43 protein-coding genes are annotated in these 48,357 nt (G+C 71.2%); 20 read left to right on the top strand and 23 right to left on the bottom strand.

What is annotated here, in order from left to right; genetic code table 11:
• Window positions 1–238: 238 nt before the first annotated feature.
• Complete coding sequence (locus tag ACSC1Q_RS41120; RefSeq protein WP_436764169.1) at window positions 239–961, bottom strand: hypothetical protein; 723 nt, start codon at window positions 959–961, stop codon at window positions 239–241.
• 704 nt (window positions 962–1,665) lie between these two features.
• Here ACSC1Q_RS41120 and ACSC1Q_RS41115 point away from each other — a divergent pair.
• The 3 genes from ACSC1Q_RS41115 to ACSC1Q_RS41105 all read left to right on the top strand — a co-directional run bounded on the left by ACSC1Q_RS41115 (window position 1,666) and on the right by ACSC1Q_RS41105 (window position 5,611).
• Entirely contained in the window at window positions 1,666–3,612 is a 1,947-nt protein-coding gene (locus ACSC1Q_RS41115; RefSeq protein ID WP_436764168.1) for an ABC1 kinase family protein, read from the top strand.
• 61 nt (window positions 3,613–3,673) lie between these two features.
• Window positions 3,674–4,912 carry an NAD(P)/FAD-dependent oxidoreductase gene (locus ACSC1Q_RS41110; RefSeq protein ID WP_436764167.1) on the top strand — a complete coding sequence of 413 codons (1,239 nt, stop codon included), beginning with the start codon at window positions 3,674–3,676 and terminating at the stop codon, window positions 4,910–4,912.
• A gap of 120 nt (window positions 4,913–5,032) precedes the next feature.
• Complete coding sequence (locus tag ACSC1Q_RS41105) at window positions 5,033–5,611, top strand: GNAT family N-acetyltransferase (protein ID WP_436764166.1); 579 nt, start codon at window positions 5,033–5,035, stop codon at window positions 5,609–5,611.
• 83 nt (window positions 5,612–5,694) lie between these two features.
• On the opposite strand, the gene ACSC1Q_RS41100 is transcribed toward ACSC1Q_RS41105, so the two are convergent.
• Entirely contained in the window at window positions 5,695–7,305 is a 1,611-nt protein-coding gene (locus ACSC1Q_RS41100) for an NsdA family TPR-like regulatory protein (protein ID WP_436764165.1), read from the bottom strand.
• A 327-nt stretch (window positions 7,306–7,632) separates the two neighbouring features.
• On the opposite strand from ACSC1Q_RS41100, the gene ACSC1Q_RS41095 reads away from it, so the two are divergent.
• Window positions 7,633–8,298, top strand: coding sequence for an ATP-binding protein (locus ACSC1Q_RS41095; RefSeq protein ID WP_436764164.1), 666 nt, complete (start codon window positions 7,633–7,635; stop codon window positions 8,296–8,298).
• Window positions 8,299–8,301: 3 nt separating this feature from the next.
• Here the strand turns inward: ACSC1Q_RS41095 and ACSC1Q_RS41090 are convergent, their stop codons facing one another.
• Window positions 8,302–9,780, bottom strand: coding sequence for a hypothetical protein (locus tag ACSC1Q_RS41090; RefSeq protein WP_436764163.1), 1,479 nt, complete (start codon window positions 9,778–9,780; stop codon window positions 8,302–8,304).
• Between the two features lie 133 nt (window positions 9,781–9,913).
• Here ACSC1Q_RS41090 and ACSC1Q_RS41085 point away from each other — a divergent pair, with 133 nt between their 5' ends.
• The 4 genes from ACSC1Q_RS41085 to ACSC1Q_RS41070 all read left to right on the top strand — a co-directional run bounded on the left by ACSC1Q_RS41085 (window position 9,914) and on the right by ACSC1Q_RS41070 (window position 12,560).
• Window positions 9,914–10,279 (top strand): helix-turn-helix transcriptional regulator, encoded by a 366-nt coding sequence (locus ACSC1Q_RS41085; protein WP_436764162.1) that lies wholly within the window; start codon window positions 9,914–9,916, stop codon window positions 10,277–10,279.
• 118 nt (window positions 10,280–10,397) lie between these two features.
• The gene (locus tag ACSC1Q_RS41080) at window positions 10,398–11,468 is read left to right on the top strand and encodes a hypothetical protein (RefSeq protein ID WP_436764161.1); all 1,071 of its coding nucleotides are present in this window, start codon (window positions 10,398–10,400) and stop codon (window positions 11,466–11,468) included.
• A gap of 106 nt (window positions 11,469–11,574) precedes the next feature.
• Window positions 11,575–11,805, top strand: coding sequence for a hypothetical protein (locus ACSC1Q_RS41075; protein WP_436764160.1), 231 nt, complete (start codon window positions 11,575–11,577; stop codon window positions 11,803–11,805).
• Window positions 11,806–11,945: 140 nt separating this feature from the next.
• Window positions 11,946–12,560: a serine hydrolase domain-containing protein gene (locus tag ACSC1Q_RS41070; RefSeq protein ID WP_436764159.1), complete on the top strand. Its 615-nt coding sequence runs from the start codon at window positions 11,946–11,948 to the stop codon at window positions 12,558–12,560.
• Window positions 12,561–12,599: 39 nt separating this feature from the next.
• On the opposite strand, the gene ACSC1Q_RS41065 is transcribed toward ACSC1Q_RS41070, so the two are convergent.
• A complete protein-coding gene (locus ACSC1Q_RS41065) occupies window positions 12,600–12,911 on the bottom strand; it encodes a hypothetical protein (protein ID WP_436764158.1) in 312 nt (103 codons plus the stop codon).
• Window positions 12,912–13,378: 467 nt separating this feature from the next.
• Between ACSC1Q_RS41065 and ACSC1Q_RS41060 the strand changes: the two genes are divergently transcribed.
• Complete coding sequence (locus tag ACSC1Q_RS41060; protein WP_436764157.1) at window positions 13,379–14,224, top strand: hypothetical protein; 846 nt, start codon at window positions 13,379–13,381, stop codon at window positions 14,222–14,224.
• Window positions 14,225–14,384: 160 nt separating this feature from the next.
• Here the strand turns inward: ACSC1Q_RS41060 and ACSC1Q_RS41055 are convergent, their stop codons facing one another.
• The 9 genes from ACSC1Q_RS41055 to ACSC1Q_RS41015 all read right to left on the bottom strand — a co-directional run bounded on the left by ACSC1Q_RS41055 (window position 14,385) and on the right by ACSC1Q_RS41015 (window position 21,858).
• Window positions 14,385–14,825, bottom strand: a complete 441-nt coding sequence (locus ACSC1Q_RS41055) for a PIN domain-containing protein (RefSeq protein WP_436764156.1) — start codon at window positions 14,823–14,825, stop codon at window positions 14,385–14,387.
• Window positions 14,818–15,087 (bottom strand): hypothetical protein, encoded by a 270-nt coding sequence (locus ACSC1Q_RS41050; protein WP_362698125.1) that lies wholly within the window; start codon window positions 15,085–15,087, stop codon window positions 14,818–14,820. The genes ACSC1Q_RS41055 and ACSC1Q_RS41050 overlap by 8 nt, the downstream gene beginning before the upstream one ends.
• Before the next feature lie 253 nt (window positions 15,088–15,340).
• The gene (locus ACSC1Q_RS41045) at window positions 15,341–15,868 is read right to left on the bottom strand and encodes a hypothetical protein (protein WP_436764155.1); all 528 of its coding nucleotides are present in this window, start codon (window positions 15,866–15,868) and stop codon (window positions 15,341–15,343) included.
• A 269-nt stretch (window positions 15,869–16,137) separates the two neighbouring features.
• Window positions 16,138–17,634 carry a DUF1996 domain-containing protein gene (locus ACSC1Q_RS41040; RefSeq protein ID WP_436764154.1) on the bottom strand — a complete coding sequence of 499 codons (1,497 nt, stop codon included), beginning with the start codon at window positions 17,632–17,634 and terminating at the stop codon, window positions 16,138–16,140.
• A gap of 198 nt (window positions 17,635–17,832) precedes the next feature.
• Window positions 17,833–18,594, bottom strand: coding sequence for an ABC transporter permease (locus ACSC1Q_RS41035; protein WP_436764153.1), 762 nt, complete (start codon window positions 18,592–18,594; stop codon window positions 17,833–17,835).
• A gap of 9 nt (window positions 18,595–18,603) precedes the next feature.
• Window positions 18,604–19,401, bottom strand: a complete 798-nt coding sequence (locus ACSC1Q_RS41030; protein WP_436764152.1) for an ABC transporter ATP-binding protein — start codon at window positions 19,399–19,401, stop codon at window positions 18,604–18,606.
• 23 nt (window positions 19,402–19,424) lie between these two features.
• Complete coding sequence (locus ACSC1Q_RS41025) at window positions 19,425–19,817, bottom strand: DUF1048 domain-containing protein (RefSeq protein ID WP_436764151.1); 393 nt, start codon at window positions 19,815–19,817, stop codon at window positions 19,425–19,427.
• A 3-nt stretch (window positions 19,818–19,820) separates the two neighbouring features.
• Window positions 19,821–20,150, bottom strand: coding sequence for a PadR family transcriptional regulator (locus ACSC1Q_RS41020; RefSeq protein WP_436764150.1), 330 nt, complete (start codon window positions 20,148–20,150; stop codon window positions 19,821–19,823).
• 442 nt (window positions 20,151–20,592) lie between these two features.
• Window positions 20,593–21,858 (bottom strand): LacI family DNA-binding transcriptional regulator, encoded by a 1,266-nt coding sequence (locus ACSC1Q_RS41015; RefSeq protein ID WP_436764149.1) that lies wholly within the window; start codon window positions 21,856–21,858, stop codon window positions 20,593–20,595.
• A gap of 54 nt (window positions 21,859–21,912) precedes the next feature.
• On the opposite strand from ACSC1Q_RS41015, the gene ACSC1Q_RS41010 reads away from it, so the two are divergent.
• Together ACSC1Q_RS41010 and ACSC1Q_RS41005 are read left to right on the top strand one after the other, a co-directional pair.
• Complete coding sequence (locus tag ACSC1Q_RS41010) at window positions 21,913–23,376, top strand: MFS transporter (RefSeq protein ID WP_436764148.1); 1,464 nt, start codon at window positions 21,913–21,915, stop codon at window positions 23,374–23,376.
• A 225-nt stretch (window positions 23,377–23,601) separates the two neighbouring features.
• Window positions 23,602–24,834 (top strand): MFS transporter, encoded by a 1,233-nt coding sequence (locus tag ACSC1Q_RS41005; protein ID WP_436764147.1) that lies wholly within the window; start codon window positions 23,602–23,604, stop codon window positions 24,832–24,834.
• Between the two features lie 121 nt (window positions 24,835–24,955).
• Here the strand turns inward: ACSC1Q_RS41005 and ACSC1Q_RS41000 are convergent, their stop codons facing one another.
• From ACSC1Q_RS41000 to ACSC1Q_RS40985, 4 genes are all read right to left on the bottom strand, one after another.
• Complete coding sequence (locus tag ACSC1Q_RS41000) at window positions 24,956–25,888, bottom strand: acyl-ACP desaturase (RefSeq protein ID WP_436764146.1); 933 nt, start codon at window positions 25,886–25,888, stop codon at window positions 24,956–24,958.
• 163 nt (window positions 25,889–26,051) lie between these two features.
• Complete coding sequence (locus tag ACSC1Q_RS40995) at window positions 26,052–26,786, bottom strand: DUF998 domain-containing protein (RefSeq protein ID WP_436764145.1); 735 nt, start codon at window positions 26,784–26,786, stop codon at window positions 26,052–26,054.
• 169 nt (window positions 26,787–26,955) lie between these two features.
• Complete coding sequence (locus ACSC1Q_RS40990) at window positions 26,956–28,179, bottom strand: glycosyltransferase (RefSeq protein ID WP_436764144.1); 1,224 nt, start codon at window positions 28,177–28,179, stop codon at window positions 26,956–26,958.
• Window positions 28,180–28,206: 27 nt separating this feature from the next.
• Window positions 28,207–29,019 carry a DMT family transporter gene (locus ACSC1Q_RS40985; RefSeq protein WP_436764143.1) on the bottom strand — a complete coding sequence of 271 codons (813 nt, stop codon included), beginning with the start codon at window positions 29,017–29,019 and terminating at the stop codon, window positions 28,207–28,209.
• A 210-nt stretch (window positions 29,020–29,229) separates the two neighbouring features.
• Here ACSC1Q_RS40985 and ACSC1Q_RS40980 point away from each other — a divergent pair, with 210 nt between their 5' ends.
• Both ACSC1Q_RS40980 and paaN read left to right on the top strand, forming a co-directional pair.
• Window positions 29,230–29,631 (top strand): lipocalin-like domain-containing protein, encoded by a 402-nt coding sequence (locus ACSC1Q_RS40980; protein WP_436764142.1) that lies wholly within the window; start codon window positions 29,230–29,232, stop codon window positions 29,629–29,631.
• 127 nt (window positions 29,632–29,758) lie between these two features.
• Window positions 29,759–31,423: a phenylacetic acid degradation protein PaaN gene (paaN, locus tag ACSC1Q_RS40975; protein WP_436764141.1), complete on the top strand. Its 1,665-nt coding sequence runs from the start codon at window positions 29,759–29,761 to the stop codon at window positions 31,421–31,423.
• On the opposite strand, the gene ACSC1Q_RS40970 is transcribed toward paaN, so the two are convergent.
• The 3 genes from ACSC1Q_RS40970 to ACSC1Q_RS40960 all read right to left on the bottom strand — a co-directional run bounded on the left by ACSC1Q_RS40970 (window position 31,407) and on the right by ACSC1Q_RS40960 (window position 33,452).
• Complete coding sequence (locus tag ACSC1Q_RS40970; RefSeq protein ID WP_436764140.1) at window positions 31,407–32,030, bottom strand: DedA family protein; 624 nt, start codon at window positions 32,028–32,030, stop codon at window positions 31,407–31,409. The two genes, paaN and ACSC1Q_RS40970, sit on opposite strands and share 17 nt — an antisense overlap.
• Window positions 32,031–32,242: 212 nt before the next feature.
• Entirely contained in the window at window positions 32,243–32,716 is a 474-nt protein-coding gene (locus ACSC1Q_RS40965; protein ID WP_436764139.1) for a TspO/MBR family protein, read from the bottom strand.
• A 76-nt stretch (window positions 32,717–32,792) separates the two neighbouring features.
• Window positions 32,793–33,452 (bottom strand): VC0807 family protein, encoded by a 660-nt coding sequence (locus ACSC1Q_RS40960; RefSeq protein ID WP_436764138.1) that lies wholly within the window; start codon window positions 33,450–33,452, stop codon window positions 32,793–32,795.
• Between the two features lie 293 nt (window positions 33,453–33,745).
• Here ACSC1Q_RS40960 and ACSC1Q_RS40955 point away from each other — a divergent pair, with 293 nt between their 5' ends.
• Window positions 33,746–34,093 carry a luciferase domain-containing protein gene (locus tag ACSC1Q_RS40955; RefSeq protein WP_436764137.1) on the top strand — a complete coding sequence of 116 codons (348 nt, stop codon included), beginning with the start codon at window positions 33,746–33,748 and terminating at the stop codon, window positions 34,091–34,093.
• A 66-nt stretch (window positions 34,094–34,159) separates the two neighbouring features.
• On the opposite strand, the gene leuE is transcribed toward ACSC1Q_RS40955, so the two are convergent.
• Entirely contained in the window at window positions 34,160–34,816 is a 657-nt protein-coding gene (gene leuE / locus ACSC1Q_RS40950; RefSeq protein WP_436764136.1) for a leucine efflux protein LeuE, read from the bottom strand.
• Window positions 34,817–36,175: 1,359 nt separating this feature from the next.
• On the opposite strand from leuE, the gene ACSC1Q_RS40945 reads away from it, so the two are divergent.
• The 6 genes from ACSC1Q_RS40945 (at window position 36,176) to ACSC1Q_RS40920 (ending at window position 46,131) form a co-directional block, all read left to right on the top strand.
• On the top strand, window positions 36,176–38,017 hold the full coding sequence (locus ACSC1Q_RS40945; RefSeq protein ID WP_436764135.1) for a cellulose binding domain-containing protein: 1,842 nt from the start codon (window positions 36,176–36,178) through the stop codon (window positions 38,015–38,017).
• Between the two features lie 142 nt (window positions 38,018–38,159).
• Entirely contained in the window at window positions 38,160–39,719 is a 1,560-nt protein-coding gene (locus tag ACSC1Q_RS40940; RefSeq protein WP_436764134.1) for a cellulose binding domain-containing protein, read from the top strand.
• 170 nt (window positions 39,720–39,889) lie between these two features.
• Complete coding sequence (locus ACSC1Q_RS40935) at window positions 39,890–41,539, top strand: carbohydrate binding domain-containing protein (RefSeq protein ID WP_436764133.1); 1,650 nt, start codon at window positions 39,890–39,892, stop codon at window positions 41,537–41,539.
• The gene (locus tag ACSC1Q_RS40930; RefSeq protein ID WP_436764132.1) at window positions 41,536–43,569 is read left to right on the top strand and encodes a carbohydrate binding domain-containing protein; all 2,034 of its coding nucleotides are present in this window, start codon (window positions 41,536–41,538) and stop codon (window positions 43,567–43,569) included. The genes ACSC1Q_RS40935 and ACSC1Q_RS40930 overlap by 4 nt, the downstream gene beginning before the upstream one ends.
• Window positions 43,570–43,768: 199 nt before the next feature.
• Window positions 43,769–45,157, top strand: a complete 1,389-nt coding sequence (locus ACSC1Q_RS40925; RefSeq protein ID WP_436764131.1) for a putative hexosyltransferase — start codon at window positions 43,769–43,771, stop codon at window positions 45,155–45,157.
• Window positions 45,158–45,279: 122 nt separating this feature from the next.
• Window positions 45,280–46,131 carry a PhzF family phenazine biosynthesis isomerase gene (locus tag ACSC1Q_RS40920; protein WP_436764130.1) on the top strand — a complete coding sequence of 284 codons (852 nt, stop codon included), beginning with the start codon at window positions 45,280–45,282 and terminating at the stop codon, window positions 46,129–46,131.
• A 183-nt stretch (window positions 46,132–46,314) separates the two neighbouring features.
• Here ACSC1Q_RS40920 and ACSC1Q_RS40915 read toward each other — a convergent pair whose 3' ends face one another.
• Window positions 46,315–47,061, bottom strand: coding sequence for a DUF6597 domain-containing transcriptional factor (locus tag ACSC1Q_RS40915; protein WP_436764129.1), 747 nt, complete (start codon window positions 47,059–47,061; stop codon window positions 46,315–46,317).
• A gap of 5 nt (window positions 47,062–47,066) precedes the next feature.
• Window positions 47,067–48,173: an AI-2E family transporter gene (locus tag ACSC1Q_RS40910; RefSeq protein ID WP_436764128.1), complete on the bottom strand. Its 1,107-nt coding sequence runs from the start codon at window positions 48,171–48,173 to the stop codon at window positions 47,067–47,069.
• Between the last annotated feature and the right edge of the window lie 184 nt (window positions 48,174–48,357).

Here is a 48,357-nt window from a genome sequence, read left to right as displayed (position 1 = left end):
AACGCGCACTATTACGGATTTAAGGCCTTCCATGCTTGACGACCTGTGCATGACGATCTGCGCTTGGCGGCGCGGCGCGGCGCGGCGCGGCGCGGTGCGACCGCGACCACCCCCCGCCACCCGCCCCGCGCGGGACATGCCGACGGCCACCGCGTGATCCCGGGTGATCACGCGGTGGCCGTCTCTTCTCATACGCGCGGGTACGGGGTCCGTACGCGCGACGCCGGAGTGTTAATCCCTAGTTGCCCCATCCGAGAAGCCAGACCTGGCCGTTGGCGCCATAGCGGTTCTTCTGCCACGGGTATATCCGGGAGGAGCAAACGCCCGTGACGGGGTTGTAGGAAGTACAGAAACGCCATCTGTCGGTGACGTCCCAGACATTCCAGCCGACCCCGTATGCCTGGACGTTCTGGCAGCCCTCGTAGATATAGGTGGAAAGGCTCGTGCTTCCGGTGCAACTGGCCGAGGTGTATGTGACACGGACGCCGTCACCGCACCACGTGTGGTAGGCCTCTCCCTGGAGGGCGGGATATCCATATGTCGTCGCGAGATACCAGCAGCCCGTCGAGGCATTGGCGGGACTGAGGTTTCCCGGCCGCTTCGCGGGAGGCAGGAGAGCGCTGGTGAACCGCCCCTGGTCCGTGTCGATGATGCTGGGAACCGTTTCCTTCTGGCGGGACATGTCGATGTATCTATCGAGTCCCTTTCCGCGGATCTCGGCGGCCGTCAGGGCGCGCACGACGGGCTTGGGCGGCGGCGACACCTCCCCGGGCTGGGGCGCGGGCTCCCACGACTGAGGCGCGGCCTCCCAGGGCTGAAGTGCGGCTTCCCGAGGTTGGGGCGCGGGCGGGTTGTCCGGAACGCTCGGCGGTACGGGGGCGAAGGCCCCGAGGCTCAGGACGGCCGCCACCGCGAAGGCGCAGCTGACCGTGACTCGGGCGAATCGTTGCTTCAATGGCATACGGAATGCTCCTTATCAAAACAGCGCGCTGCGGGCGGAGCTCTTGGCATCTCCGTCGACGGCGCGATCTTGACGGCGTGGAAAATATATACGTCCTCCTTTCGAGGGGGGGTGGAATTCCGTTTCCGGGAGGGTAAACGAAAATTTCCTCGTTCTGTCTTCCAAAGATATTGCGCATCTTCTCCGGCCTGCGGATCTGAGGCCCTTGGCGGTTTCATGATGATTATCCCCATGTGTGAGAAGAGAGGCGATGCGCGTTTCTTTCTCATGCCGAACTTCACGCCGAACACCATGTCGAGCGTCATGGCGAACGCGCCGCGTTTCGGAATGTCGCCGGACCGCGTCCCGCCCGCGCTCGTCGCCCTGTCCCGGCCCGTTTTGAGGGCCTTCCTCAACGAACCGGTTCATCGCTTCCGCCCGGACTTCCCGCCCTGCCCCCGGCCCGTTCCGGGGCGTTCCGTACCGGACCGGTTCGAGGGAGGCCGATCGCCGGGCCGCCTCGAACCGGTCCGGAAATCCTTTGTCCCCGAAGCGGGTCATCTAGTCTGTTCGCCGTTGATCACGCTCTCCGTCCCACGACCGCGCGCCACGGCCCGGGACGCGTGCCGGACCCTCACCCTCACCCTCACGACGAGCACGGCGAACACAACGAGCACGACGAACACCGCAGATACGACGAACGCGACGGAGTCAACGGAATGAATGTGGACCTTCTAACGCCCCTGGTGCTCGTGATCGGTGTGCTGGTCCTGGTGGCGGCGTTCACGCTGGCCGCGCGGCGCCTGCTCGACCTGCGGTTCGGGATCGTCCGCACGCTGCTGGCCGGAACGTTCGTGGTCCTGATCGCCGGACCGCTCATGAAGGCGTTCGCGGGGACGGTGGCCCCGGACGACCCCGGTGTCACCCCGATCTGGTTCTTCATCCTCGCCGTGGTCTGCGCCCTGCTCGCCGGGCTGGTGCCCCTGGTGATCGCCGAGGCCCTGATACCGTCCGGGTCGCTTCCGGGACCGCTGGAACTGGCCGGGGGGCTGCGCCGTCACCTGATCCGCTCACGCCGCTACCTCCGTATCACGCGCATCCTCGTACGGCACGGTCTCGGGCCGTACCTGCGCGGCCGGGACCCCGACCTCGGCGCGTCCTCCAGCAGGGCCCGCCTGGCCAGGTCGCTGCGGGAGGCCCTCGACGACGGCGGGGTCACGTTCGTGAAGCTGGGCCAGATCCTGTCCACCCGGAGCGACCTGCTGCCGGTGGAGTTCGTCGAGGAGTTGCGCCTGCTGCAGGACGGCGCGGCCTCGGCGCCGTGGGCGGAGATCGAGCCGGTGCTCGTGGCCGAGCTGGGCGGACCGGTGGAGGAGACGTTCGCCGGGTTCGACCGCGAACCGCTCGCCGCGGCCTCGGTGGCGCAGGTCTACCGCGCCCGGCTGCGGACGGGCGAGGAGGTGGTGGTCAAGGTCCAGCGTCCGGGGATCGCCACCGTGGTCGAGCAGGACCTCGACATCATCGACCGTCTCGCCCGCTCGCTCGAACGGCGCACCCGGTGGGGGCGCGCGTTCGGTGTCGCCGCCCTGTCCAGGGGGTTCGCCGACGCGCTGCGGGAGGAACTCGACTTCCGGATCGAGGCCGGGAACATGGCCGCCGTGGCGGCGGTCTCCGCGGGCGAGCCGGTCCACGTGCCGGTGCCGTACCCGAAGCTGTCCGGGCGGCGGGTGCTCGTCATGGAGTGGCTGGACGGCACCCCGCTGGGGGCCGCCGCGCCCGGCGGGCAGGCCGGGCAGGAGCTCGCCAGGACGCTGTTCGACACGTTGCTGCGCCAGATCATGCTGCACGGGGTGTTCCACGCCGACCCCCACCCGGGCAACCTCATGCTCCTCGCCGACGGGCGCCTGGCACTGCTCGACTTCGGCTCGGTGGGACGGCTCGACGGCTCGCTGCGCGACGCGCTGGGGCGCCTGCTCGGCGCGATGGACCGGGGGGACCCGCTCGGGGTGAGCGACGCCCTGCTGGAGGTGGTGCCGAGACCGGACGAGATCGACGAGCGGGAGCTGGAACGCGAGATCGGCCGGTTCATGGCCCGGCACCTGCTCGCCGGTACCCCTCCGGACGCGCAGATGTTCGGCAGGCTCTTCCGGATCGTCTCCTCGCACGGGCTGTCCCTCCCGCCCGAGGTGGCCGCGGTGTTCAGGGCGCTGGCGACGGTCGAGGGCACGCTCGCCCGGCTCGCCCCCGGGTTCGACATCGTCACCGAGGCGCGCGCGTTCTCCCTCCGCCATCTCACGGAAAGCCTCGGCCACCAGCGGGTACGGGAGGAGGTCACCCGGGAGGTGCTCGGCCTGCTTCCCATGGTGCGCCGCCTGCCCCGCCGGATCGAGCGCATCGCCGACGCGGCCGAGCACGGCCGCTTCGGCCTGAACGTGCGGCTCTTCTCCGACGAGCGCGACCGGCGGCACGTCACCGGGATGCTCCACCAGGTGCTGCTCACCGTGCTGGCGGCGACCACCGGCCTCATGGCCGCGCTGCTGCTCGGGACCGACACCGGCCCGCGCGTCACCCCGGGCGTCGGGCTCCACCAGCTCATCGGCTACAACCTCCTGCTCGTCAGCGCCATCCTGGGACTGCGGGTCCTGGTGGTCGTCTTCCGCAGGAACGGGTGAACGGCCCGCCGCCTCCCGCGATCGTTGGAACCGGCGGGGGAATGGGGGTAGGAAGGAACCTATGACTACCGAGCAGACGTTCGTCATCGTCGGAGCGGGCCTGGCGGGTGCCAAGGCGGCGGAGTCCCTGCGCGACGAGGGCTTCGAGGGCGCGATCACGCTGATCGGCGCCGAGACCGAGTCTCCCTACGAGAGACCCCCGCTCTCGAAGGGCTACCTGCTCGGCAAGGAGGAGAAGGCCAAGCTCTACGTCCACGACGACGACTGGTACGCCGCCAACTCCGTGGAACGGCTGCTCGGCCGCCGCGCGACGGACCTCGACCGGGCCTCGCACCACGTGGAGCTCGACGACGGGCGGCGTGTCCGGTACGACAAGCTGCTGCTCGTCCCCGGCTCCTCCCCGCGCCGCCTCGACGTGCCCGGCGCCGACCTGGACGGCGTGCACCACCTCCGCAGCCTCGGCGACTCGGAGCGGCTGCGCGAGGCCATCGGCGGCGGCGGCAGGAGGGTGGTCGTCGTCGGCGCGGGCTGGATCGGGCTGGAGACCGCCGCGGCCGCCAGGGAGTACGGCTGCGAGGTGACCGTCGTCGAGCCGAGGGCGGTGCCGCTGCACGCCGCGCTCGGCCCCGAGCTGGGCGCCTTCTTCGCCGACGTGCACCGGCGCCACGGCGTCGACGTACGGCTCGCCCGTGAGGTGACCGGGCTCCTCGGCCCCGGTCACGTCCGCGCGGTCGCCACCCACGACGGTGAGGAGATCCCGGCCGACCTCGTGATCGTCGGCGTCGGGGTGAGCCCCAACACCGAGCTCGCCGAACGGGCGGGCCTGGCCGTGGACAACGGGATCCTCGTCGACGAGTCCCTCCGCACCGACGACCCCGACGTCTACGCCGCCGGTGACGTGGCCAACGCGTTCAACCCCCTGTACGGCACCCGCGTCCGCGTCGAGCACTGGGCCAACGCCCTCAACGGGGGAGTGGCCGCGGCCAAGGCCATGCTCGGCCAGGAGGTGGTCTACGACAGGCCGCCGTACTTCTTCACCGACCAGTACGACGTCGGCATGGAGTTCTCCGGCTGGTTCGCGCCCGGCGGGTACGACTCCGTGGTCATCCGGGGGGACCTGGACTCGGAGGCCTTCCACGCCTTCTGGCTCGCCGGCGGGCGCGTCGTGGCGGGGATGCACGTCAACCGGTGGGACGAGGGCATCTCACCGGCGCAGGAGCTGATCCGCGGCGGCGCGACCGTCGACCCCGACCGGCTCGCCGACCTCTCCGTGCCACTGGCCGACCTCGCGAAAAGCTGACTCTCCGCCCCTGTCGCCCTCGCCTTCGCCCCGCACCGGAACCGGGACGGCTACCACGCCCGTCCACGGGTAAGGAGCCCTCCCAAGGAGGGGCGGTGCGACGGAGGCGAGGAGACAGGGATGACCGACACGACCCCCACCGACGAGATGACCGTGGAGACGCACGGCCGCCGGGAGGCGCTCGCGCTGGCCGGGACGATCTGCGATCTCTACGAGGCGGTGTTCTCGCTGCCCCCGTTCGACGGGAACGCCGCCGAGTTCGCCAACCAGCGCTCCTACTTCCCCAGGCTGGCCGACCGGCCTGGGTTCCGGCTGACCACCGCGCGACGCGGGCCGGAGCTCATCGGGTTCGGGTACGGCTACCTGCTGCCCGCCGGAACCCCCTGGTGGAGCGCGCTGGCCGAACCGGTCGACGAGGAGTTCGCGGCCGAGACCGGCACCAGGACGTTCGCCGTCATCGACTACGGGGTGCTGTACGACCGGCGAGGCGCCGGAGCCGGGCACCGGATCCACGACGAGCTGCTCTCCGGGTCCGGTGCCGAGCGGGCCACGCTCTCGGTGCAGCCCAAGGCCGTGCGCACCCGCGAGATCTACCGGAGGTGGGGATGGCGGAAGGTGGCGGAAAAACTGATGGACCCGCCGATCCCCGCCCCGGTCTTCGAGATCCTGGTGCTGGAGGAGATGCCCGGGGCGCGCTGACCGACCGCGACGGGCCGCGGAGCACTCCGGCCTCGTCGCGGGTGGACAGCGCGCGCTGCTCGGCCGCGACGGGCCGCGGAGCCTCAGGCGATGAGCTGGAAGGCGTGCAGCTTCTCGTCCAGGGCGGCGACCTGGCGGGTCCTCGCCCACGGATTCAGCGTCTCGCGGACCTCCACCACCGAGCGGGCGAGCCGCGGCGAGGTGTTCTTGCAGGTGAGGCGGGCCGCCTCGGCGATCTGCTCGCACGCCTCGTCGATGGCGCGCAACTGCATGTGCCCGCGCGCCAGATCCAGGCGGCTGAACGCCAGGTTGCGGACGAACGCCGGATCGATCCGGGCCAGGGACCGCGAGGCCATCTCGACGGCGGTCTGGGCGTCGCCCATGTCCAGCAGGCACTTGGTCCTGGTCGACAGATACTGCCCGTCGCCGTAGAAGTAGAGAAGCTTCGCCCCCACGTCGCCCTCGCCCGCGTGACCCAGCTCGCGCCGGGCCTGGTCGAGGCTGGTCATGCAGCGGGCGTGGTCCTTGCGCCGGTCGTTCTTGGCCGAGCGGCGCAACACCGCCGAGTAGGCGCGGGCCCCCACGTCGCACGCGTACGACACCAGCAGCTTGCTGTTGGCGCGGTGCCCCCAGGCCAGCGCCCCCAGCGCGTGCTCGACGCCCTGGCGGGGGTCGCCCCGCCAGGTCGCCAGCTGCGACCAGTTGGCCAGGACGAAACTGTTCATCGCGTCGTCGTCGGCCCGGTGCGCGGCTAACTTGGCCTGCTCGTAGTAGTGGTTCGCCCCGTTGAAGTCGTTGAGGTTGAACAGCACCCAGGCGGTGAACCGGCAGATGTTGGCCAGCAGCGACAGCAACCGCTCACGCACCTCGTCGTTCGACGCGGACGGGATGAGCGACCGCACCAGATGCTGCTGGGCGAGCACGGTCCCCAGCACCGCCTGCGGGCCGAGGGTGTCCTCCTGGCGCATGCAGTGGTGCAGCACCGCGTCGATGTGGTCGACGGTGGCCTCGTCCACCCGGGACGGCTCGGCGGCGATCAGGGCGAGCCGGTCGAGCTCGTCGTCGTTGAGCCGGTCAAGCAGCGGAGAGGCCGCGGCGGCGGCAGCGGCGGCCCTGATCAGGGCCAGCACGTCGCGTCGTTTCATGGTCGCCGCCCACTGGGCGAGCGCCCGCACCAGGGCGTCGTACTCCTCGTCGCGCGAGGTCCCGAACGACACCGGCCCGGTGGGCAGGGTGGGCAGGGCGGCCAGCACTCCCCGGATGTCCTCGGGGCCGAGGCTGCCCGCCGCCCCGGCGGCCACCAGCGCCCGTCCACGGGAGCGGACGGCCGGTGTGTTGTGCTCGTCGGCATCGCGGTGGTCTTCACCGTCGACCAGGTCGGCGGTGCGGCACTGGTAGATGCGGGCCAGCCGGTTGAGCCCGGCGATCGGCGGCTCGTTGCCGGTGGGGCCGGGCCATGCTTCCCACGACCCGAGTTTCCGGGTCGTCAGCGGCTCGTTCGGCCAGTACTCGTTCCATAGATGGCAGACCTTGGCTTGTGTCAGGCGATGCGCCTCACGGAAGCCCTGACGGGAGTTCAGGCGCCAACGTCGCATGAACTCAGCGGCGACCTCGGCCCACGTGAAACCACGTTCGCGAAGCTCAGCGCTGAAGGCGTCCATCTGCTGCTTGACGCTGCGCGGTGCACGTGGCATCGGCTCGGCCCCTCCCGGCGGGTTCTCCGGCGGCGATTCTTCGGGCCGAACGTTACTGGGCGATCACGTTCGGTGACCATCGAGTGCAGAAATCGGCGATCAGATCACCGCTCCCTGTCACGCCGTCGCTCTGCGGGGTGACTTGACCCCTGAGAGTGACGAACAGACTCGGTGTCGTCGCCTGTTCCCAGCACGCTCCGTACACCAGGGTGGAGGACAACGCCGGAGCCGTCGGATTCGTGTGGTCTCAGCGCTCGGGCGGGGGCGTCCCCAATCTGCGCCGGGGACGCGCGACCGAACCTCCGTCGAACTTCCCTGGAGCCATCAATGACCGTGCTCCCCGTCGAACGGCCGGGACCGATGCACTCACCGTTTCATCCTGATCCGGACACCGCCGACCACCTGTCCCTGGGCTCTCTGGGTTCCCCGGAGTCTCGGGGTTTCCCGGACTCCCCGGACTCCCTGGACACGAACGAGCTGTGGCTGGCGGCGCAGCCGGCCGCGGCCTCCCAGGCGCGCGACTTCACGCGAGCGCAACTGTCGGCGTGGGGCCTGGAGGAGCTGTCCGACCTCTGCGTCCTGGTCGTCTCCGAGATGACCACCAACGCCATCAAGGCCACCGCCGCCCCGCCCGTCCCGTACGGCTACACCTGCCCGCACACCTCCGACTGCCCGCCCACCTGCGCCCGCGCGCGGACCGCCGACCCGTACCCGATCCTCCTGCGGCTCCGCCTCGCCGACGCGAGCCTGTTCGCGGAGGTCTGGGACGGCTGCGATGGCACGCCCGAGGTCACCGAGGCGGAGGAGGACGACGAGAGCGGCCGGGGCCTGCGGCTCGTCGGCATGTGCACCGACGAGTGGGGCCACCACCGGTCACCGGACGGGGGAAAGGTCGTCTTCGGCCGCTGGGCCCTGCCGTCCGCCTGGCACCTCCCGGACGCGGTGCCCTCGCGGCCGTACGTCTACTCCCGGACTCACACGACGCGCGGGTGACGCTCACCTGCGCGGGGCGTACGCGGGGTACGCCGCCCGGTCCACGTCCGTGTCCGGCCACCGGCGGCGCAGCACCTGTGCCACCCGGCGGGTCCATCCGGCCAGGTGGGGCAGGGCGCGGTGGTGCTCGGCGGCCCGCGCCGCGGCGTCCAGCGTGAAGACCATCTGGAGCCGGCTCCTCTCGCCGGGCGCTCGGGCGTCGAGTGTGGGGAACCGGGTGAAACGGGTGGCGGCCCAGGTCAGGCATGCCGAGGCCAGGCCGAAGCCGAACAGGCGGTCGTCGTCCGCCTCCGGCACGCCCCGGGCCAGCGCGCGGCGGTAACCGGCCTCCAGGCCGGTCGCGACCGGGTCGGACACCGTCAGCCACGCCGGGCCCGGCACGTACAGGCACACGACCGAGGTGAGGGTGTGCCGGTAACCGGCGAACTCGAAGTCGATGAGCCGCCCGTCGCCACCCGCCGTCAGGAGGTCGTTCGTTTCGGCGTTGCCGTTGGTCGCCGTCGGGAAGTTGTTCGTTTCGGTGTCTCCGTTGGTCGCCGTCAGGAGGTCGTTCGTCTCGGCGCCCCTGTTGGTCGACGTCAGGAAGTTGTTCGCCTCGGCGTCCCCGTTGGTCAATGCCAGGAAGGGGCCCGGGTCGGCGAGCTCCGCCAGTAGTCGTGCCAGCTCGGTCTCGGCCCGGCTCGGCAGCGCGACCCCGAGCCCCGCGCCGTGCTCCACGGCCCGCCGCCACGCGTCGGTGTCCGAGCACGTGAGGCTGAGACCCACGGCCGGCCGTCTCGCGAGATAGCGCTCCGCGTGCCCGGCGGTGGCCGCGCCCAGCTCGCCCAGCGCCCGCGCGAAGGCCGCCAGCCCCGCCGTCGCGAGCACCGCGCCGTCGCGGCGCAGCACCTGGTCCAGCGGCTTACGGGGAGCGAGGTCCTCCAGGACCAGGAGCGACGCCGCCAGGTCGTCGGCCAGCACCCCGGGGGCGAGGGCGAGCCCGAGGTCCTCGGAGAGGAAGCGCAGCGCGGCCCGCTCGGTCACCACCTGTTCCGCGTCCACGCGCATTCCGGACGGATCGCTGCGCAACCACTTGACGATCACCGACACGGGCGGTCCGGGATTCGGCTCATGGTTCGGCCCGGCCGGGCGCGTGTGCGGTCCGGGGGTTGGTTCGGCCGGGTGTGTGAGCGGTCTGGAGTTCGGTCCGGCCGGGCGCGCGGGCTGTCCGGGGTCCGGCTCGGCCGGGCGCGCGGGCGGTACGGATCCCGGCCCGACGGATCCCGGACCGGTCGCGTACCCGGGTGTCTCGGCCTCCGGCCCGGCCAGGTACGCCCGCAGGACCGCCCACGGGGCCAGGTGCTCCACGCGGTCCAGCGTCACCGGCGCGCCGAACGCCTTCTCCAGCAGCGCCTCCAGGCCGGCCCGATCGGGAAGCGGAAAGCTCGTCGCGGGAGAGTCCGCGGGAGAATCCGCGGGAGGATCGGCGGGAGGCGTCGGCATCCTGGCAGGGTGCCAGCCCAGTTCGCGGCCTTCAACGGGTTTTCCCCCTCCCGCCGGTCCGGGGTGCCGAGGCCGGCGTCGCGCCCTCCGACAGGTTTCGGCTCCCACCGGGCGGAGCCGCTCCGCCGAATCGATGGACCAGCATCTGGTCCTGCGCCGGGTGGAACGCCAGCACGCGCTCATCGAGGCACTCCGGGCCCGCGCCCCGCGCGCCACCACGGGCCACCTGCTCGCCGGGCGACTCGGCGTGGCCGTACGCACGATCGAACGCGACATCGCCCGGCTGCGGGAGGCCGGTGTGCCCATCACCGTGCGGTCCGGGCCCGGCGGCGGCTATCGCCTCGACACCTCCTCCAGCCTCGCCCCGCTGGCCCTCACCCCCGGCGAGGCCGCCGCACTGGTGGTCGCCCTGGCCGCCGTCGGCCCGTACGCCTCCGCCGGCGCCCGCTCCGCGATGGACAAACTCCTCGCGGCCCTCCACGCCACGGAAACGCCCTGAACCTCCACGCCACGAAACGCCCCGCACGATGACGCGCCTCCCGGGTCGCTGACGTGCGGGCTTCCCAACCAGCGGAAATAAGGTTTTCTCGTCCGGCTCGCGAAGGCAGAATGCCGGGATGGATACGATCCTGCGGGCCGCGAGCGAAGTGGTGGGCGTCGAGCTGTCCGATCCGGTGGACCTCGGAGGCAGCCCGCGCAGCGTCGTCCTGCGCTGCCGGACGGCTTCGGGCGGCAGCGTCGTCGTCAAGAAGTACGGCACCGATCCCGAGGGCCTGCGCGCCTTCACCGGGGAGGCGGCGGGGCTCTCGCTGGGGCTGGCCGGTCCCGAGTTGCTGGGGGTGGACGACTCGGTCCCGCTGCTGGTGATGGAGGACCTCGGGTCCGCGCCGACCCTGGCGGACGTGCTGCTCGGCGACGATCCGCGGGCCGCCCTGGACGGCCTGACGACCTGGGCGCGCGGGCTCGGGCGGCTGTCCGCCGCGTCGGTGCACCGGCGCGCCGACCTGACCTCCCTCTCCGCCCGGTACGGCCTGGGCGTGCCGTCCTGGGCCGAGGAGCCGTGGGTCGCGGGGTACGCGGCCGGGTTCCCCTCGGCGCTCGCCGGGATCGGCGTCGAGGCGCCGCCGGAGCTGGCAGGGGAGCTGGGACGGATCGCGGCGACGGACGCGGACGACTATCTCGCCTTCACCCCCGGCGACACCTGCCCGGACAACAACCTGCTCACCCCGGACGGCCTGCGGCTGATCGACTTCGAGTCGGCCTGCTACCAGCCGGTCTTCATGACGGCCGCGTACTGCCGGATGCCCTTCGCCACCTGCTGGTGCGTCTTCACCCTGCCCGCCGGTCTGGCGGAGAGGATCGAGGAGACCTACCGCGCCGAGGTCGTCGAGGCGTACCCGGAGCTGGTCGAGGACGAGATCTGGGAGCCGGGGATCAGGCGGGCGGTCGCGCTCTGGACGGTGCACATGACGACCAGCCTGATCCCGCGCATGGCGGAGGACAGGCCGGCGCACCGGACCCGGCGTCCCGTCCCGACGCTGTGGCAGCTGCTGAGACACCGCTGGGAGATGGGGAGCGCCCTGGAGGAGTTCCCGGCCTTCGCGGAGACGATGCGGCTGCTGCTCAGGGACGTGGCCGGAGGCTGGGACGTCCCCCCGCTGCCGGGCTACCCCGCGTTCGGCGGCTGAGGAACCGGCGGGAATCGGCAGGGCGGATTCCGGTTGGGCATGTCGCTCCGCTCACCGGACCGCCCGAGGCCGGGGCGGGGACGACGCGACCGCGATCTGGCTGAGGATGGTCGACAAGCCCTCGGAGTACACCTCGCCCGGCGCGCTCGCGCGTCAGGGTCTCAAGGTGCTGGACGAGGCGCCCCCGGCCCGCCGGGCGCGGCTCCTGGAGGGGGCGACCTTCGCCGAGTTCCTCGTCGAGCGGATGCCCGCGCTCGCGGCCGAGTGGCGCGAGCGCCGCGAGGCTCTGCGCGCCTCCGGCGCACTGCCCGGCGACGCCGGAACGAGCCGGTCCTAACCCGACGCCGTCGGCTTCGCCCGCATGCCCCGGCTCGCGTCCCCGCCCGATCGGCGGACGCCCCGTCCGGCATGCGACGGCATCGCCCGGCATGCGACGGCATCAGAACATTCGACGCGTTGAAACCGAGGAGATCTCCCGTGACCTTCGACTCCGCCCGCTGGCAGGCCCGGTTCGACGAGCTTCGCGCCGCCCACCGCGTACCGGGGGCGTCGCTCGCCGTACTGGTCGGCGGGAACGTCCACGAGCTGGCGAGCGGTGTGCTGCACCGGGCGACGGGGGTGGAGGTGACGACCGACTCGGTGTTCCTGTCCGGCTCGCTCGCCAAGGTCTACACCGCCACGCTGGTGATGCAACTGGTCGACTCCGGCGGGCTGGAGCTCGACACGCCCGTGGTGAGCGTGCTGCCGGAGTTCGCCACCCCTGACCCCGAGGCCACGAAGACGATCGCGATCCGCCGGCTGCTCAGCCACACCGGCGGCCTGACCTGCGACTTCACCTACGACTCCGGCCGCGGTGACGACTGCCTGGCCAGGTACGACGACGGCGCGCACCTCCGGTACGAGTTCGTCGACGGCATGAAGGACTTCTCCCCGCCCCTGGAGATGGGCCTGGTGCCGGTGACGGAAACGGTCTTCGCCGCCTCAGGCGGTCCGGCCTTCGGAGGGGAGCACTTTCCCGTGGTCTTCTCCACCCTGGCCGACGGCACCGAGTGCGTTTACATCGGCATGCGCGTCACCCCCAAGGTCGCCTGACCCCCGGCCCGTGGCCGACGCCGCCCGTGTTTTCCCGGATCAGGTCGCGAATATCAACCAGAGGTTCCAGCCGCCGCCGGAGGCCAGGCATTCGTAGTCGTCGGCCCCGCCGGGATTGTGGGGCCACAGGTATTCCTCACCCACGGCGACGCATTGGCCGTAACTCGTGTAATGGCCGTGGTACTGCCAATGGTCCATCGCGCTGAGGCTCGTGTCAGCAGTGCCCTGACCAGCTGACGCGGCTGCCGGAACACCACCGGTGAGCACGAATGCGGCCACCGTGAAAAGCCCTGCGGACAGCACGCGCGTACGAATTATCATGGAAAGACCCCTCCGAAGTACGATCATCACCGCCCCTCATTGAATGAAAGGTTCACCCCTCTCGCAAGAGGGCCGCAAAGGAGGCCCGAAAGGGCTAACAGGTCCTTTTGATAATCGGGCCGCAGCGTGCGGCGGGATGGAACGATCCGTTTCCGGCCCGTTGAGAACGCCGCGATGAGACCGAATTCCAGGATGGCATGAAACTTTCCTCATCGGCCGCGAGACGCCCGGGCCGTGGAGGTCGCGGTGAGCCCGGAACGGAGCACCTCCCGCGTGCGAGGAGCGACCTGCCACAGCCACCCTGCCCGCCGCCGTCATGGAGAGCACCTCCTGTCTGCGAGGGGTGATCCGTTCACCTGGCGCTCACACACGTACGCCCGGACCCACCCGGCACGCGTGTGGATCCGGGCGCTTTCGCACCGAGCCCGGCGGGGAGGCGGCCGACCGGCCCGCCGGGCCCGTCCGTCTCCGGTGACGTGCCGAATTAAGATCAACAGATGCTCAAGCCGCCCTCCGCGGCGCAGGTGACACCACCCCCGAGGAGGCGTCCGAGAGTGGGCCGGGTGCTGCGACGGCTGGTCGCCGTCGTGATCGGCGTCTGCGCGCTGCTGGGCGCGGTACGGCTCGTCGTGCCCGCCACCGCGGGCACGGCCGACGAGCCGCCCGGGGTCCGGCGGCAGCTGACGTTCCTGCGCGCGGCACTCGACGGCGGAGCGGGTGACCAGGCGCAGAGCCTGTTCCCCGAGGGCTACTTCTTCCTGCACGCGCTGTACGGCCTGAGCTGGGTCGAGCTCGGCATGCGCGCACCGGACGGCGAGCGGTCGGCGGCGCTGCGCGAGGCGCGCTGGGCGCTGGCGAGGCTGGAGTCGCCGCCCGGCCGTGCTCCGTTCAGCGCGGACCTCACCCCGCCGCACGGCGTCTTCTACCGGGGCTGGACCAACTGGCTGCGCGGCGGGACGCTCGCCCTGCAACCGTCCGCGCGACGCGACCCGGCCGAGCTGCGCCGGTTCGCAGACGACTCCGCCGCCCTCGCCGGGGCGTTGGCGAACTACGGCGAACTGGCCGGCCTCCCGATCGACACCCCCTGGACCAAGCGGTACGCCTTCGGTCTCCTCCCGATCGGCGACGCCTTCCTGGCCTGGTCGAAGACGGCCCGCCCCTGGATGGCGTCAACCCCTTCCCCGCCACCGGCGACCATCTCGTGGTGGTGGCGCACACCACTGCTGGCGTTGCTGCTCGTCATCGGTGTCATCCCTTGGTTGCCCGTCTTGGTACGGCGCTATGGAGCCCGCCGAGTTCGTCCCGAGGTGACGGACGAGTCGAGCGGGGTGGCAACCGAATGAGGCTGCCCAAAAGACCGGAGTAAAACGCCGGTCCGTGTGGCCAGGAAACCGGTGGGTCAAGTCCCGCGATGAGACCGGTCCGGAGACCGGGGTGAAACATGCGGCTTGCCGTTCGTGCTGGTGAAGGGGACGGAGTGCTCGATCGTGAGAGGTGTTCTCCCTACTGGTCCGGGTCGGCGATCTCGATGATGTGCAGCGGCGCGTCCAGGGTGCTCGACAGCCACGCCCATCTAGAGGCTTTGAGCGTGAGGATCGGGCAGATCGCCACGTCAGCGATCGCGGCCGCGTGGGCGTCGAACGAGTTGAGCTCGGTTGACGACATGAGATTCACCATGGCGGCGAGTTTCGCGGCCTGGGGGATGCCGTCAAGCGGAGCAACGGTGGTGCGTTCGAACGCGGCCAGGCCGGTGAGGAGCGCCTGTGCGTCCGGGAGGCCCTGGCTGTCGAGCAAGGCACCGGCCGCTGTGAGGGACGGGATGACCAGGGAGTGACCTGCCCGGTCGAAGTCCTGTAGGAAGCCGATCAGATCGGCGTCACCGCGGGCGACGTCGACGAGGACGCTGGAGTCGAGGATGTAGGGGGTGGGGGTGAAGTCACTCACCGGGCGCCGCCGGGAACCCTTGCTCGGCGAGTTGGAGGTTCACGTGCCGCCGCATGCGCGCCACCCGGTCGGGGTCGGCGCTGCGGGCGCGTTCCCGCAGGAGGGCCAGGCCGTGCTGGTCGGCGATGCGTTTGGCGGCGACGGAGTCGTTGAAGACGGCGGCGACACTGGTTGCTTTGCCGGTGGCGACCAGATGTTCGGCGTATCTGGCGACGTCAGGGTCGACGGTGATCGTGATTCGTTCCTTCTTCTCTCCGCTCATACTCGGCATCATACTCAAATGGCGTTGGCTGGTCGGGAGAAACACCGCCGCGATGAGACCGGTCCGGAGACCCCGCGGCCGACGACCAGATCGACAACCACCTGCCCGCCGCCCCGGCTCTGGCATCGAGGATCAGCGGTGTCATGCTCGCTCCCGCCCATCTCGAAGCGCCGCTCCTCGGTGGGCGCATCACCAGCCCGGGAAACGCGGGCGCCGAAGCTCACATCCACGCCGCGAATCCCGACGAGGACCGTTAGCCGAGGTCGAAGGCGACGTGGGTGAGGTTGACCGTCCGCACCTCCGGGTCGTCGAGGAGCTTGCGCAGGTCGGCGAGGTTCCAGCTGTCGACGACGAGCCCGTAGACGACGCACTCCTTGGCCGTCCCGGTGAGCGAACCGTGGCTCAGCTCGAACTCCTCAAGGTCGTCGCCGTCGTCGAGCAGCCCGGCCCACCCGCGGAACTCCGCAAGCGCCGCCTCGGGCTCGGTCTCGCACCGGTAGGTGAGGTCCTCCCGGGGCTCCTTGGTCATGCCGCGGTTCCAGACGACCGCGCTCAACGGGGGATCGCCGCTGGAGTCGTCGTAGGAGTACGGGGAGTAGATGTGGGAGACGTCCCCTCCTCCGCGGAGTTCGTGCCTCCGGTTGGAGGCGACGAGTTGCCCGGCGGTCATCGAGTGCGTGAACTCCAGGACCGCGACGGCCCGGAGCGTCTGCGGGAGCCCGTCGATGGTCTTCCTGGCCTCTTCCGTCAGCTGCCTGTCGACGCCGAGTTCCCAGTCCACCGAATCGATCGTGTCGGCCAGGTCGTCAGACGGTCCGTCGAGGAAGGGGGCCCGGACGGCGCCGAACAGGTCCTCCGTGATCTCGTACTCCGTAGCCGCCCGGAACCGGCCGGGACGGAGAAGCTCAGGAGGAGACGGGGTGTTCGAGGCCGCCTACCGGCGGGCGGCGCGGTTGTCGATCGATCGCGGCCGAACGCACCGTGCCGGTGGCCCCGCGGAAGGCGGGAGCACCGGCACGGCAGGTCATGCGAGGTGGTGAGGGAAAAAGGTCAGCGACCCCAGCCCGGCTTGGTGCCGCACTTGGCGTCCGCGTTGATGCAGACCTTCACCAGCGCGCCGAGCGTCTCCGGCGTCCACGCGTTCATGAAGTCCCCGTGGATCGAGGACGGCATGCCCGACGACAGCGCCAGGTCGTCGCCGCCGAGGGAGTCGTAGCCGAGCATGAACGAGAGGTTGGGAACCGCGACCGGGTAGTCGCCGCTGCAGGTGCCGTTCTTGGCCGGCCCCATGTGCGACTTGTGGTCGGGCGAGTCGATGTTCTTGCCGTCCCAGCAGTCCTGGAAGGTCAGCTGGTAGATCAGGTTGCCGCCCTTCGCGCAGACGGGCCAGTTGCCGTCGGCGCTACGGCCGATCTCCGCGCTGCCGGCGCACCAGAACTGGCCGGAGGCACCCTTGGGCGTCGCCACCTGTCGCTTCGCGTCGCCCTGCACCACGCGCAGGCCCGGCGGGAACGGCACGACCTCGGACGGGTCCTTGAGCCGGGAGCCGTAGTACACGCGGAAGTCCTTCATCGGAACGGGCTTGCCGTTCTTCAGCAGGGTCGGTGCCCAGTAGGCGCTGTTGTCCCCGAGGGCGTCACAGGTCGTGGTGCTCTTGAGCAGGTCCTCCGTCGTGGTGTTCGCCGACACCTTCGGGCCGAAGAAGGTGTGCATGTGGGAGGCGCCGACCAGGCCGGGCAGCACGATCGGGTCGTCCTTGGCCTCGTTGGCCACCGTGCAGTTGGTGTGGAACTCGGGGACCCTCACGATTCCCGCGGGAACCGGCTGAGGGGCGACCTTGTTGTAGATGTCCAGGGCCTTCTTCCACGCGGCCTGGTTCACCGGCACCCAGCCGGCGGCGGGCGCGGTGGTGGTCGGGGTGGCGCTGGGCTTGGGCGTCGTGCTCGGGGACGCGGTCGGCTTCGGGGTCGAAGTCGGCTTCGGGGTCGCCGTCGGGGTCGGGTCCGTGGTGCCCGAACCGGTGCCGAAGACCTGGAACTCCCACAGCGAGACGCCGTACTGGCTGGACCGCTTGGTCGCGTACAGCCGCACGAACCGGCCGGTGGCCGACACGTTGAGGGTCTGGACGCCGCCCTTGCCCGCCGTGGTGCTGTGCACCGTCTTCCAGGGGCCGTCACCGTCGGAGGCGGTCTGGATCTGGAACGCCGTGGCGTAGGCGTTCTCCCAGTTGATGACGATCTTCTTGATCGCGGTGGACTTGCCGAGGTCGACCGCGAGCCACTGCGGGTCGCTGAACTTGCTGCCCCAGCGGGTGCCGGGCTTGCCGTCGACGGCGGCGGCGGCCGACAGGTCACCGCGCTCCGCCGAGGAGGCGATGGCGGTACGGCCCTGCGAGAGGGGCACCTCGGCCGCGGCGGCCGGGGAGGCGGCGCTCACCACGGATGTGCCCAGGAGGCCGACGAGAACACCGGCCAGCGACAGGCGGCGGACCTGGCGTACGACGGACGCGCGTCCGGCTCGGATGCCGCGCGGGGCGGTTGTGCTCATAGTGAATGAAGTCCTTGTCCTGTTGGGGAGTCGCGGAGGGGACGTCTGGCGGCATTCGCACGTGCCGCTACACAGGAGACCCGCAGGTCGCGAGAGGATAACAAAAACTTCTGAGAAACCTGAAATGTTCTGTCACCCTCCTGTGACCCCGTGGACGTCCGCGGTCTCCGAGCCGGGACGGACTCGATCGGCAGGGCCCTAGGAGATCTTGCGGCGGTAGGTGTTCATGGCGAAGACGTACGCGATGACGAGGATGCCGACACACCAGGCGAGAGCGACCCAGACGTCGGTGCCGACGGGCTGCTGGGTGTACAGGTCGCGGATGGCGTTGACGATGGACGTCACCGGCTGGTGCTCGGCGAAGGCGCGTACCGGGCCGGGCATGGTCTCGGTGGGCACGAACGCCGAGCTGATGAACGGCAGGAAGATGAGCGGGTAGGAGAACGCGCTCGCGCCCTCCATGGTCCGCGCGGTGAGGCCGGGGATGACGGCGAGCCAGGTCAGCGCCAGGGTGAACAGCGTCAGGATGCCGGCGACCGCGAGCCACGCCAGCACCCCCGCCCCCGAGCGGAAGCCCATGAGCAGCGCGGCGAGCACGACGACCACGAGCGAGATCAGGTTGGCGACCAGCGAGGTCAGCACGTGCGCCCACAGCACGGACGACCGTGCGATCGGCATGGACTGGAACCGCTCGAAGATGCCGCTCTTCATGTCCGTGAAGAGCCGGAACGCGGTGTAGGCGATGCCCGAGGCGACCGTGATGAGCAGGATGCCGGGGAGCAGGTAGTTCACATACGACTCCGACCCGGTGTCGATCGCGCCGCCGAACACGTAGACGAACAGCAGCAGCATGGCGATCGGCGTGATCGCGGTCGTGATGATGGTGTCCACGCTGCGCGTGACGTGGCGCAGGGACCGTCCTGCCAGGACGGCGGTGTCGCCGAGGAAGTGCCTGTTCATCGTTGTTCCTTACCTGTCCGTGCCGGTGCTTCGGGGATCGCCGCCGTTGCCGACGAGCGTGAGGAAGACGTCCTCCAGGGTCGGCTGCTTCTCGACGTACTCGACCTTGGCGGGCGGGAGCAGTTGTTTGAGCTCGGTGAGGGTGCCGTTCACGATGATCCGGCCCTCGTGGAGGATCGCGATCCGGTCGGCGAGGTGCTCGGCCTCGTCCAGGTACTGCGTCGTGAGCAGCACCGTCGTGCCCCGGCCGGCGAGTTCCCTGACGGCCTGCCAGACCTCGATGCGCGCCTGGGGGTCGAGCCCGGTCGTCGGCTCGTCGAGGAAGATGACCGGCGGGTCCCCGATGAGGCTCATCGCGATGTCGAGGCGGCGGCGCATGCCACCCGAGTACGTCGACGCCTTCCGCGCGCCCGCGTCGGTCAGCGAGAAGCGGGCGAGCAGGTCGTCGGCGATCTTGCCCGGGTCCTTGAGGTGCCGCAACCGGGCGACCAGCACGAGGTTCTCCCGCCCGCTGAGGATCTCGTCGACGGCCGCGAACTGCCCGGTGAGGCTGATGGACGCCCGTACGTCCGCGGCCTGCGTGGCGACGTCCAGGCCGTTGACGCCGGCCGTCCCCGCGTCGGCCTTGAGCAGCGTGGACAGGATCCTCACGACCGTGGTCTTGCCCGCCCCGTTGGAGCCGAGCAGGGCGAAGATGCTGCCCCGCGCCACGTCGAAGTCCACGCCGCGCAGCACGCGCAGTGTCTTGTACGACTTCTCCAGGCCCCGTACGTGGATCGCGGGCCCCTGGACCTGACTGGTTGTCATCCGGATATCCGTTCTCTGCTTGGTCACGGCTTGTCGCCCGTGACGCGGTCGATGGCGTCGGCCAGCCGTTGCCGCTCCCGGTTGATCCACTGACCCCCGGGGTAGTTCTGGAGGAACGCCTCGACGAACTCCACGGGGTTCCCCCCGACGATGTCGCGGATCGGGGTCCCGTTCGCCGCGCTCTGCTCGAACAGGTCGGCGAGGTCGTCGTACATCGCGGCCGCGTCGGAGCCGTCCCCCGGCCCGAAGGTCATCAAGTAGCGCTCCAGCGCCTCGACCGCCGCGCGATAGTCCTCGGGGAGCTGCTTGACGCGTGCCTTGTAGCGCCGGTAGCGCTTCTTGTCCTCAAGAGACCCGGTGACCACTTCCAGGTACTGCCGGTAGCGGTTCTTCGGCTCGTTCGACCCTGTGTCCATGTGCTACTTACCTCCTTCGCGGAGCTGTTCGAGCCGTTCCGTGAGGAAGCTCCAGTTCCTCCAGAACTCTTCGAGGTACTCACGTCCCTGAGCGTTCAGGGAGTACACCTTGCGCGGCGGCCCCTTCTCGGACGGGACCTTCTCCACGTCGACGAGACCGCGCCGCTCGATCCTGACGAGAAGCGCGTAGACGGTGCCCTCGGCGATGTCGGAGAAGCCCTGGTCCCGCAGCCACGCCGTGATCTCGTAGCCGTACGCGGACCGGCCGGACAGGATCGCGAGGACGATGCCCTCCAGCGTTCCCTTGAGCATCTCCGTCACCTGCTTGCCCATGGGAGCACTCTCTTTCGGCTACTCAATGTCGCTGACTACCGGTACAAAGTAACACCGACTACTGGTACATAGCAACACTGAATAGCTGAGGTGCGAGTTCGGACCGCGAGGGTGTGAGTGCGGGCGACCTGATCGCCGCTCCCTCGGAGACTCGGCCTGCCGGAGATCTCGATCCCCGGCCTCGCCGTCGCGGGCATGACAGGAGCGGGGGCACCGGCGACCACGTGACGACCGCGAGTGCCGCGATCACTGAACCGTTCATGGGACCCACCGTCGCCGACCGCTCTGATACCGGGCCGTCGCCGTGCTGACACGGCCACTGATACGGCCACTGACGCGGCCACTGACGCGGCTGCGGACACGACGCCGTGTCAGATCCGATCGCCGCCGGGACCCGCGTCGGCCCGGCGCACCGCCCGAGCGGTCTTCGTCACCGGCTCCCTCAGGGCCGCCGGGTGGATTCGCGGCTGATCAGGTGCCAGGCGACCTCGGTGTCCCGGTCGGCCGGGATGGGCTGGCCGAGGGCGATACGGGCGCAGCGGGCGCCCTGGTCGCGGAGGGACTGGGCGACGGTGGTGAGCCCGGCCGGGGCGGCGGCGTCGGAGTCGTCCCAGCCGCTGAGGGTGAGGTCGCCGGGGACGGTCAGGCCCAGGCGGGTGGCGGCGCGCAGGACGCCGAGGGCCAGTTCGTCGCCCATCGCGGCGATCGCGTCACAGGCGTACGGGCCGGTGAGCAGCTCGGCCGCGAGCGCCTCGGCCTCGTGGGTGCTGTTGACGGAGCAGACGGCCACGCGGACCTGTGACCAGTCGCCGCCGGTCTCGGCCCAGGCGTCACGGTAGCCGCGCAGGCGCCGGCGGGTCACCCGGAAGGTCGAGGCGTCGGGGTCGATCCCCGGGTACGCGCCGTCCGGGACGGCTCCGGGGCCGGGGGCGGGGCCGGGAGTTCGGGGCATTCCGGAAGCGGCGTCGCGAGAGGGGGTGTGAACGGTTCCGGAAGCGGCGTCGCGGGAGGGGGTGTGGGTGGTTCCGGAACCGGAGGCGCCAAGGGGTTCGGAACCGGCGCCATCGGTCCCGGGGAGTTCACCGGAGGGGACACCGAAGGCGACGCCGGAGATCCTCGCCCGGTCGAGGGGGAAGCTCAGCACCCCCGGACGCCGCGCCCCCGCGAAGACCTCGCGGCCCACGGCCGTGGCGGCGGCGCGGTCGTCGGCGGCGACGAAGGAGAGGCCGTCGCGGCGCGGGCCCCCGTGGACCACGGCGGGCAGGCCGGTGGCGGAGATGGCGTCGATGACGGGATCGTCGTCGGCGGTCGTCCAGACCACGAAGGCGTCGACGGCGGCCTCGGTGACCCGGTCGACGTCGGAGGGGCTTCCGGTGACGGGTACGAGCGTGAGCGCCATGCCGTGGTCGGCGCAGACCTGGGCGACGCCGGACAGGAAGCGGGTCGCCTGCGGGTCGTCGAAGGCGTAGGTGAGATGCTCGCCGAGGACGACGCCCAGGTTGCCGGTCCGGCCGCTGCGCAGCGAGCGCGCGCCGGGGTGCGGACCCGGGTAGCCGAGGCGCTCGGCGGCCTCGCGGACCTTGGCCCGCGCCTCGTCGGAGACCCGGCCCGGCTGTCCGTAGGCGTACGAGACGGTCATCACCGACACCCCTGCCGCGCGGGCGACCTCGGCCATGGTCACCCGGCGTCGCGCCGTCCGTCCGCTCATGGGCCGAGAATATCTGTGTATCGATACACAGCTGATTTGTGTATCGTTACACACATGTCAGGAGGAAAGGGCGGAGTTCGGGCGCGTACCGCTTATATGGGGTTCGCCGCGTTCGGAGCTTTCTGGGGAGTGTGGGGCGCCTCGGTGCCCGCGATCCGCGCGCAGGTGGAGCTCGGCGACGGGCAGCTGGGCACGGCGCTGCTGTTCGTCGGGGCGGGGGCGCTGCCCGCGATGCTCGTCACCGGGAGGGCGGTCGACCGCTGGGGGCTCCGGGTGGCCGCGCTCCTGCTGGTGACGCTCGGCGCGGTGGGGACACTGGTGGCCGTGGCGGGACGCGGCTTCTGGAGCCTGTCGGCGGGGCTGGCGCTGCTCGGCGCCTCCTCGGGGGCGGCCGACGTCGCGATCAACTCGGCGGCGGCCTCGGCGGAGCGGGCCTCCGGCCGGCCGGTCATCACCCGCGCGCACGGCACCTTCTCCGCCATGGTGGTGGCCGGCAGCCTCTCCGCCGGGCTGCTGCTCGGCGGCCTGGGGGCGCCGGTCGTCGTGCCGTTCCTGCTGGTCGCTGGGGTCGCGGCCGGCGCGGCACTCAGCGTCGTGGCCGACTGGCGAGCCGCCTCGACCGCCGAGGCGGCTGCCTCGGACGCGGTGAAAGCCGCCTCGACCGCCAAGACGGACGGCTCGGACACGGCGAAGACCGCCTCGGGGGCCGCGAGTGCCGGTCAGGACGCCGAGCGGAGGGCCACCTCGGTCACCGAGGCGATCGTCCCGGACGCGACAGGGGCCGCTCCGGTCACAGAGGGAACCGTCCCGGACGCCACGAGAGGCATCTCGGTCAGCGAAGGAACCGTCCCGGGCGCGGGGGCCGTTCGGGGCGGCGAGGGGCGGGGGTACGCCGTGCGCCTTTTCCCGTTGCTCGTGGTCGGCGGCCTGGGCGCGCTCGCCTTCGCCGTGGAGAACGCCCACCAGAGCTGGGGCGCCGTCTACCTGGCCGACGTGGCCGACGCGGGTCCCGCGCTCGCCGCGGCGGGCCCGGCGGTCTTCGCCGCCGTCGTCGCCCTCACCCGCTTCGCGGCCGGTGCGATCGGTTCCCGGCACGCCGCGACCGTGCTCGTCTCCGGCGCCGTGACAGCCGCCGCCGGGACCGCGCTGGTGTCCGTCGCGACGGCCGTCCCGGTGGTCCTGCTGGGACTGGCCCTGGCCGCGGCCGGTACGGCCGTGCTCTTCCCCATGCTGATGGGGGTCGTCGCGGCACACGTCGGCGAGGCGGCGAGGGGGAGGGCGACGTCCGTGGTGACCACCGTGGCCTACCTGGGGTTCCTCGCCGGTCCGGTCTACGTCGGGCGCTGGGCCGAGGCGACCGGCCTGCCCGGGGCGATGGTGGCGGTGGCCGCGCTGGCCGTCACCCTCGCGGTCCTGACCTGGCCGCTGCTGCGCTCGGCCGCCGGCGCGGGCTCCTTGTGGGACTCGCCCCGGCGTGACCTCGACCGCGTGAAGGACGCCACCGGTCACACCCCCTGACGGCCTGACGGCTTTCGATCCGCCGAGGGAGGAAACCGCTCAGGGTTACCGCACACCCCCAGGTCCTCACATGTGAGGGAGTGCGGGAAATGGCATAAGGTAGCTCGTCGGCGCGTTCAGGACGGACGTACACGATGACCGCTCGGCGGCCGCGAGAGCGGTATCAACCCCGGTCGAAGCCCACCCCGGTGGGCTCCCGAACCGGGCGGAGTCTCCGTCTGGACGATGGACGGAGAGCTGTTGACCTCGTACTTCGCCGTGCTCGGCGCGCCCGGGGCCTGGCGCTTCCTGCTTCCCGCCTTCCTCGCGCGCCTTCCGAACGCGATGCTCCAGCTCGGCGTGCTGCTGCTCGTGCACTGGTCCACCGGCTCGTACGGCGCGGCCGGGGTCGCCGCCGCGGTGGCCGCGGTGGCGCCCGCGCTGGTCGGCCCGAGGACCGGGCGGCTCGCCGACAGGTACGGCCAGGCGAGGGTGCTGGTACCGCAGGTCGTCGTGCACGCCGTCGCGCTGGGCACCCTGCTGCCGCTCGCCTCGGCCCACGCCCCCGCGGTCTCGCTGGTGGTCCTCTCGGCGCTGGCCGGGGCGACGATGCCGCAGGTCGGCTCGATGGTCCGCGCCCGCTGGGCGTACGTGCTCGGCGGCTCTGGCAGGCTGGACACGGCCTTCGCCCTCGAATCCATCACCGACGAGCTGACCTTCACGCTCGCCCCGGTGCTGCTCGTGGCCATCTCGACCGGGTTCTCACCGGTGTGGGCGCTGTCGGTGGCGCTCGTCATGGTCGTGGCGGGAACGCTCGCGTTCGCCGGGGTCCGCAGGGGCGCGCCCGAGCCGATGCCGGTCCGGGTCCGTTCGCGGCACGGCGTGCTGCGGCTGCGCGGGGTGGCCGTGCTCGCGCTGGCCTTCGTCGCCCTCGGTACGGTCTTCGGCAGCCTCCAGGTCGGCGTCACCTCCTACACCGCGGCCCTCGGCCAGGCGGGCGCCGCCGGACCGGTCTACGCGAGCTTCTCCGGCGCCAGCTTCGTCGGGGGCATCCTCTACGGGGTGGTTCGCTGGCGGATCGGCGCCCCGGCCAGGCTGGCCGCCGCCTTCGGCCTGCTCTCCGCGGCCACCGTCACCCTGACGCTCGCCGGATCCGTGCCGCTGTTGTACGCCGGAGCCGCCGTGGCCGGGTTCGTCATCGCCCCGGCCGTCATCACCGGCTACACCCTGGTCGAGGGTCTCATCCCGGCCGAGGTGAGGACCGAGGCCTTCACCTGGCTCAACGGCTCCGTCGGCATGGGCATCGCCGCGGGCGCGGCTGTCGCGGGCCAGCTCGTGGACCGCTTCGGCGCGTCGTTCGCCTTCCTCGTCCCCCCGGCCACCACCGGCCTGGCCGCCCTGCTCGTACTGGTCCTCCTGCGCCGCCTGCGGCCGGAGGCCGGCGGCTCCCCGGCTCGCGAGCCGGTCGCCGTCTCCTGAGTCCGGAGGCAGCCCGGGTCTCCGGCTCGCGGGCGGGGCGCCGGGCCGAGTCCGGAGGCCGCCCGCCCCCGGCCCCGGCCCGCGAGCCGGGGCCGGGGTCGCCTCTGAGGCCGGAGGAGGCTCAGGCGCCGGCGGCCTGGCGGGCGCGGCGGGCCTCGCGGCGCTCGACGAAGCGGGAGGCGGTGGTCTCCATCTTGGCGAGGAAGTCGGAGAGCTCCTCGCGGGCCTTCTCGCCCTCGGCGCCGAGGTCCTTCATGTTGAACACGTCCCACTGGCGCAGCACCGGCTGCAGGACGTCGTCCATGTGCAGGCGCAGGTCGTAGATCCCGGCGTTGGCGATGGTCATGGCCTTGCGGGTGAAGCCCTCGATGCCGGTTCCCGGCATCTGGAAGGTGGTGACGACGTCGGTCACCGCGCGCATGGTCTGGTCGGGGGCGAGCTTGAAGGCCGCGTTGAGCAGGTTGCGATAGAAGAGCATGTGCAGGTTCTCGTCGGCGGCGATCCTGGCGAGCAGCCGCTCGCAGTTGGGGTCCTCGGAGGCCTTGCCGGTGTTGCGGTGCGAGATGCGGGTGGCCAGCTCCTGGAAGGAGACGTACGCCACCGAGGCGAGCACGCCCTCGTAGGAGTTGGTGAAGCCCTCGCTCATGTGCACCATCCGGGCCCGCTCCAGCGCGACCGGGTCGACCGCGCGGGTGACCGTCAGGTAGTCGCGGATGGCGGTGCCGTGACGGCCCTCCTCGGCGGTCCAGCGGTGCACCCAGGTGCCCCACGCCGCGTCGCGGCCCAGGGTCGTGGCGATCTCGTGGTGGTAGCTGGGGAGGTTGTCCTCGGTCAGCAGGTTCACGATGAGGGAGATGCGAGCCTCTTCGGGGATCTTGGTGTCGGTCTCGACCCAGGCGTCCCCGCCGTAGAGGCCGTCGTAGTTACGCCCCTCGGACCAGGGGACGTACTCGTGCGGGAACCACTCCTTGGCCACCTTGTGGTGCCGGTCCAGCTCCCCCGCGACGACAGGCTCAAGTTCGAGCAGCAGCTCGGTCTCACTGAACTCTCGCATCAGGTTTCTCCCTCGAAGACTACGCAACCGTAACCTACGTTAGCGTAGGTAAGACGCGATAGGTACGTGCTGCATGTCTCATTTACTCGCTCATGGGCGATTCAAGGAAGCGCCTTCGCTGTTCAGGGAAGCGCCTTCGCTGTTCGAGGTGGCTTCCTCGCCGTCAGCCGAGACCGATCGGCTCGCGAGGATTGCGAGGAGGGCGAGGGTGGTGAGGGGGGTGAGGGGGGCGGGTGCCGTCCGGGCCCGGCTGGGCGGGGATCGTCACGTCCCGCCCCTTCGTCGCCGGACGGCGAGCGGGGTGCCCCGGCCAGAGGGCGGCCAGCAGGACCAGCGTCGTCTCGGAGAGCACCAGCAGCCGTTCCACCAGGCCGTAGTGGTCGGCGCCGTCGATCAGGTCCGAGACCAGCGAGCCCGGGTGGGCGGCCAGGAACCAGGCGAGGAACACCGCCGACAGGACGGAGACCGCCGCCAGGGGGCCGTTCCCCGACCGGCGGCCGAGCATCCACCCCGCGCAGGGCAGCGCGGTGAAGACCACGGCCGCCGACCAGCGGTGGATCTCCCCCGCGATCGAGACGACACCGGGCGCCGCGTCGGTGGGGAACGCCGCGGTGAGAAGCAGTCCCAGCGCCGCGGTCACGAACAGCGCGCGCGACGCTGCACCGCGCACCGGCTCGACCCGCACCAGCAGGTACGCGACCCAGAGGCAGCCCATGGCCAGGGCGATCGTGCCGCCCACCGTCGCCCAGGCGGTGCCGTCGAGCAGCGCGTAGTCGCTGATCAGACCGTCCATCGGGTTCACCGTGTCCGCCGCGACCAGGTGCGCGTAGCCCATCGCGGCGAGGGCGAGCAGCGGCCCGGCCACACCGGGCCAGCGTGACGGCGGGCCCTCGTTCACCCCGCCACCTCCTGACGGTTCGCTGCGAGATTCACCCCGCCACCTCCTGACGGTTCGCTGCGAGATTCACCGCGCCACCTCCCGGCGGATCGTTTCCGAGTTCATCGCGCCACCACCCGCCGGGCCGTCTCGAAGTCGGGCCCCGCCTCCCGGCGGATCGTCCCGGAGTTCACCGCGCCACCTCCTGGTAGATCCGCTCGAACCTGGTCAGGGAGGCCTGGTGGTCGTGGGTCAGCGCGATGGCGCGGCTCGCGGTGCCCATCGCGGTACGCGCGCCGGGGGAGGCGAGCAGGGCGCCCAGGTGCCTGGCCAGCTCCTGGACGTCGCCGGGCCGGAACAGGTGGCCGTTCTCGCCGGGCCGTACCAGGTGCGGCAGGGCCATCGCGTCCGCGGCGACGACCGGCAGGCCGCTCGCCATCGCCTCCAGTGTGGCGATGCTCTGCAGCTCCGCGACGCCCGGCATGGCGAAGACGTCACCGGCGGCGTACACCTGGGGCAGCGTCTCGTCGGGGACGAACCCGAGGAAGGACACCCGGTCCCCGACCCCGATCCGGTCGGCCAGTCTGGCGAGCGCGGCCCGCTGCCCGCCGGTCCCGGCCAGCGCGATCTGCGCGTCGGTGTGGTTGAGCACGTGCGGCAGGGCGCGGATGAGCTCGTCCAGCCGCTTCTCCTCGTCCAGACGGCCGACGAACACGATCGTGTCCCGGTCGGGCAGGCCGAAGGCCCGGCGGGCCCACGACTTCGGCTCGGCACGCGGCTGGAACCTCGCCAGGTCGATGCCGCAGGAGATGGGCTCCACCGGCGGGCCGAAGCCCTTGCCCGTGAGCAGCCCGGCCGCGATCTCGGTGGGCGTGGTGACGCGGTCGGCCCTGGAGAAGACGCGGTTGAAGTCCTTCCAGGCCAGCGCGCCCGCCCTCTCGCGGAGCCGCCCGGGGATGCGCGCGAACTGGAAGAGGTTGTCCGGCATGAAGTGGTTGGTCGCCACGACCGGTACGCCCGCGCGCCGGGAGGCGGAGATCGCCGCGCGGCCGACGACGAAGTGCGCCTGCACGTGGACCACGTCCGGGTCGATCTCGTCGATGAGCCGGTCCAGCCGGGTCGGCACCGTGACCCGCATGGTCGGGTGGACCAGCACCGGAGCCGAGCGCAGCCGGTGCACGGTCACCCCGTCCACCCGTTCGGTCCTGCCCGGCCCCTCGTCCGAGGCGCACACCACGTGGACCTCGTTCCCCCGCTCGGCCAGGCCCTGGGCGAGCCGGTGGGCGAAGTAGGCGGCGCCGTTCACGTCCGGCGGGTAGGTGTCGGCCCCGATCAGCACCCGGCGGGTCCGGGTGGCGAGGAGGGCGGGGGCCTGCGCGGGGGTGCGCGGGGGTGCGGTGGCCGGCATGACCATCGGTGCTCCGTTCATCGTGCTGTCACTTCAGGTGGGGGGCATCGGGGTGGTACGGGCCAGCGCCACGGTCCCGGCGGCGGTGAGCGCGGCCGCCGCGAGCGCGGTGAACGTGCTCGCCGCGCCGGTCGGCAGGGGCTCGCCGAGCAGGAGGGCGCCGAAGGCGACGGCGGTGAGGGGATCGGCCACCTGCAGCGCGGCGAACGCCACGCCGAAGTGGCCGACGGCGTAGGCGCGCTGGAGCAGCGCCAGCGCGATCACGGCGGGCATCGGGACGGCGAACAGGAACCAGAGCTGCCAGTCGCCGTCGACCAGGACGCGGGTGAGCGTGGCGGTCGCGCCGTACAGCACGCCCGCGCCCACGGCGAGCAGGCAGGCCCGCGCGGCGGGGGAGACCCGCCTGGCGAGGGCCCACAGCATCAGGGCGGCGGTGGCCGCCCCCGCGAGCAGGACCACCGCCTCCCCGGTGCTGAGGTGCGGCTTCCCGCTGTGCTGGGGCACGACCAGCACCAGGCCGACCAGCCCGACGGCGATCACCGCGGCCGAGGCCAGCTCGCCGGGCTTCGGTCCGCGGCGTTGCAGGGCCGCGGCGCACGGCAGGGCGAACAGGAGGCTGGCCACGCCCATCGGCTGCACCAGGGTGAGCGGGCCGTACTTCAGCGCGACGATGTGCAGGGCCGTGCCGCCCGCGATGGCGAGGCCGCCGAGCAGCCATCGGGGGCGCCTGACCAGGTATCCGAGGCCGGCGCGGGACGCGCCCGCCGCCTCGAACTGCTGCAGCGCGGCGCCGAGTGCGAAGAACAGGGATCCCAGCAACGCCAGGCCGGCCGCCAGCACAGTCATGCACACTCCTCCCAAGCAGATGAAGACATGGCGAGATGACCGGATCGCCTCGTGGAGGCGTCCGTTGAGGGACTCGCGGTGAACAGTCGAAGCGTCCCCCGGCGGGAGGTGCCGGAGCCATAGGGGTTCACCCTGACTTCGCTGGGAATTCCCCGAGATTCGCGTCGGGGCTGTTGACCCGCTGGCTTCTCTTATCGTAGTTTCTCGGGCATGAATCTCGTGGGCGCCTGGCGCCTGGTCGAGTGGCGGATCGTCGGCGCCGGGGGGCAGGTCTCGCATCCCTTCGGCACGGACGCGGTGGGCCTGCTCTGCTACACCCCCGACGGCCACATGAGCGCGACGATCGCGCGGGCCGGGCGCGCCCCGCTGCCCGGCACCAGCCCGCGGCACGCGCCCCCGGAGGCGCTGGCCGAGGCCTTCACGTCCTTCTTCGCCTACGCGGGCCGCTACGAGGTCCGCGACGGCTACGTCGCCCACGACGTCGAGGTGGCGCTCAACCCGGCCTTCGCCGGCACCGTCCAGGTCCGCGAGCTGAACGCCGACGGCGACCGCCTGGTCCTGGCCGCCGGCGAGGACGGCCGATGGCACACCCTGATCTGGAGACGCTCATGAACGCCGACCGGCACGGACCTGGAGGCGGTCATCGAGACCTGGAGGCGGTCATCGAACACCAAGCGGTCGGCACGAATCCGGAAGCGGTCATGAGCATCGCGCGGCCGGCACGGAACCGGAGGCGGTCATGAACGCCGAGCGGTCGGCGCGGCTCGCGCGGGCGGTCGAGGCCAGGCGTACCAGGGAGAGTTGGAGCGCCTACCCTGAGGCCCCCTCCCGCCACCCCGGGGGCGAGGCCGCGCGGGCGGCCGGGCTGAAGGCTCACGAGTCCCGCCTCGGCGGCCGGTTCGACCTGCCGGAACACCCCGGCTCGCACGCCGTCGCCCGAGGCGAGGTCTCGCCCTACACCGGCGAGCCACTGGGCGTCGCCTACCCGGCCGCGAGCGCCGACGAGGTCTACCGGGCCGCCCTGGCCGCCTGGCCCGCCTGGCGCGACGCCACCCCCGAGACCAGGACGGAACTCTGCCTCGCCGCCTGCGACCGGATCTACGAGCGGTCCTTCGAGTTCGTGCCCGCCACCATGCACACCGCCGGTCAGAGCGCGGCGATGAGCTTCACCGGCAGCGGCACGAACGCCCTAGACCGGGGGATCGAGGCGATCGCCGCCGCCTGGTCGGCGATGGAACGGGTCACCCCGTACGCGACCTGGACCCGCGGCTTCGGCACCGCCGAGCTCAGCCTGGACAAGCGCTACCGGATCGTGCCGCGCGGCGTCGCGGTCGTCGTCACCTGCGCGAGCTTCCCCGCCTGGAACGCCTATCCGGCGATCTTCGCCAACCTCGCCACCGGCAACCCGGTGATCGTCAAGCCGCACCCCACCGCGGTGCTGCCGATGGCGCTGGCGGTCGCCGCCTGCCGCGAGGTCCTCGCCGGGGCCGGGTTCGACCCCGGCCTGGTCACCCTGGCCGTCGACACCGCCGAGGCGCCGGTCGCCAAGGAACTGATCGGCCACCCCGCCTGCCGGATCGTCGACTTCACCGGGAGCGCCGCGTTCGGCGCGTGGGTGGAGGCGAACGCCTTCCCCGCGATCTCCTACACCGAGACCTCGGGGCTCAACGCGGTCGTGCTCGACTCCGCCGACGACCTCGCGCCCGTGCTGCGGGCCGTCGCCGGGTCGCTCTGCCTGTTCTCCGCGCAGATGTGCACCAGCCCGCAGAACATCTTCGTGCCCCGCTCCGGGGTGCGGACCTCCTCGGGAACGGTCTCCTTCGAGGAGGTCGGCGAGGCCCTGGCGGAGGCCGTGCGGCAGATCTCCACCGTGCCCAGGCGGGCGGCCTCCGTGCTGGCGGCCATCCAGTCGCCCGCCACGCTCGCCCTGGTGGACGGGCTGCGCGGCCGGGGCACCGTGCTACTGGACGCCGCGCCGTACGAGCACCCGGAGTTCCCCGCCGCGCGCACCAGCGGGCCGCTGCTGCTCGCCACCGGGGATCCGGCGGTCTACGGGGAGGAGCGGTTCGGGCCGGTCGCCTTCCTCGTCCCTGCCGATGACCGGGAGGCCGCGCTGCGGACGGCCGCCGCCGACGCCGGGGACAAGGGCGCGATCACCGCGTTCTGCTACTCGGTCGACGAGGACTTCGTCGGCCGGGCCGAGGACGCCTTCGCCCTCGCGGGCGCCGCGCTCACCTCCAACCTCACCGGCCCGATGCCGCTCAACTTCTCCGCCGCCTACAGCGACTACCACGTCAGCGGGCTCAATCCGGCGGGGAACGCCTCCCTCACCGACGACGCCTTCGTGTCCGGGCGCTTCCGCGTCACGCAGTCGCGCCGCCCGGCCGTCAGTCACCGGAGGTGACCAGCTCCGCCTCCGGCGCGACACGGCGGTGGCGGAGGTGGCGGACGGTCTCGACCACGACGGTGACCGCGAGGGCGATGCCGAGGCCGAGCAGCAGCCCCTTGATCGGGTCGTTCTCGAAGGCCGCGCCGCCCACGTAGCCGATCAGCCCCGAGTAGACCGCCCAGGACACCGCGGCGAGGGCGTCGAAGAGGGCGAACGAACGCCGGGGATAGGCGACCGCGCCCATGGTCAGGGTGCACGCGGTCCGGCCGCCGGGAATGTAGCGGGCCACCACGAGGACGAGCCCGCCCCGCTCGGCCAGCGCCCGCTCCGCCCAGGCGAACGCCTTGCGGCTGCGCCTGCCGTTGCGCAGCCGGTCGTTGGTGGTCCGCCCGATGGCGTACGAGACGTGGTCGCCCGCGAACGCGCCCAGCGCGGCCACCACGATCACCGGGAGCAGGTCCGGCGCGCCGGTGGCGGCGGCGAACACCCCGGCCGTGATGACGGACGTCTCCGCCGGGACCACCGGGAAGAACCCGTCGAGCAGCGCCAGCGCGAACAGCGCCGGGTAGATCCATGGAGATGTCATCACATCGTGCAGGACGTCGAGGATGGCCTGTGTCACGTCGGGCTCCAGCCGGGGGTCGCGAATGTCTCACGCAGCACGCTGACGCCCGATGATCCTCAGGACATCCGGGACGAACCCCGGTGTTCTCGGATCACATCCCTGAGATCACCGGGGGTCCGTCCCGCCGACTCTAGGAACCGGGCGGACCCGGTCACATCGCTCGAACGGCCCGGGGATCCCTCCTCAGGGATCCCCGGCGGGGACGCGGCTCAGTTGAGCTGCCAGATCGCGAAGTTCAGCGAGGCCGCGTACGTCACCCAGAGCAGGTAGGGGACGAGCAACCAGGCGGCCGGGCGGCTGATCCGCCGGAACATGACGATGTTGAGCGCGATCGCGAGCCAGAGGACGACGATCTCCGCGAACGCCAGGCCGTACTGCCCGGCGCCGAAGAACAGCGGTGTCCAGGCGGTGTTGAGGACGAGCTGGACGGCGTAGACGCCGAGCGCCGGTGTCAGGCCGCGCGCCGACCAGGCGAGCCAGCCGGACAGGGCGATCATGACGTACAGAACCGTCCAGGCCGGGCCGAACAGCCACTGCGGCGGCGCCCAGGGCGGCCGCTCCAGCGACAGGTACTCACTCCCGGCGTTGACGGCCGCCAGCGACCCCACCACCGCCACCAGCACGAGCGCGACGGCGAAGACGGGCAACCCGGCCCAGCGTTTCGGTTGACGCGCGATGACCATGGAAACCTCCCTGCCCCCTCATTCGTACGCCTACCGCGCCGCGGTTTCCCCCCGTAAGGAGGAGCCGGATTCCCGCTCAGGCGGGCGGGGCGGCGATGGCCGGGGTGGCGACGGGGTCGTAGTGCAGGCGGCGCAGCACCCGGCGGAAGGTGTACAGGGAGAAGGCCACCGCCAGGCCGCTGATCACGGCCACGGCCGAGGTGCGGACCAGCAGGTAGGTGCCGATCGACTCGTGCAGCAGGAGCCAGATGCTCACCGCGGAGTTGGCCAGCAGCACGAAGGCCCACAGCAGGGTGATCCGGGCGAAGAACCGGCGGACCCGCTCGTGTTTCAGCACCGCCGAGGGCAGGTGGATGTAGTCGAGGGTCAGCTTCTGCACCAGCGGCCGGTTGAACCGCACCGAGGCGAGGAAGACCATGCTGATGCAGATCGTCCCGAGCTCCGGCTGCAGGAAGTAGATCACCGCGCTCCCGGTCCAGAACCCCAGCAGCGCCCGTACGGTGATCGCGATGACGGCGAGGATCATCGTGCCGGGCACCGGGATCCGCCTGACCAGCCGCCATCCCACCCCCGCGTACACCCAGGTGACCGCCGCGATCAGCGCGCCCTTCAGGCCGAGGAGGGCGAGAGCGGCGTAGAACACGGCGAGGGGGGCGACGACGCCCTCCAGCAGCTTCGGTGCCGCCTGCCTGGCGAGAGCGGCGAGGCGGGGGAGGACGATGGGCTGGTGGCTCATGACGCTCCACGGGCTGGTGCGGTGGCAGACGCTGGGCGTTCACGCCTACCCCGGCGTGACACGAGCATGTCAGGCCGTCGCGGGGGGTTGCGGGAAGGGTTACCTCCGGATGGTCACCGGCCACTCACCGTACCTGACCTCGTGCCGTGCCCTCGTGAAAACAACCCAATAACACTGCAATAACGGATGAGACCGGTACAGATCATTACGGTTCACAAAAAGGATCGCTATGCCGGTAACGGTTGAGAAACAGGAGCTTTCCTGATCGGGTCCGGTCCGCGACCATGAGAGGCATGGCAGTGCTGCGTACGCACGCGTCCCGCCGTTCCACCGAGGGTGTCGAGAATGTCGCGGCCCAGCTCGTCCGCTGGCCGGACCTGGCGCTGAAACGCACCAGGAAAGGACTGGGTTTCCGGGCCGACGGCCGGGAGATCGTCAGGATGTCCGGTGACCACACCGCGCAGCTGCTCCTCACCAAGCCCGTGATCGACCGGTGGGCGAGGGTGCTCACCGACTGCCATCGGATCACCCCTGGCGCCGACGCCGGATGGGTGTCCATGTCCATCGAGGGCCGGGCCGACGCCGAGCTGTTCCTCTCGCTCGTCAGCGTCGCGATCAAGGTCAACCAGAGGTCGCGGTAGCCGGTGCCGCCCGAGCCCCAGGGGCTCAGGGGCTCCGGTGGCGGCCGGGAGGGGCGGTGACCGGCGTCAGCCGAGGGTCGCGGTGGCGAGCCTCGCCCCGAAGCCGATGAACAGCGCGCCCACGCCCGTCCGCAGCCCGGTCGACAGCCCGCGACGGGCCCGGAACCGCCCGGCCAGGAACGTGCCGCCGAAGATCAGCGCCGACAGGTAGAGCACGCTGAACAGCTGGCAGATCGCGCCCAGGATCAGGAACGACAGCGCGGGGGTGCCGTAGGCGGGGTCCACGAACTGGATGAAGAACGAGATGAAGAACAGGATCGCCTTCGGGTTCATCAGGCTGACGATCAGGGCCTTGCGGAAGGGGTTCTCCACGGTCCGCTCCGGAGCCGGCGCCGCCTCCGTGCCTTCGGTGCCGGGGGAGCGCCAGGAGCGCCAGGCGGACCGGAGCATCTGGAACCCGATCCACGCGAGGTAGGCCGCGCCGGCGTACTTGACGACGCTGAACAGGAGCGGCGACGACTTCAGCAGGGAGGCGGCCCCCGCCGCCGCCAGCACCATCAGGACGGTGTCGCCGACGAAGACCCCCATCGCCCCCCGGTAGCCCTGCCGCACCCCGCGCTGGGCGGCGGTGCTGAGCACGTACAACGAGTTCGGGCCGGGCAACAGGATGATGAAGAAGGCGCCGGCCACGTAGGTCCAGATGTCGGTGATGCCAAAGAACACGGCGTTACTCCAGGGGGCGTTACGGATGCGTCATTACCGTACCGCCTAAAGGTGCTTATCTCCCTTTCCGGGTTCTCCGTACGCCATGCGCGATGCCGTCCGGATGCCGTGCGCCGTGCCACTCGGACGCGATGCGCGCTGTCGTCCGTACGCCATGCGCGATGCCGTCCGGATCCGTGAACCACGTGACCCGGACGCCGTGGATCGCTTGATTCGGATGCCACGGATCGCGTCGTCCGGACGCGACGAATCGTGCCCGCAAGGGCCACCGTCGATCCGGGGTCGATCCGGGGTCGACCCCTGATGGCGGTGAGGGACGGGGGCGGTGGACGGGAGTGAGGGGCGGGGGAGGGGCGCGGACGAGGGGTGACCGTGCCGTTCCTCCGCGTTCCCGGACGCGGTCGCCGGAACGCGTCCCGGCACGGCAGCGACGACTGACGTTTTTGGGCCTTGTGGCAGGGGTCTGTCAAGGCTACGATCGCGACAACTCTTAGGAAACTTTCCTAAAAGAAATGCCGACAGGGGGTGCCCGTGGCCCGAGCCTCCCCTCCGACCGATTTCTAGCTGCGAAAACTCGACGGCGGCAGCCGTCGCTGCTGAAGGTCCGACCGTCCGGACGCCTCACCCCCCAGGTTCCACGTCCATGGGAGCGATCATGCGGCGCACCTTTCCCTTACTCGTCCTGACTGCGGTTGCAAGCCCTCACTCCGGCCTGCCCGCCCCCGTCTCCGGCGTCACGGCCGTCCCCGCGACCGGGGCCACCGAGACCACAGTGACCCTCGCGGCCCCCGTCACGCCCGCCCTCGGTACGGCCACCTCGGCCGCTTTCGGCGCCGCCGTCCCCGCCCGTCCCGAGGCCTCAGGCCAGGGTTCGCGAGCCATGGGTGAGCACCGGCGCCAGGGAATCACGAGTGAGCGCGCGATCACGGACACCTCCGCCGAGCCCCTGATCCTCCCCAGGAGCGGTCGCCGCCCGTCACCGAAGCGCAGGCACCGGATCCCACCGGCATCGCACGCCGGTCGGCCGCGTCCGGAGCGCGTGACGGCGGCCCACCTCCAGGCCAGGGCCCACCTCCAGGCCAGAGCCCACCCCCAAGCTCAGCCCCAGGCCGAGACCCGAGCCCGGCCCCAAGCTCACCCCCGGGCCGAAACCCGAGCCCAGGCCCAGCTCCAGGTCCCGGCGACTCGGTGACGACTCGCTGAACCCGGCGGTCCCCGGCGCCCCGCGCCGACAAACGGAACGGTCCCCGGTCGGAGCCGTGCCCACCCCGCCGTACGGCTCGCGCCCACGTTCGCGCCCGCGCACCCCCCGCGTGGCGCGGGCCGTACGGTCACCCCCACGGAATGCATGAGGTTAACGTGAAATTACGCGCCATCGCCCGCTCTCTCGTCGCTCTGGCGGCCCTCGTCATGACGATGATGGTCGCGACCCCCGCGTTCGCGGCTCCCAACACCGCCGTCTTCACCAAGACCTCGGACTGGGGTACCGGGTTCGAGGGCAAGTACACGGTCACCAACGGTGGTACGACGACGATCAACGGCTGGTCTGTCGCCTTCGATCTGCCCTCGGGGGCGAACGTCGGGTCCTTCTGGGACGCGTCGATGAGCCGTAGCGGGCAGCGTTTCACCTTCACCAACGTCGGCTGGAACGGCACCCTGGCCCCCGGCGCGAGCGCGAGCTTCGGCTTCAACGGCTCCCCGGGCAGCGCGACCCCGTCCAACTGCACCCTCAACGGCGTGGCCTGCGGAGGCGGCAGCACCCCCGTCACCCCGGGGACACCGGGGAACCCGTCGGTCACCGGCACCACCAACTCCTCGATCTCCCTGTCGTGGGGTGCCTCCAGCGGCACGGTCACCGGCTACCGCGTCTACGAGGGGACCACGCAGCGGGCCCAGGTCACCGGCACCACCGCCACGATCGGCTCGCTCGGGACCTGCACCTCGCACACCTACACCGTCAAGGCGTACAACGCCCAGGGTGAGTCGGCCGCCAGCGGCGCGGTGAGCGCCACCACCACCGGCTGCACCAGCGGTGCCCCCGGCAAGCCGGGCACGCCGTCGGCGACCGGCGGCACGAACAGTGTGGCGTTGTCGTGGGGCGCGTCGTCGGGGACGGTGACCGGCTACCGGGTGTACGAGGGCACGACGGTCAGGGCGACCGTGACCGGGACGAGCGCGACGGTGTCGGGGCTGGGCGCGTGCGAGGCGCACACCTACACGGTGGCCGCGTACAACTCCTCAGGCGAGGGCCAGAAGAGCGACCCGGCCAGCGCGACCACGAACGGCTGCACCGGCGGCGGCCCGCTGCCCAAGCACTTCCTCACCGGCTACTGGCACAACTTCGACAACCCGGCCGTCGAGCTGCGGCTGTCGGCGGTGCCCAACGAGTACGACCTGGTCGCGGTCTCCTTCGGCGAGGCCACCGCCACCGCCGGTGAGGTCGTCTTCGGCGTCGACCCGGGACTGTCCGCCTCCCTCGGCGGCTACACCGACGCCCAGTTCAGGGCCGACGTGCAGACCCTCCACTCCCGTGGCAAGAAGGTCATCCTCTCGGTCGGCGGCGAGGCGGGCCGCGTGCAGGTGGCCAGCGCCGCCGCCGCGACCAAGTTCGCCGACACCGTCTACGCCCTGATGCAGAGCTACGGCTTCGACGGCGTCGACATCGACCTGGAGAACGGGCTCAACTCCACCTACATGGGCCAGGCGCTCCGCTCGCTGCGGGCCAAGGCGGGGGCGAACCTGATCATCACGATGGCGCCGCAGACCATCGACATGCAGTCCACCGGCGGCGAGTACTTCAAGCTGGCGCTCGCCATCAAGGACATCCTCACCGTCGTCCACACCCAGTTCTACAACTCCGGCTCCATGCTCGGCTGCGACCAGATGGCCGCCTACTCGCAGGGCTCGGTCAACTTCATGACCGCGCTGGCCTGCATCCAGCTGGAGAACGGCCTCCGCCCCGACCAGGTGGCGCTCGGCCTGCCCGCCGGGCCCGGCGCGGCCGGTGGCGGGATCGTCGCCCCCGCCCTGGTGAACCAGGCCCTGACCTGCCTGGCCACCAGGACCAACTGCGGCAGCTTCGTGCCGCCGCGCGCCTACCCCGGGATCCGTGGCGCGATGACCTGGTCCATCAACTGGGACGCCAGCAACAACTGGAACTTCTCCAGGACCGTCAAGCCGCACCTCGCGACCCTCCCCTAACGCTTCGGGACCTGCCCGGCACAGCGCGACGTACGACTCGCGACCTGGCCGGGCAGGCCCCGGAACCCGCACCCGGCAGCACCTCGCACCCCCGGCCCCTCACACCCCCCAGACCTCGCATCCCCCCAACCGAGGAAGAGCCATGAGATTACGACGAACGCTGACCGCGGTCCTGGCCGCGCTCGGCATGTCAATCGGCCTGTCACTGGTCGCGACCCCCGCGTTCGCGGCTCCCAACACCGCCGTCTTCACCAAGGTCTCCAACTGGGGTACCGGGTTCGAGGGCAAGTACACGGTCACCAACGGTGGTACGACGACGATCAACGGCTGGTCTGTCGCCTTCGACCTTCCTTCGGGGGCGAACGTCGGGTCCTTCTGGGACGCGTCGATGAGCCGTAGCGGGCAGCGTTTCACCTTCACCAACGTCGGCTGGAACGGCACCCTGGCCCCCGGCGCGAGCGCGAGCTTCGGCTTCAACGGCACGCCGGGCAGCGCGACCCCGTCCAACTGCACCCTCAACGGCGTCGCCTGCAGCGGCGGTAGCACCCCCGGGACGCCGGGCACACCCGGCACCCCGTCGGTCACCGGCACCACCAACTCCTCGATCTCCCTGTCGTGGGGCGCCTCCAGCGGCACGGTCACCGGCTACCGCGTCTACGAGGGGACCACGCAGCGGGCCCAGGTCACCGGCACCACCGCCACGATCGGCTCGCTCGGGACCTGCACCTCGCACACCTACACGATCAAGGCGTACAACGCCCAGGGTGAGTCGCTCGCCAGCGGCGCGGTGAGCGCCACCACCACCGGCTGCACCAACCCGCCGCCCGGCGGCAAGATGGCCGGGGCACCGTACCTCTACATGGGCTGGGGCAACCCGCCCAACCCCGCGACCGTCATGAGCGCCACCGGCGTGAAGTCGTTCACCATGGCGTTCATCCTGTCCGGCGGCGGCTGCAACCCCGCCTGGGACGGCAACCGGCCGCTGACCGGCGGCGCCGACCAGGCCGCGATCAACCAGATCAAGGCCGCGGGCGGCAGCGTGCAGGTCTCCTTCGGCGGCTGGTCGGGTAACAAGCTCGGCCCGAACTGCTCCACCCCGGCCGCCTTCGCCGGAGCCGTGCAGCAGGTCATCAACGCGGTCGGTCCCGCGGTCGTCGACTTCGACATCGAGAACACCGACGAGTTCGAGAACTTCACCGTCCAGGACCGCATCCTCAACGGCCTGAAGATCGTCAAGCAGAACAACCCGAACGTCAAGATCGCCGTCACCTTCGGCACCTCCACCACCGGCCCGACGGCTCCCGGCATCCGCCTTATCAACCAGGCCAAGGCGCTGGCCGTGCCGATCGACAACTACACGATCATGCCGTTCGACTTCGGCAGCTCCAACATCTACAACGACACCGTCAACGCCTCCGAGGGCCTGAAGAACGCGCTCAAGGCCGCCAACGGCTGGACCGACGCGCAGGCGTACGCCCGGATGGGCATCTCCGGCATGAACGGCCTGTCCGACCAGCAGGAGCTGACCACGGTCGCGGCCTGGACCCAGATCCGCGACTGGGCCAAGGCCAGGGGCCTGACCCGCTTCGCCTACTGGGCGGTCAACCGCGACCGTCCCTGCCCCGGCGGCGGCGTGACCTCCAACTGCAGCGGGATCGCCCAGAACGACTGGGACTTCACCCGCGTCACCGCCGGCTTCTGACCGGCACGCAGCGAGCCCGCACGACCCGTACGACCTGCACAAACCGCACAAAAAGCACAACCCGCACGACCCGTACGGCCCGCACCCCGCCCGGGGTGCGGGCCGCACCCCCACGACACCCTCCTAAAGATCTCTGCGGGGTAAACCGGATGCACCTCAGGAAACTCGCCGTGGCCGCCTTACTGGCGCTCGGCGGGACGACGCTGGCCGCGACACCGGCCCACGCGGCCAACATCGCGACGAACCCGGGCTTCGAGAACGGGCTGAGCGGGTGGACCTGCTCCGCCTCCTCGGGCGCCACGACCGTCTCCTCGCCCGTACACGGCGGGACCAGGGCCCTGCAGGCCACCCCCCAGGGTTCTGACCAGGCACGCTGCCAGCAGACGGTGAGCGTCAGGCCGTCCTCGTCCTACTCGCTGTCGGCCTGGGTGCGCGGCGGCTACGTCTTCCTGGGGGTGAGCGGCACCGGCACCACCGACACCAGCACGTGGGCCGCGTCCCCGTCGGCCTACACCCAGCTGGCGCGCACCTTCACCACCGGCGCCTCGACCACCACCGTGACGATCTACACCAGCGGCTGGTACGGCCAGGGCGCCTACCAGGCCGACGACGTCGTCCTCGACGGCCCGCCCGGCACCGGTATCCCCGGCGACACGACCCCGCCGACCGTACCGGGCAACCTCACCGTGGGCGGCCCGACCGCCACCTCGCTCACCCTCGGCTGGTCGGCCTCCACCGACAACTCGGGAAGCGTGGCCCGCTACGAGGTCTCCCGCGACAACGGCGCTGCGGTCGCCACGGGCTCCGGCACCGGGTACACCGCGACCGGGCTGAACCCCGACACGGCCTACGGCTTCCGCGTCCGGGCCTGCGACGCCGCGGGCAACTGCTCCGCCTACACCGCCTCCGTCAGCGGCCGTACGAGCCGCGACACCGGCCCGCCCCCCGGCGGCGAGATCCGGTACGCCCCCTACATCGACATCACGATGCCCACGCCCTCCCTGGTGGGCGCGGCGGCGGCGACCGGGGTGAGGAACTACACCCTCGCCTTCGCCCTCGGCGACAGCAGCGGCTGCAACCCGGCCTGGGGCGGCACCATCCCGATCAACGACTCCCGGATCGTCAACGACGTCAGGGCGCTCCAGGCCCAGGGCGGCCAGGTCGTCGTGGCGACCGGCGGCGCGATGGGACCGTACCTGGAGCACGTCTGCGGCACCTCCGCCGCGCTGGTCACCGCCTACAAGAAGGTCCTCGACACGGTCGGCACCAACCACCTCGACGTCGACGTCGAGGCCTCGATCGACGCGGCCAAGGTCAACACCGCCCTCAAGCAGCTCCAGGCCGAGCGCGGCACCGTGATCAGCTACACCCTGCGCATCCAGGGCCAGGACTACGGCGTCGACCCGTTCTCGCTGTCGATCCTCCAGGACGCCGCCGCCAGGGGCCTCAACGTCATGGTCAACCCGATGCTGATGAACTTCGGCTACACCGGCAACTGGGGCGACGCCATGATCGCCGCCGCGCAGGCGACCCTCGCCCAGATGAGGACCGTCTGGCCAGGCAAGACCGACGCCCAGCTCAAGAAACTGCTGGGCCTCACCCCGATGATCGGCAGGAACGACACCGGGATGACCACCACCCAGGCCGACGCCCGCAAGCTGCTCGCCTGGGCCAACACCAACCACGTCGGTTTCGTCGGCTTCTGGTCCAGCGCCCGCGACAACGGCGGCTGCCCGACCGGCCAGGTCTCACCGACCTGCAGCGGCATCTCCCAGTCGGCCTGGGAGTTCACCAACATCTTCAAGGGGTTCACCGGATGAGGTTCAGGAAACTCGCGGCGATCGCCGCACTGGCGCTGGGCGGGACGATGCTCGCCGCGTCACCCGCCCACGCCGCCAACATCGCGGCCAACCCCGGCTTCGAGAGCGGGCTGACCGGCTGGACCTGCACGGCGTCCTCCGGGGCCACCGCGGTGTCCTCCCCGGTGCACGGCGGGACCAGGGCACTGCAGGCCACCCCGGCCGGGAGCGACACCGCCCGCTGCCAGCAGACGGTGAGCGTCAGGCCGTCCTCGGCCTACACCCTGTCGGCCTGGGTCAGGGGCGGCTACGTCTTCCTCGGCGCGACCGGAACCGGCGGGACCGACCCCAGCACGTGGACGTCCTCGCCGTCGTCCTACGCCCAGCTGTCGACCTCGTTCACCACCGGCGCCTCGACCACCTCGGTGACCATCTACGTCAACGGCTGGTACGGCCAGGGCGCCTACCAGGCCGACGACGTCGTCCTCGACGGAGCACCCGGGCAGGGGCAGCCCCCCGCGGCGCCCACCGGGCTCACCGGCACCGGGAACGCCACCACCGCCTCGCTGAGCTGGGGCGCCTCCCCCGGCGCGACCGGCTACAACGTCTACCGCAACGGCACCAGGGTCGGCACCCCCACCGGGACCACCTTCTCCGAGAACCCCGGCACGGGCACCCACTCGTACCAGGTGAGCGCGACGAACGCCTCGGGCGAGTCGGCGCGGTCGGGCGCGGTCTCGGTGACGGTCGGCTCCGGCCAGCCGCAACTCCCGGCCGTCCCGTCGGGGCTCGCCGCCACCGTCAGCGGCACGAGCGTCGCGCTGAGGTGGAACGCCTCCTCGGGCGCGACCACCTACAACCTCTACCGCAACGGCACCAGGGTCGGCACCCCCACCGGGACCACCTACACCGACACCCCGGGCGCGGGGACGCACGGCTACCAGGTGAGCGCCTCCAACTCCGCCGGTGAGTCGGCGAGGTCCGGCGCTGTCTCCGCGACCGTCAGCAGCACGCCGCCCCCCGGCAACCTGCCCAAGCGGGTGCTGGTCGGCTACCTGCACGCCTCCTTCGCCAACGGCTCCGGCTACACCCGGATGGCGGACGTGCCCAACGAGTGGAACGTCATCAACCTGTCCTTCGGCGAGCCCACCTCGGTGACCTCCGGGGACATCCGCTTCACCCAGTGCCCGGTCGCCGAGTGCCCCAACGTCGAGTCCGAGGCCGAGTTCATCGCCGGGATCCGGGCCAAGCAGGCCCTCGGCAAGAAGGTGCTGATCTCGATCGGCGGCCAGAACGGCCAGGTCCAGCTGAGCACCACCGCCGCGCGCGACAAGTTCGTCCAGTCGGTGGGCGCCATCATCGACAAGTACGGCCTCGACGGGCTGGACATCGACTTCGAGGGCCACTCCCTCTATCTCGACAACGGCGACACCAACCTGTCCGCCCCCACCACCCCGGTCATCGTCAACCTGATCTCCGCGCTCAGGACCCTCAAGGCCAGGTACGGCACCAGGTTCGTGCTGACCATGGCCCCCGAGACGTTCTTCGTCCAGCTGGGCTACCAGTTCTACGGCCCGGGCCCCAACGGCTCCGCCGACCGGCGCGCCGCCTCGTACCTCCCCGTCATCCACGCGATGCGCAACGACCTGACCCTGCTGCACGTCCAGGACTACAACTCCGGGCCGATCATGGGGCTGGACAACCAGTACCACACCATGGGCGGGCACGACTTCCACGTAGCCATGACCGACATGCTGCTCGCCGGCTTCCCCATCGCGGGCAACCCGAACAACGTCTTCCCCGCCCTGCGCCAGGACCAGGTCGCCATCGGCCTGCCCGCCGCCCCGTTCGCGGGTAACGGGTTCACCACGGTCGCCGAGGTCCAGAAGGCCTTCGACTGCCTGGCCAAGGGGACCAACTGCGGGTCGTACCGGCCGAGAGGGGTCTACCCGAACCTCCGCGGCCTGATGACCTGGTCGATCAACTGGGACAAGTACAACGCCTTCGAGTTCTCCCGCAGCCACCGGGCCTATCTCGACGGCCTGGGCTGAAAGCCCCTCGCCGCCGGGGGAGACGGACTTCCGGCGGCGAGGTCACCCCTTCCCGCGTTCACGCGTGTCCGGAGGCACGCGCGACGGTCACCCGCCGTGACGGCCCGGATTCCGGAGGCCGGGAAAACTGGCAGAGTGGTCTCGGTTTGGAAATCCGGGTGGCTGGTTGGTCGCCAGGTCCGGCAGGCTAGGGGCCGTCATGGACTACGCAATTCTCACGGGGTTCGTCCTCGTTCTCGGTGTCGTGCTCGCCCTGGTCGCGCAGTGGAAGGGCTGGAGACCCTCACTGCTGGTCATCCTGGGGGTCGGAATCGCCTTCCGGGTGCTCATCATGGCCACCTCTGCGGTGGACACCTGGCAACCGGTCGACTTCATCAACAGCTTCAAGCCCGCCGGCGAGGCGGTCCTGAACCGTGAGGACCCCGTCCTGGGCAGCTCGGGAGGCTGGCACTTCCTGCCGACCATCCCCTACGTCTACGGCCTCCTGCTCTGGCTGGGCATCCCCTGGGAGATCGGCGGGCGCCTGGTCACCGTGGTCGCGGACATCGTGCTGATCCCGCTGGTCGACAAGCTCGCCGGAGGGCCCAACGCGTCACTGCGCGCCTTCCAGTACGCCTGCAACCCGCTCGCCATCCTCGTCGCCTCCGTCCACGGCCAGGTCGAGCCGGTCGCCCTGGTCTTCGGCGTCGCCGCCTTCGTCGTCGCCCGAGGCCCCGGCGACCCGCACCGGCCGGGCATGACCACCAACCCGCTCGCGCTGGCACGGCAGAGCGTCGCCCTCCACGGCCTCGCCGGTGCCGTACGGCACGCCTTCGGCCCCGAGGGGGTGCTCCGCGGGGCGCTCACCCCGCGCCAGGGCGACCGGCAGTCCCTGCGCCGCGCCCTGTTCGCGGGGCTGCTGATGGGACTGGCGCTGTGCGCCAAGAGCTGGCCGATCTGGCTCATCCCCGGCCTGCTCCTGCTGCTGCCCACCTTCCGCGCCCGCGCCGTGGCGTTCGTGGCCACGGGCATCGCGCCGGTCTTCTTCCTGGTCACCCTGCCGATCTTCGCCGGCACCTCGCTGAGCCAGATCCCCGAGGTCATCCGGGTGATCCAGGACGTCCGCCCGATCGTCGGCCAGTGGGGCTACAGCGCCATCTGGATGCACGGCATCAACGACCTGAACCAGCAGATCGCCACGTTCGGCACCCGTCTCATCTACGTCACCATGCTGGCGGTGGCCTTCCTGTGGCGCCGCGCCGACCCGATCGACCTCACCACGGCGCTGCTGCTCGCCTTCATGGTCACCACCCCCAGGCTCGGCGCGCAGTATCTCCTGTGGTTCATGCCGTTCCTGATCGCCCGTCCCACCCGCTTCGCCTGGCCCGCCATCATCGGCGTCTCCCTCTGGGCGGGGTACGGCTACCTCTACATGACCCAGTTCGACTCCGCCACCTGGCGAAGTCTCCACGTCGTCTGGTCGCAGGCCTCCATCGTGCTGCTGCCGATCCTGGCGCTCGCCATGCCGTGGGGACGCCGCGTTCCCCCCGAGCCCGTCGCCTCCGCCGAGGGACCACCGCCCTCGACGCCCGTTCCCGCGTCCGCCTGAACTCCCGCGACGCCTGACCGCGCGGGACTTCCCACTCGGCCCCGTGGCCTGTCACCGGCCCCGTCACCGTCGCGTGACGGGGCATCAGCGGGGCCCGGGAGGGGCTGGTAAGTTCCGGTCCTGTGACGAGCACCGTGGAAATCCTGCGTTACACCGCTTTCACCCACGATCCCGAGGGGGGAAACCCCGCCGGGATCGTCCTCGACGCGGCCGGGCTCTCCGACGCGGAGATGCTGGCCGTCGCCGCCGAGGTCGGATACTCCGAGACGGCGTTCGTGACCGCGCGCGACGACGAGCGACGCGCCTTCCGGGTCCGATACTTCGCCCCCTCGGCGGAGGTGGCGTTCTGCGGGCACGCCACGATCGCGACCTCGGTGGTGCTGGCCGAACGCCTCGGGACCGGACGCCTGGTGTTCGACACCAACGCGGGCGAGATCACCATCGACACCGAGATCGCCGACGACGCGCTCCGCGCCACGCTCACCAGCGTCCCCACCCGCTCCCGGCCCGTCGCGGAGGACGCGCTGGCGGAGGCCCTCGCCGCCCTCGGCTGGTCCCGCGACGAGCTCGACCCGGCCTTCCCCCCGCACGTCGCGTTCGGCGGTGTGGAGCACCTCGTGGTCGCGGCCTCCTCGCGCGAACGCCTGGCCGGCCTCGACTACGACTACGAGCGGTTGAAAGCGCTGATGACCCGCGAAGGCTGGACGACGGTGAACCTGTTCTGGCGGGAGAGCGACGAGCGGTTCCACGCCCGCAACCCGTTCCCGGTCGGCGGCGTCGTGGAGGACCCCGCCACCGGCGCCGCCGCCGCGGCCTTCGGCGGCTACCTGCGGGTTCTCGGGAACGGCTCCTCGGAGTTCACGGTCATCCAGGGGGTGGACATGGGACGGCCCAGCACGCTGAAGGTCTCGATCGCCTCCCCTGACGGCCGGAGCCGGGTGAGCGGCGGAGCGGTCGCGCTGGAGCCCGCCTGATCCCGGCACGCCTGCTCCGCGTCCCGGCACGACTGCCCCGCGCGGGCCCGGTCAGCCGTTCCCGCCACCGGGCCGACCGAGCGACCGGCTCAGGGGGCGCCGGGCCGATCGAGCGGTTGGCTCGGGGTCGCCGGGCTGACCGAGCGGTTGGCTCGGGGGCGCCAGGCCGATCGAGCAGACGGCTCAGGGGTCGCCGGATTGATCGAGCAACCGGCTCAGGGGCACCCCCGCCAGCCGCCGTACCTCGTTCGCCATGTGCGCCTGGTCGGCGTACCCGCTGACCACGGCGACCTCGGCCGCCGTGACGCCGTGCCTGGCCAGCCACAGCGCCCGCTGGAACCTGACCACCCGCTGCAGCACCTTCGGGCCGTACCCGAAAGACCGCAGGGACCGGCGCAGGAGCTGCCGCTCGCCGACTCCCAGATTCCAGGCCACCTCCCTGACGCTCCGCCCCGCCCGCAACGCCTCGGCGATCACGGGCGCGGCCGGGTCGGGTCCCGGCGCCGCGCGCAGCCGTACGGCCAGCGCCCGCTGGACGGTGTCGAGGAACGGCTCCGGCGAGCGAATCCCGGCCGGTCCGGACGACTCCGGTCCCGGCGCGGTGGGCGGTTCCAGATCGGACAGTTCCGCGAGCGGTTCCAGATCGGACAGCGGCACCCGCAGGTCGCGCAGGCTGTCGAGCGGCACGCCGAACAGCCAGCCCGCCGCGCCGGGCCTGAACCGGATCCCCGCGTAGCGGTCACCCAGCGCCATCCGGACGGGTTTCGGGCCCGTGTCGGGCCCCGCGACGAGTGCTCCCTCCGGCCCCCAGACCAGGTCCACGCAGCCGTCGGGCACGACCAGCTGCGTCGTCGCGGAGGTCGCCTCGCTGCTCCACACGCAGGCCACCCACCCGGCGACGCGGGAGTCCGGAGCCCACTCGCGGTACATGAGCCTCAGAGTACGGGCGCGGGGTTCTTGCCCTGGTCGCCGCCCGGTTTCTTCCCCGCCCCGGGTTGCTCGTCGTCGGGGACGTTCCCGGACACGAGAGCGGCGGCCCAGTCGCCGTCGGGATCGCTGTCGATCAGCAGCGCCCGGGTCAGCAGGCTGAGCGGGATGGCCAGCAGCGCGCCCAGCGGGCCGAGCAGGAACGTCCACAGGATGAGCGAGAGGAAGGTCACGGTGGTGGACAGGCCGACCGCGTCACCGAGGAACTTCGGCTGGATCAGCGACTGCACCACGAAGTTGATCAGTATGTAGGCGACGATCACGAAGATCATGGTTTTGGGCCCGCCCTCCAAGAGGGCGAGCAGGGCCGGCGGGATCAGTCCCAGGACGAAGCCGACGTTGGGGATGTAGTTCGTGATCAGCGCCAGCACTCCCCAGAGGAGGGGGAGCGGCACGCCGAGAATCCAGAGCGCGGCCACGTCCAGCGCGGAGCAGATGAGCCCGAACCCCGTCGAGACCAGAAGGTAACGGCGGGTCTTGTGGCCGAAGTTGCTGAGCGCCCCGATGAGCAGGGGTCTGCGCGCCGCTCCCATGGCGAGGATCCGGGAGAAGGACTGAGCGTCCAGGCACATGGCCAGCACCAGGACGACGATGAGGATCAGGCCGGAGAACACGCCCAGCAGTCCTGAGACGAACCCCTGCGCGAGCGCGAAGATCTTGCCGGGGTCGAAGGAGTTGATCGCCTCGTTCATCTGCTGGGTACCGAAACCGAGTTTGGCCGCCTGCTGTTGCGCCTCCGCGACGAGCTGGTTGAACTGCGCGTCGTAGGTGGGCGCGAGGGCCGCCATCTGCGCGACCGCCACGGTCAGGATCGCCACCATGCCCAGGAGCACCAGCAGCACGATCGCGAGAGGGACCGCCACCAGCGTCCACCCGGGGGCACCACGCTCGCGAAGCCAGGTCCTGACCGGGGAGACCGCCAGGACCAGGACCAGGGCCAGCAACACCGGCCCGATGATCGACCCGATCTCCCTGATCCCGCCCAGGGTGACCACGGCGCCCGCGGCGCAGAGGAGCACGACGAGCGCCCTGGGCAACACTCTTTGGTCCGTCATAACGGATCTCTACCCAGCAGGTGAGAAACACGTCATGGCGAGGCGCGTTCTTCGATTTGACGGACCTCGGCGGCGTACATAGAGTTCACAGGCCCGAGGGGGTCGGCGGAGATCGCCAGAGCCTCGGGACCCTCCTTCTGATCACTTCCCTTCGTCGGGACGCATGCGTCACGCCGAAGTCCGG

The sequence above is a fragment of the Streptosporangium heterodermiicola genome (genome assembly GCF_051390675.1).
Taxonomy (GTDB): Bacteria; Actinomycetota; Actinomycetes; order Streptosporangiales; family Streptosporangiaceae; genus Streptosporangium.
This window is presented reverse-complemented; position numbering and strand designations above follow the sequence as displayed.

What these genes read in the sequence shown, in the direction of transcription:
- ACSC1Q_RS41120 (WP_436764169.1), bottom strand. Translation starts at nt 961, where the DNA reads ATGCCATTGAAGCAACGATTCGCCCGAGTCACGGTCAGCTGCGCCTTC.
- ACSC1Q_RS41110 (WP_436764167.1), top strand. Translation starts at nt 3,674, where the DNA reads ATGACTACCGAGCAGACGTTCGTCATCGTCGGAGCGGGCCTGGCGGGT.
- ACSC1Q_RS41105 (WP_436764166.1), top strand. Translation starts at nt 5,033, where the DNA reads ATGACCGACACGACCCCCACCGACGAGATGACCGTGGAGACGCACGGC.
- ACSC1Q_RS41100 (WP_436764165.1), bottom strand. Translation starts at nt 7,305, where the DNA reads ATGCCACGTGCACCGCGCAGCGTCAAGCAGCAGATGGACGCCTTCAGC.
- ACSC1Q_RS41095 (WP_436764164.1), top strand. Translation starts at nt 7,633, where the DNA reads ATGACCGTGCTCCCCGTCGAACGGCCGGGACCGATGCACTCACCGTTT.
- ACSC1Q_RS41090 (WP_436764163.1), bottom strand. Translation starts at nt 9,780, where the DNA reads ATGCCGACGCCTCCCGCCGATCCTCCCGCGGATTCTCCCGCGGACTCT.
- ACSC1Q_RS41085 (WP_436764162.1), top strand. Translation starts at nt 9,914, where the DNA reads ATGGACCAGCATCTGGTCCTGCGCCGGGTGGAACGCCAGCACGCGCTC.
- ACSC1Q_RS41080 (WP_436764161.1), top strand. Translation starts at nt 10,398, where the DNA reads ATGGATACGATCCTGCGGGCCGCGAGCGAAGTGGTGGGCGTCGAGCTG.
- ACSC1Q_RS41075 (WP_436764160.1), top strand. Translation starts at nt 11,575, where the DNA reads ATGGTCGACAAGCCCTCGGAGTACACCTCGCCCGGCGCGCTCGCGCGT.
- ACSC1Q_RS41060 (WP_436764157.1), top strand. Translation starts at nt 13,379, where the DNA reads ATGCTCAAGCCGCCCTCCGCGGCGCAGGTGACACCACCCCCGAGGAGG.
- ACSC1Q_RS41050 (WP_362698125.1), bottom strand. Translation starts at nt 15,087, where the DNA reads ATGAGCGGAGAGAAGAAGGAACGAATCACGATCACCGTCGACCCTGAC.
- ACSC1Q_RS41040 (WP_436764154.1), bottom strand. Translation starts at nt 17,634, where the DNA reads ATGAGCACAACCGCCCCGCGCGGCATCCGAGCCGGACGCGCGTCCGTC.
- ACSC1Q_RS41035 (WP_436764153.1), bottom strand. Translation starts at nt 18,594, where the DNA reads ATGAACAGGCACTTCCTCGGCGACACCGCCGTCCTGGCAGGACGGTCC.
- ACSC1Q_RS41030 (WP_436764152.1), bottom strand. Translation starts at nt 19,401, where the DNA reads ATGACAACCAGTCAGGTCCAGGGGCCCGCGATCCACGTACGGGGCCTG.
- ACSC1Q_RS41025 (WP_436764151.1), bottom strand. Translation starts at nt 19,817, where the DNA reads ATGGACACAGGGTCGAACGAGCCGAAGAACCGCTACCGGCAGTACCTG.
- ACSC1Q_RS41020 (WP_436764150.1), bottom strand. Translation starts at nt 20,150, where the DNA reads ATGGGCAAGCAGGTGACGGAGATGCTCAAGGGAACGCTGGAGGGCATC.
- ACSC1Q_RS41015 (WP_436764149.1), bottom strand. Translation starts at nt 21,858, where the DNA reads ATGAGCGGACGGACGGCGCGACGCCGGGTGACCATGGCCGAGGTCGCC.
- ACSC1Q_RS41010 (WP_436764148.1), top strand. Translation starts at nt 21,913, where the DNA reads ATGTCAGGAGGAAAGGGCGGAGTTCGGGCGCGTACCGCTTATATGGGG.
- ACSC1Q_RS41005 (WP_436764147.1), top strand. Translation starts at nt 23,602, where the DNA reads ATGGACGGAGAGCTGTTGACCTCGTACTTCGCCGTGCTCGGCGCGCCC.
- ACSC1Q_RS41000 (WP_436764146.1), bottom strand. Translation starts at nt 25,888, where the DNA reads ATGCGAGAGTTCAGTGAGACCGAGCTGCTGCTCGAACTTGAGCCTGTC.
- ACSC1Q_RS40990 (WP_436764144.1), bottom strand. Translation starts at nt 28,179, where the DNA reads ATGGTCATGCCGGCCACCGCACCCCCGCGCACCCCCGCGCAGGCCCCC.
- ACSC1Q_RS40985 (WP_436764143.1), bottom strand. Translation starts at nt 29,019, where the DNA reads ATGACTGTGCTGGCGGCCGGCCTGGCGTTGCTGGGATCCCTGTTCTTC.
- ACSC1Q_RS40980 (WP_436764142.1), top strand. Translation starts at nt 29,230, where the DNA reads ATGAATCTCGTGGGCGCCTGGCGCCTGGTCGAGTGGCGGATCGTCGGC.
- paaN (WP_436764141.1), top strand. Translation starts at nt 29,759, where the DNA reads ATGAACGCCGAGCGGTCGGCGCGGCTCGCGCGGGCGGTCGAGGCCAGG.
- ACSC1Q_RS40965 (WP_436764139.1), bottom strand. Translation starts at nt 32,716, where the DNA reads ATGGTCATCGCGCGTCAACCGAAACGCTGGGCCGGGTTGCCCGTCTTC.
- ACSC1Q_RS40960 (WP_436764138.1), bottom strand. Translation starts at nt 33,452, where the DNA reads ATGAGCCACCAGCCCATCGTCCTCCCCCGCCTCGCCGCTCTCGCCAGG.
- ACSC1Q_RS40955 (WP_436764137.1), top strand. Translation starts at nt 33,746, where the DNA reads ATGGCAGTGCTGCGTACGCACGCGTCCCGCCGTTCCACCGAGGGTGTC.
- ACSC1Q_RS40940 (WP_436764134.1), top strand. Translation starts at nt 38,160, where the DNA reads ATGAGATTACGACGAACGCTGACCGCGGTCCTGGCCGCGCTCGGCATG.
- ACSC1Q_RS40930 (WP_436764132.1), top strand. Translation starts at nt 41,536, where the DNA reads ATGAGGTTCAGGAAACTCGCGGCGATCGCCGCACTGGCGCTGGGCGGG.
- ACSC1Q_RS40925 (WP_436764131.1), top strand. Translation starts at nt 43,769, where the DNA reads ATGGACTACGCAATTCTCACGGGGTTCGTCCTCGTTCTCGGTGTCGTG.
- ACSC1Q_RS40915 (WP_436764129.1), bottom strand. Translation starts at nt 47,061, where the DNA reads ATGTACCGCGAGTGGGCTCCGGACTCCCGCGTCGCCGGGTGGGTGGCC.
- ACSC1Q_RS40910 (WP_436764128.1), bottom strand. Translation starts at nt 48,173, where the DNA reads ATGACGGACCAAAGAGTGTTGCCCAGGGCGCTCGTCGTGCTCCTCTGC.